This is a genomic window from Candidatus Acetothermia bacterium (genome assembly GCA_024653305.1).
Lineage (GTDB): Bacteria > Bipolaricaulota > Bipolaricaulia > Bipolaricaulales > Bipolaricaulaceae > JACIWI01.
The window spans coordinates 56578-100506 of sequence record JANLFW010000004.1 but is presented as its reverse complement, the minus strand read 5'-3'; the positions used below and the strand labels follow the sequence as shown (position 1 = coordinate 100506).

Below are 43929 nucleotides of genomic sequence, written 5' to 3'. Positions count from 1 at the left end.
TGAGCGGCCGTAGCCCCCTTCCGAGTTCGCCTGTCATCAGGGTTTGTGGGTTTGGGCAACAGGCTCTGCTGTCACCGCGATGCTTGCCCCAATCGCCCTCTTCTTGAGCCAACAGATGGGCGTATCCCCATACCCAATGATGATGGCCCTCGCCGCGACGTGCGCCGCCGGGTTCGCCACGCCGGTGGCGACTCCTCCCAACACCCTTGTCCTCACCGCAGGCTACCGGTTCACCGACTACCTCGTGGTAGGAGGGCTTCTCACCGCGATCTCCTACGACGTAGTGATCCTGCTCGTCCCTCTCATCTGGCCGTTCCAACCGTTGCCTCCTTCGTACGGTATCATTGGTGAGCCAAGGAGGCGATCGTGCGCAAACTCGTGATGTTCGCGGCTATGTTGATCCTGGGCGTAGGTGCGTTCGGGCAGATCGAGGAGTACCGCGATCTTGGTTACGGGAACAAGCCGTTCAACCCCACCGACACCGGCCTCGTGATGCGTGCGCTGCTTCGCGACAACGACGCGGGCAACCGAGATCCCGTGTACTTCACCCGACTTCAAATCGACAACGTGGGGACAGCGACCGCCGCCGAGATCGAGTGGGTCGAGGTGCGGATCGAGATCGCTGGCCAGAAGACGGTGTTCGGCCGTTGGCCAGGGCTCCCGATCGCGGAAGTCCTTCTTTCCCGTCCAGCTGAGGAGCGGATGATCCCCGACGACGGCGAGGCCTGGCTCGAGATCTGGGTCAAGGTCACCGACCGCATCGTTCACGGACACACGATCCAGCCCCGAATCCGGCTGTGGTGGTCGGAGGGCAAGGAAGGGGGGATGATCGATCTCACCGACGGCGTTCCCGAAACCTTTGTGGTCGAGGGAAGCTTTGGTGCCCAGGGCCTCCCTGGTCCGGAAGGCGGTGTGCTCAACCCCGGGGACGTATTCCTCGTCGCCGAGGCCGAGGTGTGGGACACCGGGGACGTGAACACCCACCACCTGTACGTGGTCGCGGTGCGTGTCGATGGTCCGCGTGATCTCATCTGGACCGTGGACATCAACAACGGCGTGACGCGGATCGAAGCCCCGGCCGGGGTAAACGTGACGCTCCCCGAGCCGGCGTTCGTGGCCTTCGACACGTTCAACGAGGTGCGGCCAGGGCCCGTGCGTCTGTGGGTGACAGTTCCGACAACGTTCCTCCCCAAGGACCCTGCGACCGTTGCTCCCACGTGGAGGATCACCGTTCGCGAGGGGAAACAGGGACCCCAGGAGCAGGCGTTCACCTTCTCCGATCCGATTCCAGACCAGGTGGTCGCAGCCGGGTTCGAACAGGTTGTGCTCAACGTCCCCGACGCTGGGCGGGTGTTCACCACCGTGCCGTCGTCCCTCACCTACTCCACCCTCACCCTGACCGACAACGACCGCAACCACACCCCGATTCGTGTGGATCATCTTGAGCTGGTCTCCAAGGGGACGGTCTCGTCCCAGATCACAGGGGTTGACCTCTCCGACACCCGTGGCAACTTCCTCGGGTACGCGACGGCCCTCGGCAAGCTTGACCTCGTTGCTCCCGACGGCAAGCCGATACTCGTTCTTGACAATGGGTCGCTGTCCCTCGTCACTACCCTCGTTTTGGGCGGGAAGATGCCGCTCGGAGGGAGCCTCCTCCTCTCCCACCGGGTGAAGGTCGAGGAGGCCTTGCCGTTCGACTGGTTGTACCTGCCTACCGCGCTCACGAAGTTCTCCGGCGTGCAGGAAGCCCTTCCCGCAAAGGCGATCTTCTTCGGACAGCCCAAGATCCAGCTCCAGTCGGTGGACTCGAAGGTGGAGGTCTCCACCGACGGCGAGACGGTGGGCACGTTCCAAGGCGTATTCAGGTACACGCCGACCGCGCCTCTCACGTTAGAGGACGTATCCCTGAAGCTCATCGCCGAAGCTCCCTACCGGATCGTCGAGGAGACCCTTGACCCCGAAACCGGTGAGCTGACGTTCAAGGTCGAAGCCTCCCGAACCCAAGCCCGCGCTGGGAAGCTCGTCACGGTCCAGGTGGTGGTGGATCAGACCAAGCACCCCGAGGGAACGGTCACGGTCGAACTGAGATCCGTGAGACTCGTTGACTGGGCGGGGATCGAACTCCCGTTCTCGCTGAGCCCCGGGGTTTCCGTCGTGACGTGGGGGAAGGAGTGAGCTACAGGTTCGCGATTCCCGTCCGGGCTTGGGGGTCAGTCCTGGATAAAGTGGCCGGCGATGGTCCTCCGGTGGTCGACGGAAGAGGCGCGCCTGTTTCAGCTTTCCGCGGTGGGGCTCCACGGCCGTAGCTACCCCGCGGCGACGAGGGCATTCGCCAGGCGTTCCGCGACCTGCGCGGGGTCCAGCTCGATCCCCTGCCGGTCCTTGGCCGGAACCACGACCTCGTGATCCAGGCCCGTGTGGACGGCACGCACCCGGGGGAGTTCCTGGACCTTCTGCACCGAAAGCGGCTGGGGTTCGAGTACTGGGACAAGGTGCTGTGCGCGATCCCAATCGAGGAGTTCCCGTGGTTTCGGGCCCTCATGGCCGCCGGGGGCGAGACCCGCCCAAGCGGGCTCGCCGGGCACCTGGTGGAGGAAGGCCACATCGCCCTGGTCCAGGTGGAGGGGGTTCGCACCCCGTTCTACGCCCCGCCGGACGCCGAGGAACGCCTGGCCGCGGCCGAGCGGGCGCCGCTTTCCGACCGCGCCCGGTTCCTCGCCCCGCTTGATCCGCTCCTTTGGTGCCGGGCCGCCCTGAAGAAGGTGTGGGGCTTCGAGTACGCGTGGGAGGTGTACAAGAAGCCGGCCCACCGCCGGTACGGGTACTACGTGCTCCCCGTGCTTCACCGGGGGCGGTTCGTGGCCCGGTTCGACGGCCGCTACGACGCGAAAACCAGGACCCTGCACGTGCTTGGGTACTGGGAGGAGCCCGACGGCCTTCCCTTGCGTCACCCCGCGATCCAGGACGCGTTCCGGCGGTTCGTTGACTCTCGGTGGGGAGCGCATCGCCTGGCCCAGCCGGTGCTAAGGAATTGACGTCGCCCATGGAGGGACGGCGTCGGCCATAAAGGCCGACGCCTTGGTAGAATGGCCCTGGCACTCAAGGAGGTGGATCCGATGAGATTGCTGACGAGGTTGGTCGCCGGCGGGGGCGTGGCCGCGTTCTTTTTCTTCAGCTGGGTGATCATGATGCTGTGGAACACCATCGTCGCCGGGCATCTGGAGATCTACAAGCCCCTCTCCTATCTCCAGGCGTGTGGCCTGTGGTTCCTCCTGATCCTCCTGTTTGCCTGGGCGGGGATCGGCGCTGCCTGGCGGCTCAAGCTGGCGTGGCACAGGCAGCGCCGGTGGGAGGAGTACGGACGCGGAATCGAGTCCAAGATCAAGCGGGGATTGGCCCGCTGGGCCGGGGCCGAGGAGGACGTGGACTGGGACGAGCTTGGGGAGAGGTTGGAGCGGAGGATCAAGGAGAAGTTTCGGGAGTGGCTGAAGGAGGATTGAGAGGACCTACGGGTGGCGTCGCACCACGAGGTGGCGGCCCTCCTGGGCGACCACGGTCACCCGGTCGCCCTTGTGGATCGGCTCCCCTTGTGCTCGGGCCCGCCAGTACTCGCCCTTCACCACCACCCACCCCTCCGGGGACAGATCTTCCTTGGCCACCCCGGCGAGGCCCACCATCGTGGTGAGGGGGCGCGGGCGGTGGCGTTGGGCCAGGAGTCCTTTGGACACGATGAACAGGAAGATCAGGGTCAACGTCCCCACCGTGGCCGCCACCGTGACCCACGATAGCCCGATCACCGGGCTCTCGATGTCGAATAGGGAGAACGAACCGATGAGGAGGCTTACCACCCCTCCGGCGGTGAGGAGGCCGTTCGTGGGCGTGAACGCGTCCAGCACCATCAGGAGCACCCCGAACAGGATGAGGCCGATCCCCACCAGGCTGATGGGCAGGATCTGGAGCCCGAGCAGGGCCAGAAGCAGGGACGTGCCGCCAACGATGAGCCCGAGTCCAATCCCCGGGGTAAAGAACTCGTAGATCAGCCCGTACAGGCCCACCATGAGCAGGATGTACACCAGGTTCGGGTCGGCGAGGTAGGAGAAGAACCGGTCCTTCAGGCTCATGCCCACCTCGCGCACCGGGAGCCCCTGGGTGCGGAGGACACGGCCGTCGCGCAGGATGAGCCCGTCCAAGTGGGCCAGGAGCTCGGGGATGGAGTCGGCTACGAGGTCGATGATCCCCAGATCCAGGGCCTCCGGCGCGGTGGCGGTGGCCGACTCCCGCACCGCACGCTCCGCCCAGTCCGCGTTTCGCCCCCGCAGCTCGGCCACGGACCGGATGCGGGCGGCCGCGTCGTTGACGATCTTCTGGGCCATGGGGTCCTCCTCCTGCGGCGCCTCGCCGGTGATCGCCACCGGGTGCGCCGCCCCCACGCTCGTCCCGCGGGCCATGGCCGCCACGTCCGCAGCAAGGAGGATGAACGTGCCCGCCGACGCCGCCCGCGCCCCGGCCGGGCCCACCCACACCACCACCGGCACCTTGGAGGCGAGGATCCCCTCCATGATCTCCTTCATCGCGCTGTCCAACCCCCCGGGGGTGTCTAGCTCCAGCACCACCAGCGCTGCCCCTGCCCGCTCCGCCACCCGCAGGCCACGCAGGATGTAGGCACTGGTGGCCGGGTTCACCGTGCCGTCCAGCACGAGCTTCACCACCTCCGACCCCGCGGCAAGGAGCCCGGGGCCGACGAGGAACAGCACAGCAAGGGCGAGCCCCCGCATGGCCTTCGATTGTACCTCGGCCGCCCATGGGGGGCCTTCCGCCCCGGTGTGGGCGAAAGAAAGCCTTCGGGTCAACCGCGTTGGGCCGGGGGCGGAAGCGTGAGTTCCTTGCGCACCAAGGGAAACGCGTCGGCGGCGCGGGTCACCCGGTACCCGCACCGTTCCCAGAACCCAAGCGGGCCAGACGGGTTGTTGGCGTCACCCGCCCGAGCGAACGCCTCCACGGCCGGATACCGGTGGGCCCGTGCCCACCCTTCCGCCGCTCGGACAAGGGCCCGGCCGAGGCCACGGGCCCGGGCGGTCGAGGAGACGAAGAGACAAGCCACGAACGCCGCATCCGCGGATGGGGGCCCGGAGGAATACGCGCCCGCCTGCGGGAAGAGCCAAGCCGGACCGATGAGGACGAACCCGGCCGGCGCGCCTCCCACGGACGCCACGACTCCGCCGGCCTCGGGATGGGTGGCGAGCCACTGCGCTTTGCGGGCAAGGGACTCCTCTTTGGGGAGCCTCGCGGCAAACGCCTGGGGATCCTCCCATTAGAGACAGGCGTCGCACAACCCGGCGAGGAGCGACACCCGGTCCGGGGTGAGCGGTTCGAACCGCACCGTTTCCACAGCCGTACCCGCATCTTCCGCCGTGCTAGTCCTCGCCGCGGAAGAACGTCATTACCAGCTCACACAGGATGCGGACGAACAGGGGGCCGAGGAACAGGATGATGATGCCCCAGGCGATGAGCCGCGCATCCGCCCCCACCCGGGCCCGTGCCCCCTCGATGATGGTGATGAGGCCCATGATGATGGCGATGGCTACCCCGATCCAGAACACGGCCGGCATCACGGCCGGGGTGATGTACCGCCGGAACGAAAGGAAATCCCGCCACCAATTGTCCATAACCCCTCCTATCCTCCCAGGATCACGCGACCAAGTTGAGGCTACCATGGGACCGGGTCCCGGGCAAGCGCGCTCCCCCGGTATACTTGAAACGGCCATGGCACGTTGGATCGGGGGGATCGTGGTTGGGGCGCTCCTTTGGGGCCTGTGGGCGCTTCTCTGGCGGGGAGCGGCGTGGCCCGTGATATCCTTGGGCGCTGCGTTTCCCGCATGCCTCCTCATCGCTCTGGCCGTGGGGCGCGTTCGCCTTCCGTTCCCAGTCTCGGCCTGGATCCGGTGGGACCTGTGGCTCGCGTTCGCGGTCGTGGTGGCAGGCCGGGTGGCCCAGGCGGTGGCCTCCACCGGGTGGGCGATCTTGGCCGGAACCGCCCGGCCGGGGATCGTGGCGGTGCCGGTGCGGCTGCGCTCGGAACTGGGCCAGCTTCTCCTCCTGTGGGCGATCACCGTGACCCCGGGCACGATCGCCCTCCTCATCGAAGGGGACCTCCTTTACGTGCACTGTCTCCACCGCCCGCCGGGACCGGAGCTTCCCGGGCTCGCCACCGTGGAGCGGATCCTGGAAAGGCTTTGGGGATGAGGATCGCCATCGAGGTGGCGGTGGCCGCGGCGGCGCTTCCCCCGCTTTTCGTGCTATGGCGCGGGCCGACCTTGTGGGACCGCCTGTGCGGCGCGGCGGCGCTGAACGTGCGGGTGGCCCTTCTCCTCGCCGCCGAGGCCGCCCTCTCCGGCCACGGCCTCCTCCTCGACGTGGCCCTGGCCTACGCCGTGCTCGGGTTTTTGGGCACGGTTCTGGTGGCCAGGTTCGGGGAACGGGGGGAACGATGATCGGGGACGTGCTCCTGGGGCTGGGGGTGGCCCCGCTCCTCCTCGGGGGCCTGGGCATGATCCGGTTCCGCGATCCTTACGATCGGCTCCAGGCGGCCGGGGTGGCCGACACCGGGGGGGCAACGCTGTTCTTGGTGGGGCTCATCCTCCGCGCGGGATGGGGGCCCGGGAGCGGGATCATGGTGCTCCTGATCCTGTGCCTCCTCTTTTCCGGACCGCTTGCCACCCACGCCATCGCCAAGGGCGCGTTCGTGCGCGGCCATCGTCCCAAGGATCGGTGAGCATGGCCACGATGCTCCTGTGCGCGCTGACTCTGGCGCTCGCTGTGTTCGCACTCACCCGGCGGCGCCTCCTGTGGGGGGTGATCGGGGTCGGGGCGCACTCCCTGGCCCTGGCCGGGGTGTACCTGTTTTTGGCGGCCCCGGACGTGGCCCTCACCGAGGCCGCGGTGGGGTTTGCCCTGGTCACGTTCATCTACCTTCTTGCCCTGCGCCGGACCGGGCGTCTCGTGGTGGCGGCCACCGAGGTCTGCCCCCTCCTGTACCAGGAAGGGGACGCGGTGGCCGGGCTGGAGTGGGAGATCCTGGAGCGGTTCGGACGGTGGCTCCATCGGGACATCGAGGTCCTGTGGGTGGCCCGGACGGACGTCCCTCGGCTCCTCGCCGCAGGTGAGGCCGATCTCGCCGCGGGCGGATTCCTTCCCCGGGAAGGGGAGAGGGTGCTCCTCTCCCGGCCCCTCGTGCCCACCCGGATGATCGCCGTCCGCACCGGCCCCGGCCCGTGCGGGGCGGTGGCCGGCGACCGCGGCCAGGACCACCTCCCTCCTGGCGGGCCCACCTACGAGGACCCCCAGGAGCTGGCCTCCGCATTGAGCCGAGGCGATCTCGGCGAGGCGGTGGTGGACCTCCTGCGCCTGTGGGAATGGCAGTTGCGCGATCGGGTCGGCGAGGCGGAAACGGCCGCCCTGGAGGACCTCGCGTTCCGGTTCGCCGTGGCCCCTGGGGAAGAGGAAGTCCATCAGGCGTTAGAGGTGTTCTTGGGCGAACTCGAGGCGAGCGGGGAGCTTGAGCGCCTTCGGGAAAGGTACCTGGGATGAGGTGGCTCGCTGGGGCGGCCGTGGTGGCGTTGGTCGGCCTCCTCGCCCTGGGGACGTGGGGGCTGTTTCCCCGGCCCCCTGTGCCCCGTTGGGAGGAGGCGGCCGCGGCCTTCGGGGCGCGGAACGCGGTGGCGGCGATCGTGCTCGGCGCCCGTCTGTGGGACACCCTGCTCGAGGTCTTGGTGTACGCGATGGCCCTGGTCGGGGTGCGGATGGGGCTGCGGCCCCTGAGAGGGACGCCGCTCGCCGAGGGCGAGCGGTCTCTTCTGGGGCGGGCCCTTCCCCCGGTGGCGGAGACGCCTCTCCTCACCCGGGCCGCGGACATCCTGCTCGGGCCGATCGTGGTCCTGAGCGTCTACATCGCGGGAAGCGGCCACCTCGGCCCGGGGGGAGGATTTCCGGCCGGGGCCATCCTCGGCTCGGGGCTCCTCCTCCTCGCCCTGGCCAAGGGCGTGGACCGCTTGAGCCAGGAGCTGCACGAACCGTCGCTGGAGCGGGTGGAGTACGGGGCCATCGCCGCCCTCCTTGCCCTGGGCGGGCTCATCCTGGTCCTGAGCTGGCGGGGAAGTTGGCTCCTGGTGGGCGCCAACGTCCTGATCGGCCTGGAGGTGGCGATCGGGGCATGGGTGGTGCTCCACCACTTCGCGAGCACGCGGGGGGAGGTGTAAAGTGGAGGGCATCGCTGCTGCGGCGCTCGGGATCGCCTTGGCCGGACTGGGCCTGTGGACGCTCGTGCGGCGCCGCAACGTGATCTGGAAGCTCCTCGGCCTCAACGTGGCTGCGGGCGGGGCGATCCTGTTCCTGGTGGCCCTGAGCCATCGGCCGGGGGCCCGGCCGCCCATCGCGGGCCTCGGCTCAGGGCCGGCCGCCGATCCCCTCCCCCAGGCCCTGGTCCTCACCGCGATCGTCATCCACTTCGCCACCCTCGCCCTGGCCCTGGTGTACGTGATCTTCCTCACCGAGCACCGCCACACCCAGGACGTCCACAAGCTGGACCGGGAACCGGAGGAGCCATGAACGCTGCCCTGGTGGGGGTTTTGGCATACCTGGCCTTGGGGGTGGTGGGCCTCCTCGGGAAGGCCCGCCTGTGCGCGGCCCTGGCCATCCTGGCCGGGCTCGCCGCCCTGGCCGCCTGGGCCCCGGGGTTCCCGGAAGGGGTGGTGGGCGGCGTTCCGTGGGGGATCCCGGTGGCCGGGGATACCCTGGCCCTGGCGTTCTGGGCCCTCATCCTGGTTGTCCACACCGTGGTCCTGTGGCACGAACGGCACCGGACCGGGGCGTTCCACCCCCTTCTCGCCCTCCTCATGGGGACGTGCTTGGCCGCGGTGCTCTCCCGGGACCTGTTCAACCTGTACGTGGCGCTGGAGCTGGCCTCCCTCCTTTCCTTCCTCCTCACCGGGTACGAGGGCAAGGTCAGGGCGGTGTGGGCGAGCTTGCAGTACCTCATTTTGGCCACGGTGGGGATGACCTTGTATCTATTTGGGCTTGGGCTCGTGTACGGGAAGCTCGGGACGCTCTCGATAAGTGAAATCGCCGCCATGTCCCTTGATCTTTCCGATCCTGCGCTCGCGGTAGGGGTGGGGCTGCCTTTGGCCGGGGCGGCGGTCAAGGGGGGCCTGTTCCTGTTCGGGCTTTGGCTCCCGCCCGCCCACGGCTACGCCCCGACCGGGGTGTCCGCGGTTCTCTCGGGGGTGGTGGTGAATATGGGGGCCGTGGCCCTGGCCCGGCTCGCGGAAGCGTTTCCGGTGGGGCCGATGCTCATCGCCCTCGGGCTCCTCACCGGGTTCGGCGGCCTCACTTATGCCATCTGGGAGCCGGATTTGAAGGTTTTCCTTGCCTTCTCCACCGTGTCCCAGCTTGGGTATGTCCTGATCGGCCTTGGGCTGGGCGGGCCGGCCCAGTTTGGGGCGATCCTGTATGCCGTGGCCCATGGCCTGTTCAAGGGGCTTTTGTTCCTCGCCGCCGGCACGGGAATCGAAGGGACGGGCGTTCGGTCCATCCCCGCCCTGGCCGGTCGCCTCCCCCTCCCTTCAGCCTTGGCCCTGGGGGTGGGGACGTGGGCCATCGCCGCTCTTCCGCCCCTGGCGGGGTTTGCGGCCAAAGGGGCGCTGGCGATCGGGGCCCCTCCCGTAGCCAAATGGGTTCTTTTCGCCCTCGGGGTGGGCACCGCCGCCTCCTTCTCCAAGCTCCTCCCCCTCCTCCGCCCGGCCGGCCGCCGGGGTGGGTTCGGGGGCATGGGCCTTCTCATGGGAGCGGTGGTGGGGTTTGGGCTATGGGGGCTGGCGGAGTTTTCGGGGCTCATGACCCCGGGAGCGTGGGGCGAGGCGTTCCTCGGGGCCGGGGCCGGCTACGGCCTGTACCTTGCGGTGCGGCGGTTCCACCCTCGTCTTCCCCGGTTCACCCTGGACCGGGCCGCGGTGGCCGCCCTGCTCGGGGCGGTGGGCATCGCCCTGGGAATCCTCCTCGCCTGATCAGAGGAGTTTCGGGTCCATCGCATCCCGCAGGCCGTCCCCCACCATGTTGAACCCAAGCACGGCGATGACGATGGCTAGGCCTGGAAACACCGAAAGCCATGGGGTCACCACCAGCCACCGCACCCCTTCCCGGATCATGTTCCCCCAAGTGGGCGTGGGTGGGGACACCCCAAGCCCGATGAACGACAGGTTCGCCTCCACCCGGATGGCCGTGGCCATCCACAGGGTGGCCATGACCAGGATCTCTCCGGCTACGTTGGGGAGCACATGCCGTCGTAGGATGCGCCACGGCCCCGCCCCCGCGGCCCGGGCTGCCGTGATGTACTCCATCTCCCGTAGGGCCACCACCGCCCCGTGAGCGAGTCGGGCGATTTGGGGGGTGAGCACGAGCCCGATCGCGACGATGAGCTTGTCCATCCCCGTGCCGAGGATGGCCATGAACATGAGCCCCATCACCAGGACCGGAAAGGACATGAGGATGTCCACCACCCGCATCACCCCGAGCTCCAGCGGCCCTCCGAAATAGCCAGCCACCAAGCCAACGAACGTCCCTATTCCTGTTCCAATGAGAACGGAGAACACGCCGACCGTGATGGACACCCGGGCCCCGTACAAGATGCGCGACAGCACATCGCGCCCGAGATCGTCGGTCCCGAGGGGGTAGGGTCCGCCCGGGGGGGCGAGCATGTGGTACACGTCCTGGATGAGGGGGTCATGGGGGGCCACTGCCGGGGCGACCAAGGCACCCAGGGTCACGGCTGCGGCGAGGACCGCCCCGGCTACGGCGGTCCTGTTCCGCAGGAACGCCCGCACCCGTCGGCTGCGCATCCACCTACTCATAGCGGATCCGGGGGTCGATGAGCCCGTAGGAAAGGTCGGTGACGAGGTTAACAAGGACCACAAGTGCCCCATAGATGACGATCAACCCTTGGAGGGCGATGTAGTCCCGCTGCATCATGGCCTGGACCATGAGGCGGCCCAGGCCCGGCCGGGAGAACACGATCTCCGTCATCACCGAGTCCCCGATGAGCACCGCCGCCTGGATCCCCAGCACCGACACCACCGGGATCAGGGCGTTGCGCAGGGCGTGGAGGTACACCACGGTCCGCTCCCGCAGGCCCTTGGCCCGCCCGGTGCGCACGTAGTCCTCCCGAAGCACGGTGAGGAGTGAGGACCGGGTCATGCGCGTCACGAACGAGGTCATGATGATCCCCAAGGTGAGGGCTGGGAGCGCGAGGTGCCGCAAGTTCGCGCGCGCGTCAGAGAACGGGCCCGACCCCATCACCGGGAACCACCGTAGCTGCACGGCGAACCCGAGGATGAGGAGGATCCCGAGGTAGAAGGCGGGGATGGACAGGCCCACCAGGGCGAGGGTGCGGCCCACGTAGTCGGGGAGGCGGTTGCGGCGCACGGCAGTGAGGATGCCGGTGGGAATCCCAAGGATGGCCCCGATGACGATCCCAGCGAACGTGAGCTCCAAGGTGTGGGGGAGGGCGGTGGCGACCTGCTGCCCAACGGGGATGCCGGTGATGAGGGACCGTCCGAGGTCTCCCCTTAGGTACCCCGCCAGGGTCCGGCCGTACTGGATCCACAACGGGGCGGTGAGCCCCATCCGTTCGCGTAGGGCCTGCACTGCCTCTGCCGAGGCATAGTCGCCCAGGGCCGCTACCGCTGGGTCCCCCGGTGCCACCCGCACGAACAGAAACACCAGGGTGTACACGGCAAGGAGCGTAGGGAACGCCACCAACAGCCGTCGCACCGTGTACCGCACCATTGGTCCGGGATCAAGAAGGGGGCGGGCGGATTCGGCCCGCCCCCAACCGGATTCACTTAATTCGGGTTAGTTCGGTGACTTGAGGATACAGGGCGAGCGAGGACCGCAGCACGTACCCGTAGTCCACCTTCTCCGACCGGGCGAACACGAACTTGAGGACGTAGAGCGGATAGGAGGCAAGCTCCTCGAGAAGCTTCACCTGGGCTTCCTTCCACAGCTCGGCCTGGCGGGCCGGGTCGAGCTCGTAGCGGGCGGCCTCGATCAGCCCGTCGACGGAGGTCACATGGGAGAAGTTTGTGTCCGGCTTGGCCCCGGTGACCACGGTCGAGGCCGAGTGGTAGAACCGGGTCAGGAACGCATCGGCGCTCGGTCGCCACGCCTCGTAGTGGACGAGTGGGTTCACGTCCTGGCGGATCAGGGTGTGGAAGGAGGAGTGGTCCACCACCGTGATGTTCAGGCGGATCCCAACCCGGGCGAGCTGGGCCTGCACGTTCTCGAACGGCTTTCGGTAGGAAGCGCGCTCGGTGATGTAGGCGCTGATCGCAAACCCGTTGGGGTAGCCGGCCGCGGCGAGGAGGTTGCGGGCCAGCTCCAGGTTGGCCTCATAGAGGAGCCCCTTTTCCGCGGCCTCGGCGCAGGTGAGGCCGCCGGCGAGGTAGGGCGGGACCGCGGCGCACAGCGGCTCAGCCACATCGGGCCCGATGGCGGTGATCACTTCCTCCCGGCTGATGGCGTAGGCGATGGCCTGGCGCACCTGGAGGTTCGTGATGGGGTCCTTGGACATGTTGAGGTGGAGGACCTCGGTCTCCCCGGGGCCGAACACGTCCACCACCGCCCCCGGCATGCGCTTCACCGCCTCCACCCACGCCTGCTCCCGCACCCCCTCGATCACGTGGACCTCCCCGGTGACGAGGGCGCTCAGGCGCGCGGTCACATCGGGCATGTACCATACCTCCACCCCCGCGAGGAGGGGAGCCCCCCGGAAGTACCGGTCGTTCCGAACAAGCCGCACCTTCTGGGTGGGCACGTACTCAGCGAACTGGAACGGCCCTGTGCCCACCGGGTTGGTGGCGAACCGGGGCCCAAGGGCCTCGTACGGCCCCTTTGGGACGATGAACCCACCGGCGTAATCCGCCACCTTGGGGAGGAACAACGACGGGGAGAGGGCCTTGTCCAGGATGATCCGCACCGTGTACGGGTCCACCGCCTCGAACCTCATCCCCACGTATTCCCCGGCGTAGGCCGAGCGGTCTTTATCCGCGGCCTTCTGGAGGGAGAACACCACGTCCTCGCTCGTGAGCTCATACCCCTCCGGGGCCCCCGGGAACGGATGGACCTGCACCTTCGGCCGGAGGTGGAACGTCCAGGTGAGCCCGTCGGTGGAGACCTCCCACGACTCGGCCAGGTCCGGCTCGAACGCGGTGATGTCCCCGGGCTTGTAGCGGACGAGACCGTTGAACAACATGTCCACCACCGCCCGGTCCATCGTCGCCGCCGCGTAGTGGGGATCCAGGGTCTTGAGGTCGGCCGCGTCGAATGCGATCCTCAATACTTGAGCCTGGCTTACCAAGCCTACTGCCAACACCACTGCTAACACTGCCCACCATCGCCGCATCACACCCTCCTTAGCAATCGTCTCCCGGATTGAAATCTTGCTTACCTCATTGCAGTCGGCTTCCACCCCCTTCCCCTGAACTTGGGTCCATTATAGTGCACGGCCGTTTCGGAGGTAAGCAGAACACAGCTTAGCGCACCGAGCCCGCCAGGGCTGGCAGGTTCGGGCGGGCGCGGGCCCGGGCTTGGGCCTCCTCCCACCGCGCCCAAAGGTCCCCGAGGGAGAGGTCGCTCCCTGCCCGGACGAACACGGGGATCACGTGGAGGGGGACGGCCACCACCGCCGTGGTTGGTCCCCGGACCACGGCCCCCGTCCACACGTCCACCCAGGTGCCCTCGGGGATGAGCACCGCCACTTGGGTCGCCCCCGGCTCCCACATCGGCCGCACCAGGATGTCCGGGCCGAGGAGGTACTGATCCCAACCGTCCACGTACTCGGGACGGCCGGGGAAGGCGAGGGCCATGGGCCGCACGATGGGGGCCCCCCGCTCGTGGGCCACCCTCGCTTGCTCGTAGAGGTAGTCGGCAAGATCCGCATGGAGCCTGGCGTAAAGGATCCAGATGGCCACGAGCTCCTCGTCGTAGCTTGGTTCAAAGTGGTAGCCCTGCGCGTCCACCTGAGCTTTGGCCCCATCCGGGGCCCACGCCCAGGGGGCGAGGTTGGCGGTGGGGCCGACCTCCATGATCGGCGAGAAGCAGGAGAACCCAAGCCACCGGGCCAGGACCTCCCGGCTGGGCCGCCCCACGTATCCTTCGGTGTCCGAACCCCAGATCGGGAAGTTGATCACGGCGGCGCGCTGGAGGGCGATGATGGATTCCCGAAGGCCCCACACGCTCGCCGCGGGATCCCCGCCCCACGCCACCGCATACCGGGAGCTCCCAGCCCACCCCGCCCGCACCAGAACTCCTCCACCCCGGCCCGGGCGAAGGCCCCGGCCGCGCGGGCAAACCAAAGAGGATACGCGTTGTGTCCCTCCCGGTAGTCCGTGCCGTCGGCGTAGCGTCCCTGGAAAACGAGGCCATCGGGGACTTTTTCATCCCCTCGGTCCAGCTTGAACCCGGCGATCCCCAGCTCGATCAAAGGGACGAGTTTCTCTTGCCACCAAGAGACGGCCTCTGGGTTCGCGAAGTCGAGGAGGCTTCCGGAAGGAAGGGGATCGCGTTCCGCACGTGGTAGCCGTAGGAGAGGGCCTCCTGCCGCACGGGGTCGGTGACCCAGGGCCCGACCCAAAGGACGGGATGGATCCCCTTTTCCCGCAGCCAGGCCAGCATCGCCGGGGCATTGGGGAACCGGACCGGGTCGAACGCGAGGGTCCCATAGCCCAAGGGGCCTTCCGCCCACGGCCGGTCCAGGATGTACACGGAGCACGGGATCCCCAGGGCCTCCATCATCAGCACATCCTCCACCACCATCGAGTTGGACGGGGTGGGGTTAGGGGTCCCGTCGTAGAACGTGGGGAGGTTCCAGGCCTCGTCCCGCCACCGCCAGGGCCCGAACGCCCACCGCGGGGGGAGGACGGCGGTTCCCACGGTGCGGGCGTAGCGGGCCACAACGTCGAGGGGAGTGGGGCCAGGCAACACCCGAAACACAAGCTCCGGCCCTTCGTACCCCACCGTAACCTGGGTTGGGGTAAGCCGGCCGAGGGCATCCCGGCCGAACCGGAAGATCCCCGGCCATGAGCTCTCCACGTACAGGCCCCATCCCCGGGACGAGACGAAAAACGGAGCGTAGAGGGCGTGGGTGGGAAGGATATAGAGCCAGACCGTCTGGCCCCGTAAATTGAGCCCGGAGAGGCGGGGCGGAAAGTGCTCGTGGAGTATCCCCTGCTCCGGCCGCTCCATGAGCCCGTAGAACCCCTCCTCTGCCCCCACCTCCAAGACCACCCCTAGCCGTTCCCACCGGGCTTTACCTGCGATAGAAAACCTGACCTGGACCACCCCTTCCTCCACCATCCGGAGGACCACCCGGGCTACCCGCCCGTCAGTAACCCGGTAGGTGAGGCATACTTCTCCACCGCTTTCCACCACCAAAGGCTTTCCGGTGAGGTAGCGCCGGCCAGGCCAACCCTCCACATAAAAGGCCGGCCGGGGAAGCGCAGGGCAACAAGGGGATCACCCGCATACTCTAGCTCCAGGGCAAAGGGGACCTCCTGGATCGCCCAGGCCATCTCCCCATACCCCAAGCCCAAACGCTCCCCAGGAGAACAAGGGCCAACACAAGCCCCTGGCCTACGCTCATGGTTATCCGAGCCCTCTTATTTGCCGAGGTTCTTCGGGCCAAAGCCGTGGGGCAAAAGCTCGGAAAGGCAGGCCGTACGGCACTTTTGCCCCTCCCCGTCGGCCATGATCACGAGGAGATCCGGGGCGAACTCGTAAAGCACCTGCCGGCACGCCCCGCACGGGGAACACGGGGCGTCCCCGCAGGCCACGGCCAGGGCGAGGAAATCCCGGGCCCCCTCGGACACGGCCTTGAACAGGGCCACCCGTTCCGCGCAGACCGTGAGGCCGTAGGACGCGTTCTCCACGTTGCCCCCGGTGAACACGCGGCCGTCCGCGGCGAGGAGGGCCGCCCCCACCGGGAACTTCGAGTACGGGGCGTAGGCGCGCTTTCGCGCCTCCACCGCAAGCCGCACCAGCTCCTTTTCGTCCGTCACTGCCTCCCTCGCCAAGGCCTGGTTTTACCGGGGTGGGAATCAGAACCGGATCACCAGTCCTGCCGCCCCGGTGTACCCCCCCACGCGGATCCCCCACGCCCCGGGCGCTTGGAACAGGGGGAAGAACAGGCCACCTCGGACGAACAGGCGCAAGAACGGGAGCCCGAGCTCGACGTCCGCGGCGAGCGTGGCCCCACCGGCGGACCAGGTGATCCCCGCGAGGGGAAGTTGGGCGATGAGGTCGGCCAGGACCGGATCGGTGGACGTGGCCTCGGGTACGACCCCGCCCCCGGAGAACCCCAGCCCCGCCCCCATGCCCACCGCGAGGACCGCCAAGTCCAGCCGGCCCCACCACGAGAGGCCCAAGTGGTAGGCGGAAAGCCCGAAGTCCACGTGCACCGGGGGGTCGGCGAGGTCCACCCCACCCAGCGGCCACAGGCCCAAGCCTCGCAGGATCCCGTCGGTGAGGACTGCCCATTCCACCTCCAGGGCCCCCGCAGGGAGGGGCACGGAGATGAACCCACCGAGGAGGGGGAACGGAAGGAGGTCAGGCACCTCGGCGAGGAACCCCACGAGTTCGGCCAGGGCCTCCGGCGGGGCGCCGAGATCATCGGCCAGATCCAGCACGTAGGCCTTCGTCCCGGCCAGGTCGAGGGCATCGGCCCACACCCCGAGCCCGATCCCTTGGCCGAGGGCCACGGCCGGGCACAACACGGCCACGAGAAGCCCGCGTTTCACGTTCCACCTCCATGGTGCTCCAGCTCACGCTTCCGCAGCTCGGCACGCTTGATCTTGCCGCTCGGGGTCTTGGGGAGGTCGGTCACGAACTCGATCTCCCGCGGGTACTTGTAGGGAGCGGTGACCTGCTTCACGTGATCCTGGAGCTCCTGGACCAATGCCTCCGACGGCTGGTACCCCCGGGCCAGGACCACGAACGCCTTCACGATCTGGCCCCGCACCGGATGCGGAGCCCCGATCACCGCCGCCTCCACCACCGCCGGGTGGGAAACAAGGGCGTCCTCCACTTCGAACGGCCCGATCCGGTACCCCGAGGCCTTGATCACGTCGTCGGCCCGGCCCTCGAAGAAGAAGTAGCCCTCCTCGTCCACCCGCACCAGGTCCCCGGTGCGGTACCACTTCCCGGAGAACACCTGGCGGGTGAGGTCGGGGTCCCTCCAGTACCCGTCGAAGATCCCAGGGCTCCCCACCGGGACCGCGATCTCCCCCACCTCCCCCGGCCCCACCGGCTGGCCCTCCTCGTCCACCGGGGTCGCCCCGGGGCCTGGGGTGGGGACGCCCATGGATCCGGGTTTCACGGGAAGCCCCGGGTAGTTGCACACCAGGCACACCGACTCCGTTTGCCCGTACCCGTCGCGGATCGTGACCCCGAACGCGTCGCGGAACACCTCGATCGGCTCCACGTTCAGGGGCTCCCCGGCCGAGAGCGCATCCTTCAAAGAGATCTTGTATCGACTCAGGTTTGGTACCTGGACGATCATCCGGTATTCGGTGGGGGTGGCACAGAGTTTGGTGATCGGGTAGCGGGTGAGCAGTTCCAGGTACCGCTCGGCGTCGAACTTCCCGTGGTACACGAACTGGGTTGCCCCGGTGGTCAGCCCGACCCCCAGCGGCGACCAGTACCACTTCGCCCACCCCGGGGCGGTGGTGGCCCAGATCAGGTCGTCCGGGGACGCGTCCCACCAGTAGCGGGCGGTGACGCGGGAATGCCCGTACATCCAGCGGTGCCGGTGCATCACGGGCTTGGGGTTGCCGGTGGTGCCAGAGGTGAAGTTGATCGTCATCGGATCGTGGGCGGAGGTAGGCACCGGGGGGACGGCCGGGGCGCGTTCCACTTCCTTCTCGAACTGGAGCCACCCGTCCCGCTCGCCGCCGATGAGGATGAAGTGCTCCAGTGGGCACTGCCCCCGCGCTGCCTCCACCTCGTCGAACGTGATCGTGTGGGCCACCACCACCCGGGCGCCTGCGGTTTCCGCCCGGTACACGATGTCCTTGGCCCGCACCATCTCCGTGCACGGCACGGCCACCCCGCCTGCTTTGAACGTGCCGATCTGGGCGATGAACGCCTCGGGAAGCCGGGGAAAGATGTGGAGCACAGGATCCCCTTTCCGAACCCCAAGCCGCATCAGCACCGCGGCGAACCGGGAGGAAAGATCCGAAAGCTGCCGCCACGTGAGGGCCCGCTTTTCCCCGGACTCCGATTCCCACAGGATGCAGGCCCGATCGGGGCGGGCCCTGGCGTGGGCGTCTACCACCGCGGCGATGTTGTACCCGTCGGGGATGTTCCAGCGGAACTCGCGGCGTTCGCGTTCGTACTGTTCGCGCGTGAAGACCATGTTCACCCCTTTGCCAAGTCGTCTTCCGTTGGCTACTGTTATAGCATGGCCCATTGTGGACAGGCAAGTGAGGCCCGGGCGGTGGTGGTCCTCTCGCCGGCGGCGTCGCGGCGGCTCATCGCCCGCGGGGTGGCCGCCCTGCCCCAGGTGCGACGGGCCCTGCGGGAGGGCCTGGTCGTGGTGACCCTGGGCACGACCAACGCCTACGTGGCCGAGGAGCTCCTCGGGCGGCCGGTGGAGAAGGAGCGCTTTTGCGCTGGCTACATCGGGGAGGGCCTGACCTGGGTGCCTCCTGAACGCCAAATGAGGCCCCTTGTCCTCCGCCATGGGCAGCCGGTTGAGCTTGCCCTGGACGAGGTGATCGCCGAGCTCGCCTGCGGGGACGTGCTCGTCAAAGGAGCCAACGTCCTCGACCCCGACGGGATGTGCGGGGTGTTCATGGCCTCGGAGGCCGGGGGCACGGTGGGGAAGTTCGTGCCGCCCGCCCTGGCCCGGGGGGTGGAGGTCGTGATCCCCGTCTCCTGTGCCAAGTCCATCCACGGCTCCGTGGCCGATCTCGCCCAGGAGCTCGGGGCGGGGCGGCTCAAATGGTCGGCCGGGTTCAAGGTGGGCCTCTATCCGCTCACGGGCACGGTGGTGACCGAGGTGGAGGCGGTGGAGATCGTGTACGGCGTGCGGGCAGCGCACGTGGCGAGCGGCGGGGTCGGTCCGGGGACCGGTGCGGTGACCCTGCTCCTCGTCGGGGAGGAGGCCAAGGTCGACCGGGCATTCGCCGACCTTTCCGACCTGAGCCGGGACGAGTCCCCTCCCTGCGTGGGATGAGGACCATCGTGCGGGCCGCTCAGGCCAAGATCACCCGGGAACGGTCCCGGTTCCTCGCGTTCGCCGTGCCGGTGGTGTCCGTAGAGCAGGTGGAGCACGAGCTCGGCCGGCTGCGGCGGGAGCATCACGGGGCCCGTCACATCCCGCACGCGTATCGTCTCGCCACCGGCGAGGCCCGCGCCAGCGATGACGGCGAGCCGGCCGGATCGGCGGGCCGTCCGATCCGTTCGCTTCTGGAGGCCGAAGACCTGGGCGGAGTGCTGGTGGCGGTGGTCCGGTACTTCGGCGGGGTGAAGCTCGGGGTTGGGAACCTAGCTCGGGCGTACCGGGATGCGGCCCGGGAGGCCCTCAGCCTCGCCGGCGTGCGGGAGTTGGTCCCCGAGGTCCAGGTGTGGGTGGTCATCTCGCCCGGGCGAATGGGCGCAGCCCTGGCTCAAATAGAACGGCTGGGGGCGCGCATCCTGGGCCAGGAAGTGGGGGAGCAGGTGAGGCTCACCGTGGCCCTTCCCCAGGAGAAGTTCCCCGTCCTCCGGGCTGCGGTAGCCCCGTGGGGCCAGGTGGAGGAGGTCGGTCCTGGTTGAGTTCCTAGCGGGCACGGCCGTGGAGCGGGGGGAGGACTTCCTGGTCCTGGCCCTGGGCGGGCTCGGCCTGCGGGTGGCCGTGCCCGGCCGTACCGTAGGCCAGATCTCGCTAGGGGAGTCGGTGCACCTCTTCACCCACCTCGTGGTGCGCGAGGACGGCCTTGACCTCTTCGGGTTCGCCACCCGCGAGGAACGGGAGATGTTCGTGGCCCTCCTCTCCGTGCCCCAGGTCGGGCCCAAGCTCGCGTTTCGCCTGGTGGCCGCCCTGCCCCCGACCGAGCTTGCGGCCGCGGTGCGGTGCGGGGACCTGTCGGCCCTCGACGGGGTGAAGGGGATCGGCCGCCGCACCGCTCAGCGGGTGATGGTTGAGCTCTCCGAGCGCCTGGCCAAGTGGGCCCCGGGCGTGTCCAAGCCGATGGGGGAGAAGGAACAGGTGGTGCTGCGGGCCCTCACCTCCAGGGTGCTCGGGTTCTCCGAGGCCGAGGCCCGGCGGGCCGTGGAGAAGCTCGTTCGGGAGTGCCCGGACGCCTCGGTGGAGGAGATGATCCGGCGCGCGCTGGCCATTCTCGCCAAGACATGAGGGCGATCGCGTTCGACATCGGCGATCGGCGGGTGGGGATCGCCGCCTCCGACGAGACCGGGACGGTGGCCCAGGGCCGTGGGGTCTACCACCGGCGGTCGCCGGGGGAAGATGTCGCTTGCCTCGCCCGGCTCGCCCGGGAGCTCGGGGCGGTGGCGATCGTGGTCGGGCTTCCCCTGAACATGAACGGGACGGAGGGGGAGCAAGCGGCCAAGGTACGGGCCCTGGCCGAGACCGTGGCCGAACGGGCCGGACTCCCCCTCCACTACGTGGATGAGCGCCTGACCTCGATCGAGGCCGACCGCGCCCTGCGCGAGGGCGGCCGGTCCTGGCGGAAGCGTCGGGCCAAGGAGGACGAGGTCTCCGCGGTCCTCATCCTGCAGGCTTGGCTGGACCAGCGGAGGGGCGGGGCGGAAGGTTCAGGCTGAGGAGATCGGGGCGGTTGCGGAGGGTCTTGCGCCACGCCTCCCGCTCTCTGTAGCGGCGGATACGCTCGTGGTCCCCGGAGAGGAGGACATCGGGCACGCTCATCCCCTGGAAGGCCCGTGGTCGGGTGTACTGGGGGTAGCCGAGGCGGGGACCGGCGAAGAAGGAATCGGTGGCCGCGGATTGGTATCGCCCTACCACCCCGGGCACCATCCGCGCCGTGGCCTCCACCACCGCCGCCGCTGCCAGCTCCCCCCCGGCGAGCACGTAGTCCCCGATGGAGAGTTCCAAGTCGGCACGCGCGGCCAGCCGCTCGTCCACCCCTTCGTACCGACCACACAACAGGGTTACGGCCCACTGGCGGGCGAGGGCCTTGGCGATCTCCTGGCGGAACAGGACCCCTTGGGCGGAGAGGAGCACCACGTACGGCGGCCTCCCGGCCTCCCGTTCGACGGCGGTGATCGCTCGGAAGAACGGCTCTGGCCGCATCACCATCCCCGCCCCTCCCCCGAACGGACGGTCGTCCACAATGCCCCGGGGGTCCGGGGAGAACGCGTGCAGGTCGTGGACGTGGATCTCGATGAGCCCCTTGTCCTGCGCCCCGCGGAGGATCCCCTCCGAGAAGAAGGGCAGGAGCATGTCTGGGTACAAGGTGACGACGTCGAACCTCATCGCCAGTCCACCATCACCGTGCGCCCGGTCCGCGCCCCCACCGTCTCGATTACCCTTGCCAGCGCGTCCCGGTCCCGGGGGCTCAATCGGGTTTGGTCGGATTCAGGTACGCGCAAGAATAGGAAATCGACGTGGGCAGACCACACATGGTCCACCTGGACCTCCGCCGGGCGATCGCTGACCGCCCGCAGGAGGTAGCGGGCCAGTTCAGCCAGCATCCCCTTCGGCCTTGGGCCGGCCGTAGCGGGCCTCGTGCCAGGCCCGCATGACGCCGCTTCGGGAAAGGAGCCGCCGCGCGGCCGGGGTGGGCTGGGCCCCCTTCTGGAGCCAGGCCAGGGCTGCTTCCACGTCCACCGCAACCTCTGCCGGCTGGGCGAGCGGATTGTAATAGCCGATTTCGGCCACCGTACGGCCGTCCCGCTTCTCCGCCGCATCCACCACGACCACCCGGTAGCTGGGCTGCTTCCGCTTGCCCACCCGCATCAACCTGATCCTTGCCGCCATGCCATCACCTCGTCATCTTGGGAAACCCACCCCGTCCCGGAGGCACCCGTCGCCGGCTCCACTCGCGGACGAGCCGCCGGGCCTGCTCGTACTGGGACAGGAGTTGGTTCACTTCCTGTACGGTGGTCCCCGAACCCCTGGCGATCCGCCGCTTCCGGCTGGCTCCGATTATATGGGGGTGACGGCGCTCCTCAACCGTCATCGATTGGATGATGGCTCGAGTCCGCTTGAGCTCCGCCTCCAGCTCGGGATCGGCGGCCATCTTCCCCAAGCCCGGTATCCGGGAAAGCAGTTGGTCCAGGGGCCCGGCCCGGCCCATCGCCTCGAGCTGAGCGAGGAAATCGTCCAGGGTGAGCGCCCCCTCCCGGGCCCGGGCCGCGGTCACCGCCAGCCGTTCGCCCCCGGCCTCCTCCAGTTTCTCCGCGAGCCCCGCCAGGTCTCCCAGGCCGAGGATGCGGTCGGCCATCCGCTCCGGGTAGAACGCCTCCAGGTCCTCCGGTTTTTCCCCCACGCCCACGAACGTCACCGGCCGGCCGAGGCGGCTGGGCAGGGACAGGGCAGCCCCACCCCGGGCGTCGCCGTCCAGCTTGGTCAACACGACCCCCGTCACGCCGAGCGGGGCGAACGCCGCGGCCATCCCCACCGCCTCCTGTCCCACCATCGCGTCCAGCACCAGAAGGACGTCGCCCGGCTTCACCCGGGCCACCACCTCCACCAGAAACCCCGGGGGCGGGGTCCCGGGCGGGGCCCCAGGCGTGTCCACGATCAACACGTCCAGGAGGTCCCGCCGGGCCTGGTCCACCGCTGCCGCTACCCCGGCCACCGGGTCGGCCCCGGCTTGGGCGAACGCCGCCCCCACCCGGGCGGCGAGGGTTGCCAGTTGCTCGGCGGCTGCGGGCCGGTACGGGTCTGCGCATACGAGGAGGGATCTATGGCCCTTGTGCGCGAGGTACCGGGCGAGCTTCCCGGCAGTGGTGGTCTTGCCCGACCCGGCCGGTCCCACGAGCACCACCACCGCTGGCCGACCGGCCAGGCGCAGCTTGGCCGCCTCACCCATCACCGCCGCCATCTCCTGGCGCACGATGCCGAGGAGCTGCTGAGCCGGGGTCAGGGACTCCGCCACCTTCTCCCCGATCGCCCGCTCCTCCACCCGAGCAAGGAAATCCCGCACCACCTGGTAGTGCACGTCGGCGGCGAGCAGGGCTTGCCGGATCTCGCGCAGCCCGCTCTCTACCTCGGCCGGGGAAAGGCGGCCTTGGCCGCGGAGGCGCTGGAAGACCTGGGAAAGCCGATCGGTCAGGGATTCGAACACACAGGGGAGTCTACAGGCCGGGGGAAAGCCGCTCAAGGAAATCGGTGGCCAGGCGGCCGGACGCGAAGTCGGGGTGGGAGATGATCTCCAGGAGCAGGTCCCGGTTGGTGCTGATCCCCCGGACCTGGAACCGCCTCAACGCGGAGTACAGGCGCACCCGGGCCTCCTCCCGCGTCTCGCCGTGGGCGATGACCTTGGCCAGCAGGGGATCGTAGTAGGGGAGGACCTCCATGCCCTGGTAGAGGTGGGTGTCCACCCGCACGCCGATCCCCCCGGGCAGGTGGTCGATCCACAAGCGGCCGGAGGAGGGGAGGAACCCGCGGGCCGGGTCCTCGGCGTTGATCCGGCACTCGATGGCGTGGCCCCACAGCTCCACCTGCTCTTGCTCGTAGCCGAGGGGGGCTCCCCGGGCGAGGCGCAGTTGCTCCCGCACCAGGTTCCGGCCCACCAGCACCTCCGACACCGGGTGCTCCACCTGGATGCGGGCGTTGACCTCGATGAAGTAGAAGTCGTCGCCGTCCACAAGGAATTCCACCGTGCCCACGCCCACGTACCCGAGGGCCCGCGCCGCACGCACCGCGGCCGCGCACAGCCGGGCCCGCTGCCCAGGAGCCAACCCGGGGGCTGGCGCCTCCTCCACCAGCTTCTGGTGGCGCCGCTGCACGGTGCAGTCGCGGGTGCCCCAGTACACCACGTGGCCATGGGCATCGGCCAGGATCTGCACCTCCACGTGGCGGGGGGAGGGCAGCCATCGCTCCAAGAATAGGCGCCCGTCGCCGAACGCGACCCTGGCCTCCTCGCGGGCCCGGGGGAGGAGCGCCCGCAGCTCCTCCTCCGAGCGCACGAGGCGGATCCCCCGCCCCCCGCCCCCGGCCACTGCCTTGAGGAGGAGGGGGAACCCGAGCTCGTTCGCGCGGACCATGAGGTCGGCTTCCCCGTCGAGCGGCTCGCTCCCCGGGAGCACCGGCACCCCGGCTTGGGCCACCCGCCGCTTGGCCTCCACCTTGTCGTTGGCCAGGTGGAGCACCTCCGGCGGGGGGCCGATGAACGTGATGCCGTGCTCTGCGCACACCTCGGCCAGGTCCTCGTTCTCGGACAGGAACCCATACCCGGGGTGGAGGGCATCCGCTCCGCTGACCTCGCACGCGGCGATGAGGGCGGGGATGGAAAGATACGAGCGGCGGGGATCGGCGGGGCCGATGCAGATCGCCTCCGCCGCCTCCCGCACGTGGAGCGCCCCTCGCTCGGCCTCGGAGAACACGGCCACCGTGGTCAACCCCTCCTCCCGGCACGCCTCGAGGATGCGGAGGGCGATCTCGCCACGGTTGGCGATCAGGACCTTCTCCACCCTAACCCACCCGCAACCGGAACAGGGGCTGGCCGTACTCCACCGGGCTCCCGTCCTCGGCCAGCACTTCCTCCACCACTCCGCTTGCTTCCGCGCGGACCTCGTTCATCACCTTCATCGCTTCCACGACGCACACCACCTGGCCCGGGACCACCCGATCCCCCACCTTCACGAAGGATGGCTGATCCGGCGCCGGACGGGACCAGAACGTGCCCACCACCGGCGAGCGGATCAGCACCCCTACCTCCGGGGGGGCGGCCGCCGGGCCCGGGGCGGCGACGGCGGCCCGCCGGAGGGTGATGCGCCGCCCTCCTTCCTCTACGGTGAGCTCGGTCAACCCCTCTTCCCGAAGGATGGCGCACAGCTTGCGCAGTTCCTCTAGATCCAACGTCCCTCCTTTGGTGAAATTGTACCGGCACCTCGGCACCCCGGCTCTGCCCCGCTCGGGCCACGTAGGGACTATAATGCCAAGGGGTGATGCAAAGGGTGACGACGGGATCGCGAAGCATCTTGTTGATCTTCCTCCTCCTTCTGTCCGCGTTCTTCTCTGGGGCGGAGACGGCCCTGACTTCCCTTCCTGACCCGAGGGTTCGCCACCTCCTCACCCACGCCCGCTCCCGCCGCCAGGCCAAGGCCCTCGAGCACCTGCTCAGGGAGCCCAACGATCTGATCACCTGCCTCCTCATCTTCAACAACCTCGTCAACGTGGGGGCAGCGGCGTTGGCCACGCTGGTCTTCCTGCAGCTGCTGCCGGCTGCCCTGCCCACCTACGCCTCCGGGCTCATCACCACGTTCGTCATGACCGCCCTCCTCCTCGTCATCGGCGAGATCACCCCCAAGAACCTGGCCAAGAACCGGCCGGAGGCGGTGGCATTGGCGGTGGTGGTGCCGGTGTGGGGGCTGACCCGAATCAGCCGCCCGGTGGTGCGCGCCATGCGCGCTGTGTCCAGGGGCCTCGTCCGCCCGCTCGGGGAGGAGTTCCTGGTGCGGGAGAAGACGCCGCTCTCGAAAGAACAGCTCCTGTCCTTGATCGAGGCCGGTGAGGAGCGGGGCGCCATCTCCCCCCAGCACGGGGAGATGATGGAGCGGATCCTGGCCCTGGACGAGATCACCGCCGAGGACGTCATGGTCCCCCGCATGGACATGAAGGCCATCGAGGTCGGGACGCCTCTGCCAGAGGTGCTCAAGTTCGTGGTCGCCGACGGCCATTCTCGATTCCCGGTGTACCGGGGGGTGCGGGACCACGTGATCGGCGTGCTCCACGCCAAGGACCTCCTCGCGTACCTGGGAGACTGCCAGGCGGATGTGTCGCTGACGAACATCCTGCGGCCGGTATCCTACGTCCCCACCACCAAGCCGATCAGCGCGCTCCTGCGGCAGTTCCAGCAGGAGCGGTCCCACATGGCGGTGGTGGTGGACGAGTACGGCGGGGTGGCAGGCATCGTCACCCTGGAGGACATCCTGGAGGAGATCGTGGGCGAGATCGAGGACGAGTACGACCGGCGCCGGTCCCGACCGCTCATCCGCCGGCTTTCGGCGACCGAGGCGTTGGTGGACGGGGACGCGGAGATCCGTACCATCAACCGCACCTTGGAGCTGGACCTCCCCGAGGAGGAGGCGGTGACCATCGCCGGCCTCATCCTGGAGAAGCTGGGCGACATCCCGGAGAAGGGGACGCGGCTGACCATCGGGCGGGCGGACATCACCGTGGAAAGCGCGAGCGAGCGGGAGATCACCTCGGTGCGCCTCACCATCCTCCCGGAGCCGGCCCCCGAAGAGGAGTGAAAGGAGACCCATTGCGCATTTTCCTGTTCTCCATGATGGCCGTGGTGGCGGCCCAGGCGGCGTGGGGTGCGGACATCCGCATCGAGGCCCGGTTCTTGCCCGAGGAGCACGTGATCGCCGGGAGCCAATGGGTGCGGTGGGAGAACGCGCCCGGTGAGGCGTGGTTCGCCCTCCTGGCCAACCTGGGCCGAGCGCCCAACCCCTACCTGTCCCCGGTGGTCCAGGACGCGACCTACGTGGCCGGGTTCGACCCGTCGTGGACGGAGATCGACAGCGTGGTCTGGGCCACCCCGGCCGGGGAGGCAGAGGTCGCCTACGAGCTCCTCCCGGCGCCGCCGACCGTGCAGACCTATTCTCTGGACGATGTGCTCCTGCGGGTGGAGCTCCCGCCCGGGGATGGGGAGCTGCGCATCGACTTCCGCACCCGGTTCCCCCATGTGTGGGGTGGGGAGCCGGGCCGGCTTGGGGACCTGTACACGTGGCGGTTCGGATGGCATCCCATCACGTTTGCCCCGCCCGCAGCCGACCCCTGGCCCCTGATCCTCCCGGCCCATGACTACGAGCTCGTGCTCAGGCTTCCCTCGGGCTGGGACGCGGCGCTGCCGGGGGAGGCCACCCGAGAGGAGGATGACGCCGGGATCTCCTTCACCACGCGGTTCGGCCATCCGGTACGCTCGGTGTCCCTGTTCTTCGGTCCCGGCGACAAGTTGCGCTGGGTTCGTCTACCGCTGGAGGGCCTCACCGTGGACGCGGTGGCCCTGCCGGGGGACGAGGACCAGGTGCGGGCCCTGGCCACGTATGTGCAGGAGATCCTCGATTACTACGGGGACCGATACGGACCGTATCCCCACGACCGGCTCCTCCTCGTGGAGCACCCCAACGAGGTGGGGATGGCGCTGACGGCCGACGGGGCCGTGTACTTGCCTCGCTGGTTCTTCGCGCGCCAGGACCTCACCGCTGGGGGCATCCTCTCCCGCTACGGGCGGTACATCCTCGCCCACGAGCTCGCCCACCTGTGGTGGGGGATCGGGATCGGGGTGGACCTGGACGCGGAGAACTGGCTGTCGGAGGGGATGGCCCAGTACCTCGCCATCCGCTGGTACGAGGAGGCGTTCGGGGCCGAGGGGGGCAACGTGTTCCAGTTCGCCCAGGCCGGGCTCGGCGAGGGCATCGCCAAGTTCATGCTCGGGTTCGTGAACCTGCGTGAGCACCTCACCGAGCTCCCCTACCTCGGGACCGCGTTTCAGGGGTTCGACGAGGCGGTGGTCAAGCCCACCGCCGAGGTCCGCTATGGCCAAGTGAGCGGGGTGCGCCTGTACGACAAGGGGTACCTCGTCCTCCGTGCCCTGGCCCACCTCGTGGGCGAGGACACGTTCGACAAGGTCCTCCGCAAGATCCACGCCGCGGCCCTCGGGGGGACGGTAACCGTCGCCGACCTGCAGGCCCTCCTCGAGGAGGCCACCGGCCAGGACCTCGCGCCGTTCTTCTCCCAGTGGGTGTACGGGGACGCCCAGGCCGACTACGCCGTGGTCGGGGTCACCCGGGGCCGCGCGGAGGGAAGGCACGTGGCCTGGGTTCAGCTCCGCCGCCAGGGGACCGGGTCCATGCCGGTGACCGTGGAGGCGCGGGGGGCGGGAGGGGAGCGGGCGGCGCAGGTCTGGGCCGGGGAGGAAGCCGAGACGGTGCTGGAGTTCAGGACAGAGTTCCCGGTCCTAGAGGTGGTCGTGGACCCCGGTCACCACGCCCTGGACGTGGACCGGCTGAACAACGTGTGGCCGCGGCGGTTCGTGGTGGCCACCGAGGGCAACGCCCTGCCCTTGGACGGGTACCTGGTCCGGCCGGACGTGGAGTCGGGCGGGGTGGCCATCAGCTACCTCGACCGGTTCGGGTGGGCGGTGTACCCCCAGGCGTCGGCGGCCGGGGGGTGGGTTCGGTACGGGCGGGATTGGGAAGTGCAGGGTTGGGGGGCGATCAGCGACACGCTGGTGGGGGCGTTCTCCGTGACCCGAACGCTGTGGGCCACCCCTCCCACCGGGGCGACCAGCACGTACTGGGAGCCTGTGGGGGATGTGACGGTGACCGTCGCCCGCCGGCCCTACCTCACCCTCGGCCTGGACCTGTCCTGGCAAGAGATGATCCGCCGCGTCCACGGGGGAGGGCTCTCGTTCCTGGCCCTGCCCGGCCGTGGACAGCGGATCGCGGTCGCCCACAGCGGGCTCGTCGGGCTTGCTCCCCACACCTATTTCGGCCTCACGTTGTCCGTGGGGTTCGCCGACCCGGGGCTCCCGACGGAGCTCTTGTTCTCCCTTCCCGAGCTACGCGCGCTCGCGGTCGGCCCCGGATCCCCGCTCCCGCGAGGGGAACGGAAAGCCTTCGTTTCCGGGTGGCTGTGGTTGCCGCCGATGCGCCCGAGCTATTCGCTGGGTGGGGCGGCCCTGGTCACCGAGGTCCGCCCCCGCCTCTACCTCTCCGCGGGCCGGGTCTGGGACCACGACGCCCTTCCCACCATGATCCCCACCTACGCCGAGGTCGGCGGGGAGTTGGTGGTCCAGGTCGAGGCGTTCGGCGGGCTGGTGGCGTTCACCGGGGTGCTGGGCATGGTTTGGCCATTGCCCCCAACCGGGACGGGTATCCTCTACTTTGGCATCCAAGCCGCCCAGTAAGGAGGACAGGTCATGCGGGCATCCCTGAGGTGGCTCGCGGAGTACGTGGAGCTCCCGAAGATCCCGGTGGAGGACCTTGCCGAGCGGCTGACCCTGGCCGGCCTGGAGGTGGAGCGGACGGAGACGTACGCGGCGGAGGGCGTGGTGGTGGGCCGGGTCGCGGCCAGCGAACCCCACCCCAAGGCGGCGGGCCTCTCGGTGTGCCAGGTGGAGGTGGGCCGGGAGGGGTACACCGTGGTGTGCGGCGCGGCCAACGTCGAGGTGGGGGGGCTGGTCCCCCTGGCCGTGCCCGGGGCCCGTTTGCCCGGCGGGGAGGTGACCACGGCCACCATCCGCGGCGTCCGAAGCCGCGGGATGATCCTATCCCGTCAGGAGCTGGGCCTGGAGGCCAAGTCGGGCGGGATTTGGAACCTGCCCGCGGGGCTCGAGGCCGGGGCAGACCTGGCCCCGCTCCTCGAGTTCCCGGACACCGTGCTCACCCTCAAGATCACGTCCAACCGCCCCGACCTCCTTGGCCTCTATGGAATCGCACGGGAGGTCTCGGCCCTGTTCCGTACCGATCTTCGGGAACCAGACCTCGCCTTCCCCGAAGAAGGGCCCGAGGCCGGCGCGCTCACGGCGGTGGAGGTAGAGTCCGCCGTAGACTGCCCCCGGTACATCGCCCGCCTGGTCCTGGACGTGCGGCCCTGGGCATCGCCGCTGCCGCTTCAGGCGCGGCTCCTCAAGGCCGGGATGCGCCCGCTCACGTTCGTGGTGGACGTCACCAACTACGTGATGCTCGAGTTCGGCCATCCCCTGCACGCGTTCGACCACGGGAAACTCGCGGAGGGGCGGATCGTGGTGCGCCGGGCCCGGCCGGGAGAGCGCATCCGCACCCTGGACGGGGTGGACCGCGCCCTGACCACGGAGGTGCTGGTGATCGCGGACGGAGCGCGTCCGGTGGCGGTAGCCGGGGTGATGGGGGGGGCGGACACCGAGGTCCACGACGGCACGCGCACGGTGCTTTTGGAGGCGGCGAGCTTCTCCCCGGCCCGGGTCCGGCGGGGCGGGCGGGCCCTGGGGCTCCGCACCGAGGCAAGCTTGCGGTTCGAGCGGGACCTGCCCCCGGAGACGGCGGACCTCGCCTCCCGCCGGTGCTGCGCCCTCTTCGCCCGCCACGCCCCGGTGCGCATCGCCCGCGGCGCGGTGGACGCGTACCTCGCCCCCGGGCGAACCCCGGTGGTGGCCCTGCGCAAGGCCCGGCTGAACGCGGTCCTCGGGACCACGGTGCCCGAGGCCGAGGTCGCCTCAGGGCTGGCCCGGCTGGGGCTGGCGGTCGAGGACCGCGGGGACCGATGGGAGGCGCGGGTGCCCCCGTTCCGGCGGGACCTCGCCCGGGAGATCGACCTCATCGAGGAAGTGGCCCGCCTGTACGGCTATGACCGGATCCCGGCCGTCCCGCCCGTGGTGGCGCCCCGGGTGGGGACGAAGGAGCCGCGGGAGGGGTTCGCCGATCGGGTGCGGGAGGTCCTGGTCGCCCTCGGCCTGACCGAGGTCTACTCGTTCGGGCTGGTGCCGGCGGGGGAGGCGGAGGTGCGGCTGCGGAATCCGATGGCCCAAGGCCAGGATGGGCTGCGGGCGAGCCTTCTGCCCGGGCTCTTGGCGGCAGTACGGGAGAACCTGGAGTCGCAGGCCCCTGGGGTGGCCCTGTTCGAGGTGGGCCGGGTGTTCGCGTGGGCAGGGGACGAGGTCCACGAGGACGAACGGGTCGGGGTGGCGTTGGCCGGGCGTCCTCCGACCCCGCTCGCGGGCAAGGCCGAGTACGCCCCGGCCGACCTCAAGGGGGTGTTGGACGCCCTCCTCGCCGCCCTGCGCGTGCCCGAGGTCGAGCTCGCCCCGTGCGCGGACGATCGCCTGCATCCGGCGCGCCGGGCGAGCGTGGTCCTGGCCGGCCGGACGGTGGGCTGGCTGGGGGAACTGGCCCCGGAGCTTGTGCAGGACCTCCCCGGCGGGCGGCGGGCCCTGGCGCTGGAGCTTGAGCTGGCCCCGCTCGCCGCGGCGGCACGGGCAGTCCAGTACAAGCCCGTGCCCCGGTCCCCGGCGGCCAGGCGGGATCTCTCCCTCCTTGTGCCCCGGGACGTGCCGGAGGGGGAGGTCCGCGCGGCGATCCTCGGCGAGGCCCTGGTGGAATCCGCGTTCTTGTACGACCTCTACCAGGGCCCGGGCGTTCCCGCCGGCCAGATCAGCCTGACCTACGAGCTTGCGTTCCGCGATCCGGCGCGGACGCTTTCCTCGGAGGAGGTCGACGCGGCCGTGGCCCGGATCCTCGGCCGGTTGGCTGCGCTGGGCGCGAGGCTCCGCACGTAGATGGAACGGGTGGTCATCACCGACGGCGCCGAGGAGACGGCCGAAGTCGGGGCGGGGCTCGCCGGCGACCTCCGCGACGGCGACGTGGTGGCCCTGGTGGGGGAGCTCGGGGCGGGGAAGACAACCCTGGTCAAGGGGCTGGCCCGGGGGTTGTTCGTGAAGGAGGAGGTCCTGTCCCCGAGCTTCGTCCTCGCCCGCACGTACCGGGGGCGGCTGCCCCTCCACCACCTCGATGCCTACCGCATCGCCCGTCCCGAGGAGCTCGCCGAGGTCGGGCTGACCGCCCTCCTCCCTCCCGAGGAGGGGGTGACGGCGGTGGAGTGGGCGGACCGTATCGCCGCCCTCATCCCGGCGGGAGCGCTTTGGGTGCGGCTCGAGCTCGTCGGCGGGAACCGCCGCAAGATCATCCTGCGCCGGTAGGCTTCCCCACCTCCCGGGTGAGGAAGAGCTGCATCCCGAGCGTCTCCGGGGTGCGGATGGATGGGATCAGAACGCGACGAAGTCCCGTCGCGGGATCACAGCTCCACGATCGTCACCCCGTCGCCGCCCTCCTGGGGCGGGGCGAGGTGGAACCGCTTCACGTAGGGCACGTGTGCGAGGTAGGCGTGGAGGGCCCGCCGGAGGGCCCCGGTCCCCTTGCCGTGCACGATCCGGCCGGTGTGGATCCCGGCGCGGAGGAGCCGATCGAGCCACGCCGTGACCTCGCGTTCGGCTTCGGCCACGGTTAGCCCGCGCACGGAAAGCTCCAGGCTCACCTGCTCCACGGAGGGGAGCACCGGCCCGGCCACCCGCGGCGGGGGCAGGGGCTCGGCCGTCTCCAGCGACGACGGGGGGAGCTCCACCCGCCGGCCCTTCACCTCCACCTCCACCCGGTCCCCGTCCACCCGCAGCACGGTGCCCACCGTCCCGGTGGCCCGCACCCGCACCGTCGCCCCTTCCGCGAGCTTCGGGGCCGGATGGGCCTCGGGCGGAGGCGGGGGCGCCCCGGCGGCCACCTCCTCCACCCGGCGCAGGATCTTCCGCCGCTCCTCGGCCGACTCCGCGGCGCGGGCCTGGGCGATGAGCTCGGAGAGCTCCTTGCGGGCAGATCGGATCTCCTCCTCCAGACGGGCCAGTTCCTGCCCCAGGGCCTCGGCCTTCTTTTCCCGGAGCGCCAGGAGCCGCCGCTCGTAGTCCTGGCGCATCTTGCGGACGACGTCCCGCTCCAGTTCAAGGTTGGCCCGCAACCGGCGGGCCGCGCTCCGCTCGCGCTCCAGCTCCTCGATGATCTCTTCGGCCTGGATCTCCCCGGACGTGAGCTTCCCCCGCGCCGCCTCGACGAGCTCCCGCGGGAGCCCCAACCGCTCGGCGATGATCAGGGCGCACGACCGCCCGGGCACCCCCTCCTGCACCCGGTACGTGGGGGATAGGGTCTCGAGGTCAAACTCCATCGAACACGACAGCACCCCGGGGTGGGAGATCGCGAAGTGCTTCAGGGGGGTAAGGTGGGTCGCCACCGCGGCGGTAGCTCCGATTTCGAGGAGCCTCTCCAGGATCGCGAGAGCGAGCGCCGCCCCCTCCTGAGGGTCGGTCCCAGCCCCGAGCTCATCCAGGAGCACCAGGGTTCGCTCGTCGGTCTCGCCGAGGATCTCCACGATGTTCTTCATGTGCGAGGAGAAGGTGGACAGGTTCTGCTCGATGGACTGCTCCTCGCCGATGTCGGACCGCACGCGCGGGAACACGGTGAGCACGGTGCTCGGCGAGGCGGGGATGGGGATACCGCTCTGGGCCATCAGGGTGAGGAGGCCGATCGTCTTCAGCGTGACGGTCTTCCCGCCGGTGTTGGGTCCGGTAATGACGGCGACGCGCTTGGCCCCGCCGAACGCGATGGACACCGGAACCGCCCGCTCCCCAAGGAGCGGGTGCCGCGCCTCCACCAGCTCCACCCGCCCGTCCTCGGCCAGGGTCGGCACCGCGCCCCGCACCGCCTGGACGTAGCGGGCCCGGGCATACAGGGAATCCAGCCGGGCCAGCACCGCCAGGTCCCGGCGGAGGTGGGTTTCTTCACGCAGGAGGGCCTCCGTGAGCTCGACCAGGATCCGCAGCCGCTCCCGCCAGATCTCGTCGTCCAGTTCGCGCAGGCGGTTGTTGAGCTGGACCACCGGCCCCGGCTCGGCGAACAGGGTCTGGCCACTGGCCGAGGTCTCGTGGACCACCACCGATGCCCCGCGGGCCCCGGTCTTGAGGGGGATCACGAATCGCCCCCCGCGCTGGGTCACCACCGGCTCTTGGACCAGGTCGCGGTTGCGGTCGAGGAAGCGGCGCAGGGCCTCGGTGATCTCGTCCACCAGCCCCCGCCGCTCACGGCTCAAGGCCCGGAGCCTCGGGGTGGCGTCGTCCCGGATCTCTCCCCGCTCGTCGATCGCCCGCCAGATGGCCGCGAGGAGCCCGGTTTGGTCCGAGAGCCGTTCCGCCAGCTCAGCGAGGCCGGGGAGCTTCGACGTGGCGAGCGCTTGGCGGACGTCGGCCGCCGCGGCGAGGGTCGCGGCCACGGTCAGAAACCGCTCCGGGTCCAGGCTCCCGCGGTCCTTGGCCTCGTCGAGGATCGGGGCGAGGTCGTGAAGGGCCCCGGGGGCGAATCCATCCCGCACCGCCTTCTCCATCTCCTGCAGGAGGGCGAACTCGCGGGCGACCGTCTCCCGTTCGCTCGACGGCCGCAGGGCCCGCACCGCCTCCGCCCCGAGGGACGACGAGGCGAACGCGGCCACGCGCTCCAGGACCTTGGCGAGCTCGAGGTCCCGTTCCGTGCGGGGATTGACCACGCTCACGGCCTAAAACCCCAGGTCCCGGCCGAGGATCGTCCGGCACTCGGCGACCATGCGCTCCATGATCTCCCGCACCGGGAGGACCTCGCGGATCAGGCCGGCGATCTGCCCAGCCATGAGGGACCCCGTATCGAGGTCCCCGTCGTACACAGCCCGCCTGAGGCCGCCCACGGCGAGGGCCTCGAACTCGTCCGGGGACCGCCCCTCCTCCTCGTACTGGGCGAGGGTCTTGGTGAGCTTGTTGAGGAGGCACCGCACCGGCCGGCCCAGCGTCTGCCCGGTGACGATGGTGTCCCGGTCCCCGGCCTTGACGACGGCCTGCTTGTAGTTGGGGTGCACCGGAGCCTCCTCCGAGGCGAGGAACCGCGTCCCCACTTGGACACCCTCCGCCCCTAACGCCAACGCGGCGGCCATCCCCCGGCCGTCGGCGATCCCCCCGGCGGCCACCACCGGGATCCTCACCGCGTCCACCACCTGGGGCACCAGGGCCATCGTGGTGACCGTGCCGATGTGCCCCCCGGCCTCCATGCCCTCGGCGACGACGCCGTCCGCGCCCAGCTTCTCCATCCGCACCGCCAGGGCCACCGCGGGGATGACCGGGAACACCTTGATCCCCGCCCCCTTGAGGGGATCCATGTACTTCCCGGGGTTTCCGGCCCCGGTGGTCACCGCCGCCACCCGCGCCCGGGCCGCGACCGCGGCGTGGTCGGGGGCGCTCGGGTCCATCAGCATCAGGTTCACCCCGAACGGCCGGTTTGTACGACGGCGGACCTCGGCGATCTCCCGCTCCAGTTCCTCCGGACGTAGGCCCCCACTGGCGAGGATCCCCAGGCCGCCGGCCTCGCTCACCGCAGCCACGAGCGGGGCGCGGGCCACGTGGGCCATGCCCCCGAGGAACACGGGGTACCGGATCCCAAGCATCGCACAGGTTCGGTTGGCCATGGTGGTCAACTATACCGGCCCGAAGGTCCGGATGCTAGAACCCAATTCTTCCGGTCGTTACACTCCTTAGATGGGAGAGGACGATGCCGGCCAACCTGAATCCCGAGTTCATCGCCGCCCGGGACCGTTTCAACCGGGCCAAGACGGACGACGAGCGCCTGGACGCGCTCCAGGAGATGTTGGCCACCATCCCCAAACACAAGGGGACAGAGAAGATGCAGGCCGACATCAAGCGCCGCATCGCCAAGCTCAAGGAGAAGGCGGAGGGGCGGCGCCGGTCCGGCAAGGGCGGGGTCACGTACCACATGGACCGGGAGGGCGCGGCCCAGGTGGCCCTGGTGGGGCCGCCCAACGCCGGGAAGTCCTCCCTTCTCGCCGCGCTCACCAACGCCACCCCACTCATCACCCCCTACCCTATGGCCACCTTCCAGCCCCTGCCGGGGATGATGGAGTTCGAGGACATCCAGATCCAGCTCGTGGACCTGCCCCCCATCACCCGGGAGTACACGAAAGGGTGGGTGTATGGGCTCATCCGCCTGGCCGACGTGGTGGCGCTGTGTGTGGACCTGTCTTCCGCGCAGTGGAAAGAGGAGGCGGAGGAGGTCGTTGCGCGCCTCGCGGAGCACCACATCCGCGTCACCGCAGGGGCCAGCCGCCAGGTGGACTGGCGGACGGTGGAGCGCCGGGCGCTGGCGATCGGGCTCAAGGCCGACCTGGCTCCGGCCCGGGCGGGCGAGCTCCGGGAGTGGGCCGTCGGCCGGTTTCCGGCAGCGGCAGCGTCCACCGTGACCGGGGAAGGCCTGGAGGACCTGCGGCGGGCCATCTTCCAGGTGGCGGGGGTGGTGCGGGTGTACATGAAAAAGCCTGGTCAGCCGCCGGACCTGAGCAAGCCGTACACGATCAGGGAGGGGGCGACGATCCTCGACGTGGTAGACCAGATCCACAAGGACTTCGTAAGTCGGCTGCGCTACGTGCGCTTGTGGGGCTCGGGCCGGTTTGATGGCCAACATGTCCCCCTGGACCACGTGGTCCAGGACAAGGACATCGTGGAGATCCATCTGACATGATCGATCCTATCGAGCTAGCTCAAGAACTGGTGCGCATTCCCAGCCCCTCCGGAGAAGAGGGGGCGGTGGCGGAGCACCTGCTCCGGGTCCTCCGCACGTTCTGCGAGGCCGAACGGGGTCCGTTCGGCACGGTGGTGGGAAAGCTCTCCCGCGGGGACGGGCCGACGGTGATGGTCGAGGGCCATCTGGACAACGTGCCCCCCGGGGATGCGGGGGCCTGGGTCCATCCCCCGTTTGGAGCGGAGATCGCCGATGGGATGCTATACGGCCGTGGGGCGGTGGACATGAAGGGGGCGATCGCCGCCCAGGTCGCCGGGGCGGCAGCCGCGGCCCGCGACCTGCAGGGGACGCTCCTCCTCGTGTACGTGCCCCACGAGGAGACCGCCGAGGGGACAGTGCTGGCACGGGTGCTGGACGGGGTGAGCCGCCCCGACCTGGTGGTGCTCGGCGAGCCCACGGATTTGCGCCTAGGGGTCGGGCACCGGGGGCGGGCCGTGCTGCGCCTGGAGGCCCCCGGCCGCACCGCCCACGCCGCGATGCCCGAGCTCGGGGAGAACGCGATCGAGCGCATGGTGGACGCCCTGCCCTACGCCCTGGCCGTCCCCTTGCCCGAGGACCCGGTCCTCGGCCGGGGGTCGGCGACGGTGGTCGCCGTGGGCACCCCCACCTGCGGTCCGCTGGTCCCCGACCGGTGCTGGGCCCTTGTCGACCGGCGCATCGTGCGCGGGGAGACCCCGGACTCGGTGCTCGCCGACTACGAGGAGCTGGGGGTGAAGGCCTTGGTGGAGCAGGGGGAGCTCACCGCGTACACCGGGGAGAAGCTCACCGCCCAGTACTTCTTCCCCGCGTGGTGGATGGACCCGAGCCACCCGTGGGTGGAGCGGGCGTGGGCGGCGCTCTCGCAGCCTCCGCTGCGGGTGTGGCGGTTCTCCACGGACGGAGTGGAGTCGTGCGGCCGGCGGGGCATCCCCACCGTGGGCTACGGGCCGGGAGACGAGGCCCTCGCCCACCAGCCGGACGAACGCATCCCCGTGGCCGACCTGGCCAAGGGGGCGGAGGGGTACCGCCGGCTCCTGCGCGGGCTCCTGACCCCAGAAGCCCGACCCAGGCGGTGCCGGAAGATCCGGAGAGGGCGGCACCGACGCCGGAAGTGACCCGCCCGGTCAAGGCCCGGTGCGGCCGGGCGCGCGTTCCGACTGGCCCAAGGCGGGTTCTCTCATCTGCCCCTGTGTCGAGGGAGTGGCGTGATCGGATCTCCGCTGGACGACGGAACACCGGATCCGTTCGAGGAACCGTGGGCTGAACCCGAGGCCCCGCCCCGGCCGCGCCGGTGGTGGGTGCCCGTGTTGGTCCTGGTGGTGGCCGGGGCCCTCCTCGTCGCGTTCGTACCCGGACTTTATCTCCAGGAACGGGTGGGGTCCGGGACCGGGTTCGTGATCGGTGAGGCCGGGTACATCCTCACCGCGGCCCACGTCGTCCGCGGGGCTCGACAGGTGACGGTGGAGTGGGCAGGGCGACGCTATCGGGCCGCCGTGGTGGCCACGACTGCCGATCATGACCTGGCGGTGGTTGCGGTGGCGGGGGCCCGCCCGATGCCGCGGGCAGTGCTGGGCAACTCGGACTTCGTTCACATCGGAGACGAGGTCACCGCCATCGGGTACCCAGAGGGAAGGGCGTGGCCGACGGCCCTCACCACCGAGGTCCTCGGGGTCGGGTGGCGGGCGATCGGCCCCGAGGACGCGGTGCTCACCGATCTCCTCGCCGTGCGCGACCCGTTTCGGGCCGGGTATAGCGGGGCGCCGCTGGTGAACGCGTCCGGGGAGGTGGTGGGTGTCGTGGCCGGAAACCTGTCGACCGGTGGCGGGCAGGAAGCCGGGTTTGCCGTGTCCGTGAACTTGGCCCGGGTATGGCTCGCCGGTCGTGGGATCAGCCTGCCCCCCGTGGCGTCGTCGCAAGGAGTGGCGCTCTCCCCGGCCGAGGTCGTCCAAGCGGTCCAGCGGTCGGTGGTCCGGATCGAGGTCCAGGTTCCCCGGGGGTGACGCCTGGGCGCCCGGGCGGTCGACCGCAAACGGAGGACGGTGCAGCTGCGAACGGGATCCCTGGCCGTTCGGCCCGGGTGGGCGGCTACGCGGCGAGGGCGGTGAGGATGGCGCGCATGAACGCGGGGAGGTCGCTGGGAACCCGGGAGGTGATGAGGTTCCCGTCCACCACCACCTCCTCGTCCACCCAGGTGGCGCCGGCGTTCGCGAGGTCATCGCGGATCGCGGCGACGCTCGTTACCTTCTTGCCCTTCACCACCCGGGCCGAACAGAGCATCCACCCTCCGTGGCAGATCGCGGCCACCGGCTTCCCGGCCTCCGCCATCTTTCTCACGAACTCCACCAGTTCTTTGCTCCGCCGCATGTGGTCCGGGGCGTACCCGCCGGGGATGATCACCCCGTCGAAGTCCTCGGCCCGGGCCATGCTGGCGGCCAGCTCCGCCTTGGCCGGATAGCCGAGCTTGCTCTTGTACTCCACCGCCTCCGGCCCCACCGCCACGGCCTTCGCCCCCTCCTCCTTGAGCCGGAGATAGGGGTACCAGAACTCCAGCTCCTGGTAGAGGTCGGCCACGAGCACCGCCACCCGTTTCCCTCTCAAGGGCATCCTCCTTCCTTTCGCATGGGCCACACGTGCCGCTCGCTCAGGCGGGCCCGGCCGGATGCGGCCCGTCGCAGCCGGTCCATGATCGCCACCCCGAGGCCCTCCTCCGGCACCGGCTCGGCCACGATGGCGGCAAGGCCCGCCTCGTCCAGGGCCCGCAGGGCCGAGAAGAAGTGGGCCGCCGCCTCCACCAAGTCCTCCCGCGGGGACAGCACCTCCACCCGGCCAAACCCGTGCCACCCATCCCGGAACGCGAGGAACCCACAGCGCATGCGATCGATGCCCTCTCCATCCTCGGGGGGGCCGGGCTCGAGGAGGTAGAGGGGGGTCGTGGGGAGGTAGTGGCGGGGGAGGGTTCCCGGCGATGCGGACGGCCCGTGGGGCGGGTTCACCCGGAGGTTTGGGATCACCTCCCGCAGGGCCTCCAGGGGGGTACCCCCTGGGCGCAGGACCCGCGGGGGATCGTCCACCAGGGACAGCACGGTGGACTCGACCCCGACCGGGGTTAGGCCGCAGGCGAGCACGGCATCGATCGCCCCCCCAAGCTGGGCGAGGACCGCCTCGTGGTGGGTGGGGGAGAGGCGCCCGAACCGGTTGGCGCTGGGGGCGGCGATGGGGCGTCCGCTCACGCGGATCAGCTCCAGGGCCACCTCGTGGGCCGGCATGCGCACCGCCACCGTGGGAAGCCCGGCGGTGACGACCTCCGGAACCCGGGGGGTCTTGGGGAGGACCAGGGTCAGGGAACCGGGCCAGAACCGGGTCATCAGTTCCCGCGCTAGTGGGGGCACGGCGGCCCATAGCCCCTCCGCCTCCTCGGGGGCGGCCACGTGGACGATGATCGGGTCGAACCGGGGCCGCCCCTTGGCCGCGAAGACCCGGGCCACCGCCTCGGCGGACAGGGCGTCCGCCCCCAGGCCGTACACGGTTTCGGTGGGGAAGGCCACCAATCCCCCAGCCCGGATGATCTCCGCCGCGGCGGCGATCCCGAGGGCGTCCGCGGAAAGCACCTTCGTGTCCACGGCCCTATCCTACCTCCTCTCCCGGGCGGACGACACCCCCGACTATAATGGCCTGAGCCATGGCGGCCGAGCTGATCTTACACGGGGGATCGATCCTCGGTGGGGAGGCAGGGGCGGATGCGGTGGCCGTCCGCTGCGGGCACATCGCCGCGGTGGGGCGGAGCGAAGAGATCCTACGCCTGCGCGGCCCGGCCACGCGGGTCATCCCCCTGCACGGGCGGGCCCTTCTCCCCGGGTTCTTCGATGCCCACACCCATTTCGTCCGGGTGGGCTTGGAACGCACGTTCTACGTGGACCTTGGTTCCGCCCGGTCGCTTTCCGAGGCCGTGGACCGGTTGCGGGAGGCGGCCAAGGCCCGCCCCGGGGAGTGGGTGGTGGGCCGCGGCTGGGACGAATCGCGGTGGCCGGAGCGCCGGTACCTGGAACGGGGCGACCTCGACCGGGCCGTGCCGCGCCAACCTTGCTGCGCGGTGCGGGTGGACGGGCACCTGGTGGCCTGCAACACCTTGGCCCTCGCCCGCTGCCCCCGGCCGGAAGGGGAGTTCGTGGACCGGGACCGGGGGCATCTGTGGGAGGAGGCAGCGTGGGAGCTCACCTCTGCGGTGCGGCCGGAGCGGGAGACGTTGGTGGAGGCGGTGGCCGCTGCGTGTCAATACGCCGCGTCCCTGGGGGTGACTGCGGTGGCGGACATGGCGGGCGCCGCCGATCTCCCCGTGTACCAGATCGCCGAGCGGCGCGGGCTCTTGCGGACGCGGACGTTCCTGTACCTGCCGCTCGAGCAGCTCCCGGCCCTGCAGGCGCTCGGGGTGCGCACCGGGTTCGGCTCGCCGCTGCTGCGGGTGATGGGGGTGAAGGCGTTCGTCGACGGGTCGATCGGCGCCCGCACCGCCGCCCTCCAGGACCCGTACCGGGGTGAGATGGGGCACGGGCGGGTGCTCCTGGGGCGGGCGGAGCTGGCCCAGCGGTGGAAGAGAGCGATGGACGCTGGGCTCCAGGTGGCGATCCACGCCATCGGCGACCGGGCGGTGGAGGAGGTGCTGGCTGCGGCGCGGTTGAGCGCGGTCGGCGCCCACGACCGCCATCGGGTCGAGCACCTGGAGCTGGCCACGCCGGAGCAACTGGACCGCATGAGCGGCCTGGGGCTGATCGCGTCTATGCAGCCCAACTTCGTGGCCCAGTGGTCCGGCCCGGGGAAGATGTACGAGGAGCGCCTGGGGCCGGAGCGCGACGCCCGGATCGACCCCCATGCCTGGGTGGTTGAGCGGGGGATTCCCCTCGCGTTCGGCTCCGACGGGATGCCGATGGGCCCCCTGTACGGCATCGGCGCGGTCCTCGACCCGCCCCATCCGGTGCAGCGGCTCCCGTTGGAAGCGGCCCTGCGCGCGTACACCCACGGGGCGGCGTATGCCGCGTTTGCCGAGGGGGGGCTGGGGAGCATCGCGCCCGGGCAGTGGGCGGACCTGGTGGTGCTGTCCGCCGACCCGCAGACTTCCCCGTGGTCGGGGATTCGCGTGGACATGACCTTCCTTGCTGGCGAGCCGGTGTTCAAGGGCGCGGCGTCCTAGACTGCGAATGCCCGAGCTCCCTGAGGTGGAGACGATGGTCCAGGGGCTGCGGCCCGTGGTGGAGGGGAAGACCCTCCTCGCCGTGGAGGCCCACGACCCGAAGCTCGCCCACGTCCGGCCCGCCCTCGATCTCCCGGTCGAGGTGCGAGCCCTCGCCCGGCGGGGGAAGTACGCCCTGTTCGACCTCGGGGACCGGCTGCTCGTGATCCACCTGCGCATGTCTGGGCGCCTGGCGTGGGGCGCGTCCGCGCCGGAGGGGCGGGTGCGCCTGGCCCTGCGGTTTCCGGATGGGGAGGTGTACCTCGTGGATCCGCGGCGCCTGGGTACAGCTGAGGTGGTGCGGGAGTTCAAGGGAGACCTCGGCCCGGAGCCGTTCGGGGATTTGTCCTGGCTTCCCACAGCGCTCAAGGGGAGCCGGATGCCGATCAAGCTCTGGCTCATGGACCAGCGGAAGATCGCGGGGATCGGGAACATCTACGCAGCGGAGATCCTGTTCCGGGCGGGGATCGACCCCCGCCGGCCGGCGGGCGGGCTCGAGCCCGCCGAGGCCAGGCGCCTTACGAACGCGATCCCGGAGGTGCTCCAGGCGGCCCTGGCCGAGGCCGGGACGACGCTTCCCGATGGGGTCTACCAGGGGCCGAACGGGGAGCCGGGCGGGTTCGCGGTTGAGCTCTCCGTGTACGGCCGGGAGGGGGAGCCGTGCCCGACCTGTGGGACCCCGATCCAGCGGGTGATCCTCGGCGGCCGCGGCACCTACTTCTGCCCCTGCTGCCAGCGTTAGGGGTTGTGGGGGCTAGACCCACACCCCGGGGATGGCCTCACCGCAGCTCGGACAACGCCCGTCGGAAACGGCGTTCTCCAACACCTGGAACCCGTACCGGCGGATGAGGACGCGGCCACAGGACGGGCACTGCGTGTCCTCCCCCTCCCCGGGCACGTTCCCCAGGTACACGTAGTGCAGGCCCACCTCTCGGCCGAGGTCCCGCGCCCGGCGGAGGGTAGGCACCGGCGTGAGTGGTCGGTCGTGGACGTGGTAGGCCGGCACGAACCGGGATACGTGCCACGGGATGTCCGGGGAGATCCCGAAGAGGAACTCCGCGATCCAGCGCAGCTCCTGCTCAGAATCGTTCCAACCGGGGATGACCAGGGTCGTCACTTCGACCCAGATCCCCTGGGCCACCATCTGGGCAATGGTGTCCAACACCGGCTGGAGGGTCGCCCCGCAGTGGCGGCGGTAGAACTCGCCCGAGAAGCTCTTCAGGTCCACGTTGATCCCGGAGAGGTAGGGGGCGATCGTCTCCGCCGCCTCCCGGGTGAGGTACCCGTTGGACACGAACACGTTGCGGATGCCATTCGCCGCCGCCAGACGTGCGGTCTCGTGGCACATCTCGAAGAACACCGTGGGCTCGGTGTAGGTGTAGGCGATGACCCGGGCCCCGGCGGCCTTGGCCGCCCGCACCACCTCCTCCGGGGCCACCGGCTCCCCGAGGATCCGGCCCCCGTGCTCCCGGGGGTATTGGGAGATGTGGTGGTTCTGGCAGAAGTCGCAGCGGAAGTTGCACCCCACCGCGGCGATGGACAGGGCCGGCGCCCCGGGGAGGAAGTGGAACAGGGGCTTCTTCTCGATGGGATCGAGGTCCTGCGAGACAAGACACCCGTACACCAGGGTATGGAGCGTTCCGCCCCGGTTCTCCCGAACCGCACAGATCCCCCGCCCTCCGTCAGGGATCAGGCACCGGTGAGCGCAGAGCTTGCACCGCACCCGTCCTTCCCCGGCCGGCTCCCACAACATGGCCTCGTGCATTGCAGGTCTATGGTAAGCAACCCAACCCGACGCGCCAATGGGGGGACATTGGTCCCGGACCCGATGGGGTTGCAGTTTTTCCGTGCTCTCATGGTCAGAATGGCCGCGATTACTTCCTGAGAGATGATCGAGTTGACGGGTGGGCTCCGGGCTTCCCATACTCCGACCAAGTTCCAAGGAAAGGAGATGGTCTTGGGACAGGGACCGAGTTCCTTCATCCCCCTGCGAGGAAGGGGAGGCACAATGCGCAAAGGGACAATTCCTTTTGATATCGGCGTTTTCCGGTGCCGTGGTGGGCCAAGGGGTGAGCGGGACCTGGTCGGGCACAGTGGATCTCCTTCCCAGCTTGGGCCTGGCCTCCACCGCACTTGAGCTGAGCGGGACGGTGGCGGGCTGGCGGGTGGGGGGAAGGGGGAGTGGTTCGGGTCCGACGGCTGGGTGTGGCAGAGCCTGGATGTGGCGGGCATGCTGGCCTCGGCTACGGTGGAGTGGACCCTCCTCTTTGGGCCCCGGCCTTCCTGTACTCCTTGGGCCAGGTAACCCTCCCCATCGCCGGCACGGACTTCAGTTTCTATTCGGCGATGGTGGGCCC

46 protein-coding genes and 1 pseudogene (1 of these 47 only partly in view) are annotated in these 43929 nt (G+C 69.9%); 25 read left to right on the top strand and 22 right to left on the bottom strand.

All coding sequences use genetic code 11. From position 1 onward, the window contains the following. Positions 1-43: 43 nt before the first annotated feature. The 4 genes from NUV94_02800 to NUV94_02785 all read left to right on the top strand — a co-directional run bounded on the left by NUV94_02800 (position 44) and on the right by NUV94_02785 (position 3500). Positions 44-382 carry an anion permease gene (locus NUV94_02800; protein MCR4391717.1) on the top strand — a complete coding sequence of 113 codons (339 nt, stop codon included), beginning with the start codon at positions 44-46 and terminating at the stop codon, positions 380-382. After that, the gene (locus tag NUV94_02795; GenBank protein ID MCR4391716.1) at positions 367-2175 is read left to right on the top strand and encodes a hypothetical protein; all 1809 of its coding nucleotides are present in this window, start codon (positions 367-369) and stop codon (positions 2173-2175) included. The genes NUV94_02800 and NUV94_02795 overlap by 16 nt, the downstream gene beginning before the upstream one ends. A gap of 227 nt (positions 2176-2402) precedes the next feature. After that, complete coding sequence (locus tag NUV94_02790) at positions 2403-3035, top strand: winged helix DNA-binding domain-containing protein (GenBank protein ID MCR4391715.1); 633 nt, start codon at positions 2403-2405, stop codon at positions 3033-3035. An 81-nt stretch (positions 3036-3116) separates the two neighbouring features. Continuing rightward, positions 3117-3500, top strand: a complete 384-nt coding sequence (locus NUV94_02785) for a hypothetical protein (GenBank protein MCR4391714.1) — start codon at positions 3117-3119, stop codon at positions 3498-3500. A gap of 6 nt (positions 3501-3506) precedes the next feature. On the opposite strand, the gene NUV94_02780 is transcribed toward NUV94_02785, so the two are convergent. The 3 genes and pseudogenes from NUV94_02780 to NUV94_02770 form a co-directional block, all read right to left on the bottom strand. Next, positions 3507-4775, bottom strand: coding sequence for a nodulation protein NfeD (locus NUV94_02780; protein ID MCR4391713.1), 1269 nt, complete (start codon positions 4773-4775; stop codon positions 3507-3509). A 71-nt stretch (positions 4776-4846) separates the two neighbouring features. Further along, positions 4847-5260 (bottom strand): annotated as a pseudogene (locus tag NUV94_02775) (GNAT family N-acetyltransferase). Positions 5261-5414: 154 nt separating this feature from the next. Next, the gene (locus NUV94_02770; protein ID MCR4391712.1) at positions 5415-5666 is read right to left on the bottom strand and encodes a DUF4282 domain-containing protein; all 252 of its coding nucleotides are present in this window, start codon (positions 5664-5666) and stop codon (positions 5415-5417) included. Between the two features lie 97 nt (positions 5667-5763). Here NUV94_02770 and NUV94_02765 point away from each other — a divergent pair, with 97 nt between their 5' ends. Genes NUV94_02765 through NUV94_02735 form a run of 7 tightly spaced genes read left to right on the top strand, consistent with a single transcriptional unit; the run spans position 5764 to position 10058 of the window. Further along, positions 5764-6243, top strand: coding sequence for a Na+/H+ antiporter subunit E (locus tag NUV94_02765; GenBank protein MCR4391711.1), 480 nt, complete (start codon positions 5764-5766; stop codon positions 6241-6243). Next, positions 6240-6491 (top strand): monovalent cation/H+ antiporter complex subunit F, encoded by a 252-nt coding sequence (locus NUV94_02760; protein MCR4391710.1) that lies wholly within the window; start codon positions 6240-6242, stop codon positions 6489-6491. Before NUV94_02765 ends, NUV94_02760 begins: the two co-directional genes overlap by 4 nt. Next, positions 6488-6772, top strand: a complete 285-nt coding sequence (locus NUV94_02755; GenBank protein MCR4391709.1) for a monovalent cation/H(+) antiporter subunit G — start codon at positions 6488-6490, stop codon at positions 6770-6772. The genes NUV94_02760 and NUV94_02755 overlap by 4 nt, the downstream gene beginning before the upstream one ends. Before the next feature lie 2 nt (positions 6773-6774). Continuing rightward, complete coding sequence (locus tag NUV94_02750) at positions 6775-7587, top strand: DUF4040 domain-containing protein (GenBank protein MCR4391708.1); 813 nt, start codon at positions 6775-6777, stop codon at positions 7585-7587. Further along, positions 7584-8255: a hypothetical protein gene (locus NUV94_02745; GenBank protein MCR4391707.1), complete on the top strand. Its 672-nt coding sequence runs from the start codon at positions 7584-7586 to the stop codon at positions 8253-8255. Before NUV94_02750 ends, NUV94_02745 begins: the two co-directional genes overlap by 4 nt. Before the next feature lies 1 nt (position 8256). Further along, positions 8257-8604 carry a cation:proton antiporter subunit C gene (locus NUV94_02740; protein ID MCR4391706.1) on the top strand — a complete coding sequence of 116 codons (348 nt, stop codon included), beginning with the start codon at positions 8257-8259 and terminating at the stop codon, positions 8602-8604. After that, positions 8601-10058, top strand: a complete 1458-nt coding sequence (locus tag NUV94_02735; protein MCR4391705.1) for a hypothetical protein — start codon at positions 8601-8603, stop codon at positions 10056-10058. The genes NUV94_02740 and NUV94_02735 overlap by 4 nt, the downstream gene beginning before the upstream one ends. Here the strand turns inward: NUV94_02735 and NUV94_02730 are convergent, their stop codons facing one another. From NUV94_02730 to NUV94_02695, 8 genes are all read right to left on the bottom strand, one after another. Beyond that, a complete protein-coding gene (locus tag NUV94_02730; protein MCR4391704.1) occupies positions 10059-10889 on the bottom strand; it encodes an ABC transporter permease in 831 nt (276 codons plus the stop codon). 4 nt (positions 10890-10893) lie between these two features. Beyond that, positions 10894-11835, bottom strand: a complete 942-nt coding sequence (locus NUV94_02725) for an ABC transporter permease (GenBank protein MCR4391703.1) — start codon at positions 11833-11835, stop codon at positions 10894-10896. A gap of 52 nt (positions 11836-11887) precedes the next feature. Continuing rightward, positions 11888-13450, bottom strand: coding sequence for an ABC transporter substrate-binding protein (locus tag NUV94_02720; GenBank protein MCR4391702.1), 1563 nt, complete (start codon positions 13448-13450; stop codon positions 11888-11890). A gap of 130 nt (positions 13451-13580) precedes the next feature. Then, positions 13581-14402, bottom strand: a complete 822-nt coding sequence (locus NUV94_02715; protein ID MCR4391701.1) for a glycoside hydrolase family 31 protein — start codon at positions 14400-14402, stop codon at positions 13581-13583. A 124-nt stretch (positions 14403-14526) separates the two neighbouring features. Then, a complete protein-coding gene (locus tag NUV94_02710) occupies positions 14527-15474 on the bottom strand; it encodes a hypothetical protein (protein ID MCR4391700.1) in 948 nt (315 codons plus the stop codon). Between the two features lie 230 nt (positions 15475-15704). Continuing rightward, the gene (locus NUV94_02705; GenBank protein MCR4391699.1) at positions 15705-16103 is read right to left on the bottom strand and encodes a cytidine deaminase; all 399 of its coding nucleotides are present in this window, start codon (positions 16101-16103) and stop codon (positions 15705-15707) included. Between the two features lie 39 nt (positions 16104-16142). Beyond that, complete coding sequence (locus NUV94_02700) at positions 16143-16841, bottom strand: hypothetical protein (GenBank protein ID MCR4391698.1); 699 nt, start codon at positions 16839-16841, stop codon at positions 16143-16145. After that, positions 16838-18457 carry an AMP-binding protein gene (locus NUV94_02695; GenBank protein ID MCR4391697.1) on the bottom strand — a complete coding sequence of 540 codons (1620 nt, stop codon included), beginning with the start codon at positions 18455-18457 and terminating at the stop codon, positions 16838-16840. Before NUV94_02695 ends, NUV94_02700 begins: the two co-directional genes overlap by 4 nt. 45 nt (positions 18458-18502) lie before the next feature. On the opposite strand from NUV94_02695, the gene NUV94_02690 reads away from it, so the two are divergent. Genes NUV94_02690 through ruvX form a run of 4 tightly spaced genes read left to right on the top strand, consistent with a single transcriptional unit; the run spans position 18503 to position 20868 of the window. Next, positions 18503-19279 (top strand): hypothetical protein, encoded by a 777-nt coding sequence (locus tag NUV94_02690; protein MCR4391696.1) that lies wholly within the window; start codon positions 18503-18505, stop codon positions 19277-19279. Next, complete coding sequence (locus NUV94_02685; protein ID MCR4391695.1) at positions 19276-19860, top strand: YigZ family protein; 585 nt, start codon at positions 19276-19278, stop codon at positions 19858-19860. Before NUV94_02690 ends, NUV94_02685 begins: the two co-directional genes overlap by 4 nt. After that, on the top strand, positions 19853-20440 hold the full coding sequence (gene ruvA / locus NUV94_02680; protein ID MCR4391694.1) for a Holliday junction branch migration protein RuvA: 588 nt from the start codon (positions 19853-19855) through the stop codon (positions 20438-20440). The genes NUV94_02685 and ruvA overlap by 8 nt, the downstream gene beginning before the upstream one ends. Further along, positions 20437-20868, top strand: coding sequence for a Holliday junction resolvase RuvX (gene ruvX, locus NUV94_02675; protein MCR4391693.1), 432 nt, complete (start codon positions 20437-20439; stop codon positions 20866-20868). Before ruvA ends, ruvX begins: the two co-directional genes overlap by 4 nt. Here ruvX and trmD read toward each other — a convergent pair. Genes trmD through NUV94_02645 form a run of 6 tightly spaced genes read right to left on the bottom strand, consistent with a single transcriptional unit; the run spans position 20813 to position 24940 of the window. After that, the gene (trmD, locus tag NUV94_02670; protein ID MCR4391692.1) at positions 20813-21538 is read right to left on the bottom strand and encodes a tRNA (guanosine(37)-N1)-methyltransferase TrmD; all 726 of its coding nucleotides are present in this window, start codon (positions 21536-21538) and stop codon (positions 20813-20815) included. The two genes, ruvX and trmD, sit on opposite strands and share 56 nt — an antisense overlap. Next, complete coding sequence (locus NUV94_02665) at positions 21535-21756, bottom strand: hypothetical protein (protein ID MCR4391691.1); 222 nt, start codon at positions 21754-21756, stop codon at positions 21535-21537. The genes trmD and NUV94_02665 overlap by 4 nt, the downstream gene beginning before the upstream one ends. Beyond that, positions 21746-22042 carry a 30S ribosomal protein S16 gene (rpsP, locus tag NUV94_02660; protein MCR4391690.1) on the bottom strand — a complete coding sequence of 99 codons (297 nt, stop codon included), beginning with the start codon at positions 22040-22042 and terminating at the stop codon, positions 21746-21748. Before rpsP ends, NUV94_02665 begins: the two co-directional genes overlap by 11 nt. A gap of 4 nt (positions 22043-22046) precedes the next feature. Next, positions 22047-23354: a signal recognition particle protein Srp54 gene (locus NUV94_02655; GenBank protein ID MCR4391689.1), complete on the bottom strand. Its 1308-nt coding sequence runs from the start codon at positions 23352-23354 to the stop codon at positions 22047-22049. 10 nt (positions 23355-23364) lie between these two features. Then, on the bottom strand, positions 23365-24702 hold the full coding sequence (locus NUV94_02650) for an ATP-grasp domain-containing protein (protein MCR4391688.1): 1338 nt from the start codon (positions 24700-24702) through the stop codon (positions 23365-23367). Between the two features lies 1 nt (position 24703). After that, positions 24704-24940: a hypothetical protein gene (locus NUV94_02645; protein MCR4391687.1), complete on the bottom strand. Its 237-nt coding sequence runs from the start codon at positions 24938-24940 to the stop codon at positions 24704-24706. Between the two features lie 239 nt (positions 24941-25179). Between NUV94_02645 and NUV94_02640 the strand changes: the two genes are divergently transcribed. From NUV94_02640 to tsaE, 4 genes are read left to right on the top strand one after another with little or no spacing between them, the layout of a single operon-like run. After that, complete coding sequence (locus tag NUV94_02640) at positions 25180-26487, top strand: hemolysin family protein (GenBank protein MCR4391686.1); 1308 nt, start codon at positions 25180-25182, stop codon at positions 26485-26487. 11 nt (positions 26488-26498) lie between these two features. Then, positions 26499-29150 (top strand): hypothetical protein, encoded by a 2652-nt coding sequence (locus NUV94_02635; GenBank protein ID MCR4391685.1) that lies wholly within the window; start codon positions 26499-26501, stop codon positions 29148-29150. A 12-nt stretch (positions 29151-29162) separates the two neighbouring features. Beyond that, entirely contained in the window at positions 29163-31496 is a 2334-nt protein-coding gene (gene pheT / locus NUV94_02630) for a phenylalanine--tRNA ligase subunit beta (protein ID MCR4391684.1), read from the top strand. Further along, entirely contained in the window at positions 31497-31916 is a 420-nt protein-coding gene (gene tsaE, locus NUV94_02625) for a tRNA (adenosine(37)-N6)-threonylcarbamoyltransferase complex ATPase subunit type 1 TsaE (GenBank protein MCR4391683.1), read from the top strand. A 95-nt stretch (positions 31917-32011) separates the two neighbouring features. Here tsaE and NUV94_02620 read toward each other — a convergent pair whose 3' ends face one another. Both NUV94_02620 and NUV94_02615 read right to left on the bottom strand, forming a co-directional pair. After that, entirely contained in the window at positions 32012-34303 is a 2292-nt protein-coding gene (locus NUV94_02620) for an endonuclease MutS2 (GenBank protein MCR4391682.1), read from the bottom strand. 3 nt (positions 34304-34306) lie between these two features. Beyond that, the gene (locus NUV94_02615) at positions 34307-35242 is read right to left on the bottom strand and encodes a nitronate monooxygenase (protein MCR4391681.1); all 936 of its coding nucleotides are present in this window, start codon (positions 35240-35242) and stop codon (positions 34307-34309) included. A gap of 83 nt (positions 35243-35325) precedes the next feature. On the opposite strand from NUV94_02615, the gene NUV94_02610 reads away from it, so the two are divergent. The 3 genes from NUV94_02610 to NUV94_02600 all read left to right on the top strand — a co-directional run bounded on the left by NUV94_02610 (position 35326) and on the right by NUV94_02600 (position 38348). Continuing rightward, the gene (locus tag NUV94_02610; GenBank protein ID MCR4391680.1) at positions 35326-36309 is read left to right on the top strand and encodes a TGS domain-containing protein; all 984 of its coding nucleotides are present in this window, start codon (positions 35326-35328) and stop codon (positions 36307-36309) included. Continuing rightward, the gene (locus tag NUV94_02605; protein MCR4391679.1) at positions 36306-37463 is read left to right on the top strand and encodes a M20/M25/M40 family metallo-hydrolase; all 1158 of its coding nucleotides are present in this window, start codon (positions 36306-36308) and stop codon (positions 37461-37463) included. Before NUV94_02610 ends, NUV94_02605 begins: the two co-directional genes overlap by 4 nt. Before the next feature lie 90 nt (positions 37464-37553). Next, positions 37554-38348 carry a serine protease gene (locus NUV94_02600; GenBank protein MCR4391678.1) on the top strand — a complete coding sequence of 265 codons (795 nt, stop codon included), beginning with the start codon at positions 37554-37556 and terminating at the stop codon, positions 38346-38348. An 85-nt stretch (positions 38349-38433) separates the two neighbouring features. On the opposite strand, the gene NUV94_02595 is transcribed toward NUV94_02600, so the two are convergent. Next, positions 38434-38952, bottom strand: coding sequence for a type 1 glutamine amidotransferase (locus tag NUV94_02595; protein MCR4391677.1), 519 nt, complete (start codon positions 38950-38952; stop codon positions 38434-38436). Next, the gene (locus NUV94_02590; GenBank protein ID MCR4391676.1) at positions 38943-39968 is read right to left on the bottom strand and encodes an L-threonylcarbamoyladenylate synthase; all 1026 of its coding nucleotides are present in this window, start codon (positions 39966-39968) and stop codon (positions 38943-38945) included. The genes NUV94_02595 and NUV94_02590 overlap by 10 nt, the downstream gene beginning before the upstream one ends. Before the next feature lie 59 nt (positions 39969-40027). Here NUV94_02590 and NUV94_02585 point away from each other — a divergent pair, with 59 nt between their 5' ends. Both NUV94_02585 and mutM read left to right on the top strand, forming a co-directional pair. Further along, the gene (locus NUV94_02585; protein MCR4391675.1) at positions 40028-41533 is read left to right on the top strand and encodes an amidohydrolase; all 1506 of its coding nucleotides are present in this window, start codon (positions 40028-40030) and stop codon (positions 41531-41533) included. A 7-nt stretch (positions 41534-41540) separates the two neighbouring features. Further along, positions 41541-42314, top strand: coding sequence for a bifunctional DNA-formamidopyrimidine glycosylase/DNA-(apurinic or apyrimidinic site) lyase (gene mutM / locus NUV94_02580; protein MCR4391674.1), 774 nt, complete (start codon positions 41541-41543; stop codon positions 42312-42314). A 12-nt stretch (positions 42315-42326) separates the two neighbouring features. Here mutM and amrS read toward each other — a convergent pair whose 3' ends face one another. Then, positions 42327-43337, bottom strand: a complete 1011-nt coding sequence (gene amrS / locus NUV94_02575) for an AmmeMemoRadiSam system radical SAM enzyme (GenBank protein ID MCR4391673.1) — start codon at positions 43335-43337, stop codon at positions 42327-42329. Positions 43338-43825: 488 nt separating this feature from the next. Between amrS and NUV94_02570 the strand changes: the two genes are divergently transcribed. Then, positions 43826-43929 carry the 5' end (the start) of a hypothetical protein gene (locus tag NUV94_02570; protein ID MCR4391672.1) on the top strand. The gene runs 808 nt beyond the window's last position, so the window shows 104 of its 912 coding nt (coding positions 1-104); the start codon lies at positions 43826-43828; its stop codon lies off the right edge, out of view.

Excerpts from the sequence above, each read along its gene's own strand:
- NUV94_02785 (MCR4391714.1), top strand. The coding sequence starts at position 3,117 with ATGAGATTGCTGACGAGGTTGGTCGCCGGCGGGGGCGTGGCCGCGTTC.
- NUV94_02780 (MCR4391713.1), bottom strand. The coding sequence starts at position 4,775 with ATGCGGGGGCTCGCCCTTGCTGTGCTGTTCCTCGTCGGCCCCGGGCTC.
- NUV94_02770 (MCR4391712.1), bottom strand. The coding sequence starts at position 5,666 with ATGGACAATTGGTGGCGGGATTTCCTTTCGTTCCGGCGGTACATCACC.
- NUV94_02765 (MCR4391711.1), top strand. The coding sequence starts at position 5,764 with ATGGCACGTTGGATCGGGGGGATCGTGGTTGGGGCGCTCCTTTGGGGC.
- NUV94_02760 (MCR4391710.1), top strand. The coding sequence starts at position 6,240 with ATGAGGATCGCCATCGAGGTGGCGGTGGCCGCGGCGGCGCTTCCCCCG.
- NUV94_02755 (MCR4391709.1), top strand. The coding sequence starts at position 6,488 with ATGATCGGGGACGTGCTCCTGGGGCTGGGGGTGGCCCCGCTCCTCCTC.
- NUV94_02750 (MCR4391708.1), top strand. The coding sequence starts at position 6,775 with ATGGCCACGATGCTCCTGTGCGCGCTGACTCTGGCGCTCGCTGTGTTC.
- NUV94_02745 (MCR4391707.1), top strand. The coding sequence starts at position 7,584 with ATGAGGTGGCTCGCTGGGGCGGCCGTGGTGGCGTTGGTCGGCCTCCTC.
- NUV94_02735 (MCR4391705.1), top strand. The coding sequence starts at position 8,601 with ATGAACGCTGCCCTGGTGGGGGTTTTGGCATACCTGGCCTTGGGGGTG.
- NUV94_02730 (MCR4391704.1), bottom strand. The coding sequence starts at position 10,889 with ATGCGCAGCCGACGGGTGCGGGCGTTCCTGCGGAACAGGACCGCCGTA.
- NUV94_02725 (MCR4391703.1), bottom strand. The coding sequence starts at position 11,835 with ATGGTGCGGTACACGGTGCGACGGCTGTTGGTGGCGTTCCCTACGCTC.
- NUV94_02720 (MCR4391702.1), bottom strand. The coding sequence starts at position 13,450 with ATGCGGCGATGGTGGGCAGTGTTAGCAGTGGTGTTGGCAGTAGGCTTG.
- NUV94_02695 (MCR4391697.1), bottom strand. The coding sequence starts at position 18,457 with ATGGTCTTCACGCGCGAACAGTACGAACGCGAACGCCGCGAGTTCCGC.
- NUV94_02690 (MCR4391696.1), top strand. The coding sequence starts at position 18,503 with ATGGCCCATTGTGGACAGGCAAGTGAGGCCCGGGCGGTGGTGGTCCTC.
- NUV94_02685 (MCR4391695.1), top strand. The coding sequence starts at position 19,276 with ATGAGGACCATCGTGCGGGCCGCTCAGGCCAAGATCACCCGGGAACGG.
- ruvX (MCR4391693.1), top strand. The coding sequence starts at position 20,437 with ATGAGGGCGATCGCGTTCGACATCGGCGATCGGCGGGTGGGGATCGCC.
- trmD (MCR4391692.1), bottom strand. The coding sequence starts at position 21,538 with ATGAGGTTCGACGTCGTCACCTTGTACCCAGACATGCTCCTGCCCTTC.
- NUV94_02665 (MCR4391691.1), bottom strand. The coding sequence starts at position 21,756 with ATGCTGGCTGAACTGGCCCGCTACCTCCTGCGGGCGGTCAGCGATCGC.
- rpsP (MCR4391690.1), bottom strand. The coding sequence starts at position 22,042 with ATGGCGGCAAGGATCAGGTTGATGCGGGTGGGCAAGCGGAAGCAGCCC.
- NUV94_02640 (MCR4391686.1), top strand. The coding sequence starts at position 25,180 with ATGCAAAGGGTGACGACGGGATCGCGAAGCATCTTGTTGATCTTCCTC.
- pheT (MCR4391684.1), top strand. The coding sequence starts at position 29,163 with ATGCGGGCATCCCTGAGGTGGCTCGCGGAGTACGTGGAGCTCCCGAAG.
- tsaE (MCR4391683.1), top strand. The coding sequence starts at position 31,497 with ATGGAACGGGTGGTCATCACCGACGGCGCCGAGGAGACGGCCGAAGTC.
- NUV94_02615 (MCR4391681.1), bottom strand. The coding sequence starts at position 35,242 with ATGGCCAACCGAACCTGTGCGATGCTTGGGATCCGGTACCCCGTGTTC.
- NUV94_02610 (MCR4391680.1), top strand. The coding sequence starts at position 35,326 with ATGCCGGCCAACCTGAATCCCGAGTTCATCGCCGCCCGGGACCGTTTC.
- NUV94_02605 (MCR4391679.1), top strand. The coding sequence starts at position 36,306 with ATGATCGATCCTATCGAGCTAGCTCAAGAACTGGTGCGCATTCCCAGC.
- NUV94_02595 (MCR4391677.1), bottom strand. The coding sequence starts at position 38,952 with ATGCCCTTGAGAGGGAAACGGGTGGCGGTGCTCGTGGCCGACCTCTAC.
- NUV94_02585 (MCR4391675.1), top strand. The coding sequence starts at position 40,028 with ATGGCGGCCGAGCTGATCTTACACGGGGGATCGATCCTCGGTGGGGAG.
- mutM (MCR4391674.1), top strand. The coding sequence starts at position 41,541 with ATGCCCGAGCTCCCTGAGGTGGAGACGATGGTCCAGGGGCTGCGGCCC.
- amrS (MCR4391673.1), bottom strand. The coding sequence starts at position 43,337 with ATGCACGAGGCCATGTTGTGGGAGCCGGCCGGGGAAGGACGGGTGCGG.